The sequence below is a fragment of the Amycolatopsis sp. NPDC114505 genome, from assembly GCF_055633615.1.
Genome location: NZ_JBVKDV010000002.1, coordinates 2,216,197 through 2,271,792, shown reverse-complemented (window position 1 = coordinate 2,271,792; position 55,596 = coordinate 2,216,197). Strand labels below are relative to the sequence as shown.

General features: G+C 72.1%; 55 protein-coding genes (2 of these 55 cut by a window edge). 26 read left to right on the top strand and 29 right to left on the bottom strand.

The genetic code is table 11. The features are described 5' to 3' along the window. The 3 genes in view from ACZ7OU_RS28575 to ACZ7OU_RS28565 are tightly spaced (at most 10 nt apart) and all read right to left on the bottom strand, a layout consistent with a single transcriptional unit that may run on beyond the window. Positions 1-370: the 5' portion of a dihydrofolate reductase gene (locus ACZ7OU_RS28575; protein WP_470257498.1), read on the bottom strand. Its footprint begins 89 nt before the window's first position; only the first 370 of its 459 coding nucleotides appear in the window; its start codon is at positions 368-370; its stop codon lies off the left edge, out of view. Further along, positions 367-1,164 (bottom strand): thymidylate synthase, encoded by a 798-nt coding sequence (locus ACZ7OU_RS28570; RefSeq protein WP_470236986.1) that lies wholly within the window; start codon positions 1,162-1,164, stop codon positions 367-369. Before ACZ7OU_RS28570 ends, ACZ7OU_RS28575 begins: the two co-directional genes overlap by 4 nt. Positions 1,165-1,174: 10 nt before the next feature. Next, a complete protein-coding gene (locus ACZ7OU_RS28565) occupies positions 1,175-1,771 on the bottom strand; it encodes a TetR family transcriptional regulator (protein WP_470257497.1) in 597 nt (198 codons plus the stop codon). A gap of 55 nt (positions 1,772-1,826) precedes the next feature. On the opposite strand from ACZ7OU_RS28565, the gene ACZ7OU_RS28560 reads away from it, so the two are divergent. From ACZ7OU_RS28560 to ACZ7OU_RS28520, 9 genes are all read left to right on the top strand, one after another. Continuing rightward, a complete protein-coding gene (locus ACZ7OU_RS28560) occupies positions 1,827-2,498 on the top strand; it encodes a class II aldolase/adducin family protein (protein ID WP_470257496.1) in 672 nt (223 codons plus the stop codon). Next, complete coding sequence (locus ACZ7OU_RS28555) at positions 2,495-3,436, top strand: carbohydrate kinase family protein (protein WP_470257495.1); 942 nt, start codon at positions 2,495-2,497, stop codon at positions 3,434-3,436. Before ACZ7OU_RS28560 ends, ACZ7OU_RS28555 begins: the two co-directional genes overlap by 4 nt. Before the next feature lie 70 nt (positions 3,437-3,506). Continuing rightward, a complete protein-coding gene (locus ACZ7OU_RS28550; RefSeq protein WP_470257494.1) occupies positions 3,507-4,514 on the top strand; it encodes an Lrp/AsnC family transcriptional regulator in 1,008 nt (335 codons plus the stop codon). Beyond that, on the top strand, positions 4,511-5,398 hold the full coding sequence (locus tag ACZ7OU_RS28545) for a polysaccharide deacetylase family protein (RefSeq protein ID WP_470236991.1): 888 nt from the start codon (positions 4,511-4,513) through the stop codon (positions 5,396-5,398). Before ACZ7OU_RS28550 ends, ACZ7OU_RS28545 begins: the two co-directional genes overlap by 4 nt. After that, on the top strand, positions 5,395-6,678 hold the full coding sequence (locus ACZ7OU_RS28540) for an MFS transporter (RefSeq protein ID WP_470236992.1): 1,284 nt from the start codon (positions 5,395-5,397) through the stop codon (positions 6,676-6,678). The genes ACZ7OU_RS28545 and ACZ7OU_RS28540 overlap by 4 nt, the downstream gene beginning before the upstream one ends. Beyond that, the gene (locus tag ACZ7OU_RS28535) at positions 6,678-7,457 is read left to right on the top strand and encodes an SDR family NAD(P)-dependent oxidoreductase (RefSeq protein WP_470257493.1); all 780 of its coding nucleotides are present in this window, start codon (positions 6,678-6,680) and stop codon (positions 7,455-7,457) included. The genes ACZ7OU_RS28540 and ACZ7OU_RS28535 overlap by 1 nt, the downstream gene beginning before the upstream one ends. After that, positions 7,450-8,436: a ketopantoate reductase family protein gene (locus ACZ7OU_RS28530; RefSeq protein ID WP_470257492.1), complete on the top strand. Its 987-nt coding sequence runs from the start codon at positions 7,450-7,452 to the stop codon at positions 8,434-8,436. The genes ACZ7OU_RS28535 and ACZ7OU_RS28530 overlap by 8 nt, the downstream gene beginning before the upstream one ends. Next, positions 8,433-9,572, top strand: coding sequence for a M20 family metallopeptidase (locus ACZ7OU_RS28525; protein ID WP_470257491.1), 1,140 nt, complete (start codon positions 8,433-8,435; stop codon positions 9,570-9,572). Before ACZ7OU_RS28530 ends, ACZ7OU_RS28525 begins: the two co-directional genes overlap by 4 nt. 22 nt (positions 9,573-9,594) lie before the next feature. After that, entirely contained in the window at positions 9,595-10,128 is a 534-nt protein-coding gene (locus ACZ7OU_RS28520) for a pyridoxamine 5'-phosphate oxidase family protein (protein WP_470257490.1), read from the top strand. 10 nt (positions 10,129-10,138) lie between these two features. Here the strand turns inward: ACZ7OU_RS28520 and ACZ7OU_RS28515 are convergent, their stop codons facing one another. Further along, positions 10,139-11,578: an FAD-dependent oxidoreductase gene (locus ACZ7OU_RS28515; RefSeq protein WP_470257489.1), complete on the bottom strand. Its 1,440-nt coding sequence runs from the start codon at positions 11,576-11,578 to the stop codon at positions 10,139-10,141. Between the two features lie 4 nt (positions 11,579-11,582). Continuing rightward, positions 11,583-12,491, bottom strand: a complete 909-nt coding sequence (locus ACZ7OU_RS28510; RefSeq protein WP_470257488.1) for an AurF N-oxygenase family protein — start codon at positions 12,489-12,491, stop codon at positions 11,583-11,585. 206 nt (positions 12,492-12,697) lie between these two features. Here ACZ7OU_RS28510 and ACZ7OU_RS28505 point away from each other — a divergent pair, with 206 nt between their 5' ends. Further along, a complete protein-coding gene (locus tag ACZ7OU_RS28505; protein WP_470257487.1) occupies positions 12,698-14,245 on the top strand; it encodes an adenylate/guanylate cyclase domain-containing protein in 1,548 nt (515 codons plus the stop codon). On the opposite strand, the gene ACZ7OU_RS28500 is transcribed toward ACZ7OU_RS28505, so the two are convergent. Further along, positions 14,242-15,243, bottom strand: a complete 1,002-nt coding sequence (locus tag ACZ7OU_RS28500) for a zinc-dependent alcohol dehydrogenase (RefSeq protein WP_470257486.1) — start codon at positions 15,241-15,243, stop codon at positions 14,242-14,244. The genes ACZ7OU_RS28505 and ACZ7OU_RS28500 overlap by 4 nt on opposite strands. A gap of 70 nt (positions 15,244-15,313) precedes the next feature. On the opposite strand from ACZ7OU_RS28500, the gene ACZ7OU_RS28495 reads away from it, so the two are divergent. The 3 genes from ACZ7OU_RS28495 to ACZ7OU_RS28485 all read left to right on the top strand — a co-directional run bounded on the left by ACZ7OU_RS28495 (position 15,314) and on the right by ACZ7OU_RS28485 (position 19,550). Then, positions 15,314-15,907, top strand: a complete 594-nt coding sequence (locus tag ACZ7OU_RS28495; protein WP_470257485.1) for a TetR/AcrR family transcriptional regulator — start codon at positions 15,314-15,316, stop codon at positions 15,905-15,907. Then, the gene (locus ACZ7OU_RS28490) at positions 15,904-17,523 is read left to right on the top strand and encodes a CocE/NonD family hydrolase (protein WP_470257484.1); all 1,620 of its coding nucleotides are present in this window, start codon (positions 15,904-15,906) and stop codon (positions 17,521-17,523) included. The genes ACZ7OU_RS28495 and ACZ7OU_RS28490 overlap by 4 nt, the downstream gene beginning before the upstream one ends. 89 nt (positions 17,524-17,612) lie before the next feature. Beyond that, positions 17,613-19,550 (top strand): DNA/RNA non-specific endonuclease, encoded by a 1,938-nt coding sequence (locus ACZ7OU_RS28485; RefSeq protein ID WP_470257483.1) that lies wholly within the window; start codon positions 17,613-17,615, stop codon positions 19,548-19,550. Here the strand turns inward: ACZ7OU_RS28485 and ACZ7OU_RS28480 are convergent. Next, entirely contained in the window at positions 19,545-20,363 is an 819-nt protein-coding gene (locus ACZ7OU_RS28480; protein ID WP_470257482.1) for a DUF427 domain-containing protein, read from the bottom strand. The two genes, ACZ7OU_RS28485 and ACZ7OU_RS28480, sit on opposite strands and share 6 nt — an antisense overlap. Positions 20,364-20,427: 64 nt before the next feature. Continuing rightward, positions 20,428-21,939 (bottom strand): FAD-dependent monooxygenase, encoded by a 1,512-nt coding sequence (locus ACZ7OU_RS28475; RefSeq protein WP_470257481.1) that lies wholly within the window; start codon positions 21,937-21,939, stop codon positions 20,428-20,430. A gap of 99 nt (positions 21,940-22,038) precedes the next feature. On the opposite strand from ACZ7OU_RS28475, the gene ACZ7OU_RS28470 reads away from it, so the two are divergent. Further along, positions 22,039-22,761: a TetR/AcrR family transcriptional regulator gene (locus ACZ7OU_RS28470; RefSeq protein WP_470257480.1), complete on the top strand. Its 723-nt coding sequence runs from the start codon at positions 22,039-22,041 to the stop codon at positions 22,759-22,761. Between the two features lie 154 nt (positions 22,762-22,915). On the opposite strand, the gene ACZ7OU_RS28465 is transcribed toward ACZ7OU_RS28470, so the two are convergent. Continuing rightward, a complete protein-coding gene (locus ACZ7OU_RS28465) occupies positions 22,916-23,584 on the bottom strand; it encodes a GntR family transcriptional regulator (protein WP_470257479.1) in 669 nt (222 codons plus the stop codon). Between the two features lie 22 nt (positions 23,585-23,606). On the opposite strand from ACZ7OU_RS28465, the gene ACZ7OU_RS28460 reads away from it, so the two are divergent. Continuing rightward, positions 23,607-24,023 carry a VOC family protein gene (locus tag ACZ7OU_RS28460; RefSeq protein WP_470257478.1) on the top strand — a complete coding sequence of 139 codons (417 nt, stop codon included), beginning with the start codon at positions 23,607-23,609 and terminating at the stop codon, positions 24,021-24,023. On the opposite strand, the gene ACZ7OU_RS28455 is transcribed toward ACZ7OU_RS28460, so the two are convergent. Next, a complete protein-coding gene (locus ACZ7OU_RS28455) occupies positions 24,003-24,992 on the bottom strand; it encodes a TerC/Alx family metal homeostasis membrane protein (RefSeq protein WP_470257477.1) in 990 nt (329 codons plus the stop codon). The genes ACZ7OU_RS28460 and ACZ7OU_RS28455 overlap by 21 nt on opposite strands. Before the next feature lie 94 nt (positions 24,993-25,086). Then, the gene (locus tag ACZ7OU_RS28450) at positions 25,087-25,761 is read right to left on the bottom strand and encodes a TetR/AcrR family transcriptional regulator (RefSeq protein ID WP_470257476.1); all 675 of its coding nucleotides are present in this window, start codon (positions 25,759-25,761) and stop codon (positions 25,087-25,089) included. An 83-nt stretch (positions 25,762-25,844) separates the two neighbouring features. On the opposite strand from ACZ7OU_RS28450, the gene ACZ7OU_RS28445 reads away from it, so the two are divergent. From ACZ7OU_RS28445 to ACZ7OU_RS28435, 3 genes are all read left to right on the top strand, one after another. Then, the gene (locus ACZ7OU_RS28445; protein ID WP_470257475.1) at positions 25,845-26,588 is read left to right on the top strand and encodes a sigma-70 family RNA polymerase sigma factor; all 744 of its coding nucleotides are present in this window, start codon (positions 25,845-25,847) and stop codon (positions 26,586-26,588) included. A gap of 392 nt (positions 26,589-26,980) precedes the next feature. Then, entirely contained in the window at positions 26,981-28,153 is a 1,173-nt protein-coding gene (locus ACZ7OU_RS28440) for a GAF domain-containing protein (RefSeq protein ID WP_470257474.1), read from the top strand. Between the two features lie 88 nt (positions 28,154-28,241). After that, on the top strand, positions 28,242-30,056 hold the full coding sequence (locus ACZ7OU_RS28435; RefSeq protein WP_470257473.1) for a flavin-containing monooxygenase: 1,815 nt from the start codon (positions 28,242-28,244) through the stop codon (positions 30,054-30,056). Here the strand turns inward: ACZ7OU_RS28435 and ACZ7OU_RS28430 are convergent. The 5 genes from ACZ7OU_RS28430 to ACZ7OU_RS28410 are packed head-to-tail and all read right to left on the bottom strand — an operon-like array spanning position 30,053 to position 35,526. After that, a complete protein-coding gene (locus ACZ7OU_RS28430; protein ID WP_470257472.1) occupies positions 30,053-31,090 on the bottom strand; it encodes an acyl-CoA dehydrogenase family protein in 1,038 nt (345 codons plus the stop codon). The genes ACZ7OU_RS28435 and ACZ7OU_RS28430 overlap by 4 nt on opposite strands. Next, positions 31,087-32,022, bottom strand: coding sequence for an acyl-CoA dehydrogenase family protein (locus ACZ7OU_RS28425; RefSeq protein ID WP_470257471.1), 936 nt, complete (start codon positions 32,020-32,022; stop codon positions 31,087-31,089). The genes ACZ7OU_RS28430 and ACZ7OU_RS28425 overlap by 4 nt, the downstream gene beginning before the upstream one ends. Further along, positions 32,019-33,149, bottom strand: a complete 1,131-nt coding sequence (locus ACZ7OU_RS28420) for an acyl-CoA dehydrogenase family protein (RefSeq protein ID WP_470257470.1) — start codon at positions 33,147-33,149, stop codon at positions 32,019-32,021. The genes ACZ7OU_RS28425 and ACZ7OU_RS28420 overlap by 4 nt, the downstream gene beginning before the upstream one ends. Further along, on the bottom strand, positions 33,149-33,997 hold the full coding sequence (locus ACZ7OU_RS28415; protein WP_470257469.1) for an enoyl-CoA hydratase: 849 nt from the start codon (positions 33,995-33,997) through the stop codon (positions 33,149-33,151). Before ACZ7OU_RS28415 ends, ACZ7OU_RS28420 begins: the two co-directional genes overlap by 1 nt. Further along, positions 33,994-35,526, bottom strand: a complete 1,533-nt coding sequence (locus ACZ7OU_RS28410; protein WP_470257468.1) for a FadD3 family acyl-CoA ligase — start codon at positions 35,524-35,526, stop codon at positions 33,994-33,996. The genes ACZ7OU_RS28415 and ACZ7OU_RS28410 overlap by 4 nt, the downstream gene beginning before the upstream one ends. An 82-nt stretch (positions 35,527-35,608) precedes the next feature. On the opposite strand from ACZ7OU_RS28410, the gene ACZ7OU_RS28405 reads away from it, so the two are divergent. The 4 genes from ACZ7OU_RS28405 (at position 35,609) to ACZ7OU_RS28390 (ending at position 39,252) form a co-directional block, all read left to right on the top strand. Then, positions 35,609-36,754, top strand: a complete 1,146-nt coding sequence (locus ACZ7OU_RS28405) for an acyl-CoA dehydrogenase family protein (protein WP_470257467.1) — start codon at positions 35,609-35,611, stop codon at positions 36,752-36,754. Beyond that, positions 36,751-37,521, top strand: coding sequence for an SDR family oxidoreductase (locus tag ACZ7OU_RS28400; RefSeq protein ID WP_470257466.1), 771 nt, complete (start codon positions 36,751-36,753; stop codon positions 37,519-37,521). The genes ACZ7OU_RS28405 and ACZ7OU_RS28400 overlap by 4 nt, the downstream gene beginning before the upstream one ends. Before the next feature lie 8 nt (positions 37,522-37,529). Next, complete coding sequence (locus ACZ7OU_RS28395) at positions 37,530-38,684, top strand: acetyl-CoA C-acetyltransferase (RefSeq protein ID WP_470257465.1); 1,155 nt, start codon at positions 37,530-37,532, stop codon at positions 38,682-38,684. 265 nt (positions 38,685-38,949) lie between these two features. Next, positions 38,950-39,252, top strand: coding sequence for a hypothetical protein (locus tag ACZ7OU_RS28390; protein WP_470257464.1), 303 nt, complete (start codon positions 38,950-38,952; stop codon positions 39,250-39,252). A 45-nt stretch (positions 39,253-39,297) separates the two neighbouring features. Here ACZ7OU_RS28390 and fgd read toward each other — a convergent pair whose 3' ends face one another. The 8 genes from fgd to ACZ7OU_RS28350 all read right to left on the bottom strand — a co-directional run bounded on the left by fgd (position 39,298) and on the right by ACZ7OU_RS28350 (position 46,424). Next, positions 39,298-40,302 (bottom strand): glucose-6-phosphate dehydrogenase (coenzyme-F420), encoded by a 1,005-nt coding sequence (gene fgd, locus ACZ7OU_RS28385; RefSeq protein WP_470257463.1) that lies wholly within the window; start codon positions 40,300-40,302, stop codon positions 39,298-39,300. Between the two features lie 2 nt (positions 40,303-40,304). Continuing rightward, positions 40,305-41,360, bottom strand: coding sequence for an NAD(P)H-dependent flavin oxidoreductase (locus tag ACZ7OU_RS28380; protein WP_470257462.1), 1,056 nt, complete (start codon positions 41,358-41,360; stop codon positions 40,305-40,307). Further along, positions 41,357-42,088, bottom strand: a complete 732-nt coding sequence (locus ACZ7OU_RS28375) for a CoA-transferase subunit beta (protein ID WP_470257461.1) — start codon at positions 42,086-42,088, stop codon at positions 41,357-41,359. Before ACZ7OU_RS28375 ends, ACZ7OU_RS28380 begins: the two co-directional genes overlap by 4 nt. After that, complete coding sequence (locus tag ACZ7OU_RS28370) at positions 42,085-42,948, bottom strand: CoA transferase subunit A (protein ID WP_470257460.1); 864 nt, start codon at positions 42,946-42,948, stop codon at positions 42,085-42,087. Before ACZ7OU_RS28370 ends, ACZ7OU_RS28375 begins: the two co-directional genes overlap by 4 nt. Next, positions 42,938-43,678, bottom strand: coding sequence for an enoyl-CoA hydratase family protein (locus ACZ7OU_RS28365; RefSeq protein WP_470257459.1), 741 nt, complete (start codon positions 43,676-43,678; stop codon positions 42,938-42,940). Before ACZ7OU_RS28365 ends, ACZ7OU_RS28370 begins: the two co-directional genes overlap by 11 nt. Continuing rightward, positions 43,678-44,556, bottom strand: a complete 879-nt coding sequence (locus ACZ7OU_RS28360) for an SDR family oxidoreductase (protein ID WP_470257458.1) — start codon at positions 44,554-44,556, stop codon at positions 43,678-43,680. The genes ACZ7OU_RS28365 and ACZ7OU_RS28360 overlap by 1 nt, the downstream gene beginning before the upstream one ends. Next, on the bottom strand, positions 44,553-45,320 hold the full coding sequence (locus ACZ7OU_RS28355) for an SDR family oxidoreductase (RefSeq protein WP_470257457.1): 768 nt from the start codon (positions 45,318-45,320) through the stop codon (positions 44,553-44,555). Before ACZ7OU_RS28355 ends, ACZ7OU_RS28360 begins: the two co-directional genes overlap by 4 nt. Positions 45,321-46,022: 702 nt before the next feature. Continuing rightward, on the bottom strand, positions 46,023-46,424 hold the full coding sequence (locus ACZ7OU_RS28350; protein ID WP_470257456.1) for a winged helix-turn-helix transcriptional regulator: 402 nt from the start codon (positions 46,422-46,424) through the stop codon (positions 46,023-46,025). A gap of 117 nt (positions 46,425-46,541) precedes the next feature. Here ACZ7OU_RS28350 and ACZ7OU_RS28345 point away from each other — a divergent pair, with 117 nt between their 5' ends. Further along, positions 46,542-47,390 (top strand): SDR family oxidoreductase, encoded by an 849-nt coding sequence (locus ACZ7OU_RS28345; RefSeq protein WP_470257455.1) that lies wholly within the window; start codon positions 46,542-46,544, stop codon positions 47,388-47,390. Positions 47,391-47,433: 43 nt separating this feature from the next. Then, entirely contained in the window at positions 47,434-47,682 is a 249-nt protein-coding gene (locus ACZ7OU_RS28340; RefSeq protein WP_470257454.1) for a hypothetical protein, read from the top strand. Positions 47,683-47,686: 4 nt separating this feature from the next. Here the strand turns inward: ACZ7OU_RS28340 and ACZ7OU_RS28335 are convergent, their stop codons facing one another. After that, on the bottom strand, positions 47,687-48,820 hold the full coding sequence (locus ACZ7OU_RS28335; protein ID WP_470257453.1) for a PucR-like N-terminal domain-containing protein: 1,134 nt from the start codon (positions 48,818-48,820) through the stop codon (positions 47,687-47,689). A gap of 101 nt (positions 48,821-48,921) precedes the next feature. Here ACZ7OU_RS28335 and ACZ7OU_RS28330 point away from each other — a divergent pair, with 101 nt between their 5' ends. Then, positions 48,922-49,587: a TetR/AcrR family transcriptional regulator gene (locus ACZ7OU_RS28330; protein WP_470257452.1), complete on the top strand. Its 666-nt coding sequence runs from the start codon at positions 48,922-48,924 to the stop codon at positions 49,585-49,587. Between the two features lie 130 nt (positions 49,588-49,717). Beyond that, positions 49,718-50,362, top strand: a complete 645-nt coding sequence (locus ACZ7OU_RS28325; protein WP_470257451.1) for a cutinase family protein — start codon at positions 49,718-49,720, stop codon at positions 50,360-50,362. Positions 50,363-50,365: 3 nt separating this feature from the next. Here the strand turns inward: ACZ7OU_RS28325 and ACZ7OU_RS28320 are convergent, their stop codons facing one another. The 4 genes in view from ACZ7OU_RS28320 to ACZ7OU_RS28305 are tightly spaced (at most 29 nt apart) and all read right to left on the bottom strand, a layout consistent with a single transcriptional unit that may run on beyond the window. After that, positions 50,366-51,574 (bottom strand): lipase family protein, encoded by a 1,209-nt coding sequence (locus tag ACZ7OU_RS28320; protein ID WP_470257450.1) that lies wholly within the window; start codon positions 51,572-51,574, stop codon positions 50,366-50,368. A 29-nt stretch (positions 51,575-51,603) separates the two neighbouring features. After that, complete coding sequence (locus ACZ7OU_RS28315) at positions 51,604-52,572, bottom strand: alpha/beta hydrolase (RefSeq protein WP_470257449.1); 969 nt, start codon at positions 52,570-52,572, stop codon at positions 51,604-51,606. 11 nt (positions 52,573-52,583) lie between these two features. Then, positions 52,584-54,161 carry an acyl-CoA carboxylase subunit beta gene (locus ACZ7OU_RS28310; protein ID WP_470257448.1) on the bottom strand — a complete coding sequence of 526 codons (1,578 nt, stop codon included), beginning with the start codon at positions 54,159-54,161 and terminating at the stop codon, positions 52,584-52,586. Beyond that, a protein-coding gene (locus tag ACZ7OU_RS28305) for a beta-ketoacyl synthase N-terminal-like domain-containing protein (RefSeq protein WP_470257447.1) crosses the window boundary here: on the bottom strand, positions 54,161-55,596 show its 3' portion. Its footprint extends 4,933 nt past the window's final position; 1,436 of the gene's 6,369 nt are visible here — the last part of the coding sequence; its start codon lies off the right edge, out of view; its stop codon occupies positions 54,161-54,163. The genes ACZ7OU_RS28310 and ACZ7OU_RS28305 overlap by 1 nt, the downstream gene beginning before the upstream one ends.

Genomic DNA, 55,596 nt, shown 5'->3' with positions numbered 1-55,596 from the left:
CCCGCGTGTCACCCTCGAAGGTCTCCCGGATCTCCGTCACCACGATCCGATCCGCAAACGGCAGCACCGCCCCATAAACCGCCGCACCGCCGATCACCCACACGTCACCCGACACCGCCTCGACCGCCGCGGTCAAGTCGGAAAACGTCTCCACGCCCTCCTGAGCCGTCCGCGACAGCACCAGATTGCGCCGCCCCGGCAACGGCCGGAACCGGGGCGGCAACGACTCCCACGTGCGCCGTCCCATCAGGACCGTCGCGCCCGCGGTCAGCGTCCGGAAGTGCTTCAGATCCTCCGGAAGGTGCCACGGCAGCGTTCCATCGCGGCCGATGACTCCGTTCGACGACTGCGCCCAGACCAGGCCGATCACACCGCCACCGGGGCCTTGATGCCCGGGTGCGGGTCGTACCCGTCCAGCGCGATGTCGTCGTACGTGTAGTCGAAGAGGCTGTCCGCCTCCTTCAAGCTCAACGTCGGGAACGGCCGTGCGTCGCGGGCCAGCTGCCTGCGGACCTGCTCCTCGTGGTTGTCGTAGATGTGGCAGTCGCCGCCGGTCCACACGAAGTCGCCGACCGCGAGACCCACCTGGGCGGCGATCATGTGCGTCAGCAGCGCGTAGCTCGCGATGTTGAACGGCACGCCGAGGAACAGGTCCGCGCTGCGCTGGTACAGCTGGCAGGACAGCTCTCCGTCGGCGACGTAGAACTGGAAGAACGCGTGGCACGGCGGCAGCGCCATCCGCGGGATGTCGGCGACGTTCCACGCCGACACGATGATGCGCCGCGAGTCCGGGTTCTCGCGCAGCGTGCGCAGCACCTCGGCGATCTGGTCGATGTGCCCGCCGTCCGGGGTCGGCCACGACCGCCACTGGACGCCGTACACCGGGCCGAGGCCGCCGTCCGGGGCCGCCCACTCGTCCCAGATCGTGACGCCGTTCTCCTGGAGCCACTCGACGTTGCCATCGCCGCGCAGGAACCACAGCAGCTCGTACGCGACCGACCGGAAGTGGACCTTCTTCGTCGTGACCAGCGGGAACCCGTCGGCCAGGCGGTAGCGCAGCTGGTGCCCGAAGATCGACCGCGTGCCCGTGCCGGTGCGGTCCGCCTTGCGGGCTCCGGTGTCGAGGACGTGGCGGAGCAGGTCTTCGTACTGCGTGTCGGGCATGCCCGCGAGCCTAGACGAGCCGCTCCAGGTAAGCCCGCAGCATCGCTTTCAGCGGGTCGAGCAGCGCGTCGGCGCCGTTGGGATCGGTGCGGAACGCCTCCTGGATCACCGCGTCGGCGGCGAGGAACGCGGTGCGGCAAGCCGTCGCGGCCTCGGCGTCGTCGCGGAGCAGGCCCTGCGCGACGAGCACGCGGTGCACCCCGGCGGCCATCACGCGCTTGTGCGCGACGTCGGCTTCGCGCGTCGCCTGGGTGAGCCCGCGGCCCAGCCACAGGGCACGGAACCCGGGTTCGGCGCGGTAGAGCGCGGCGAACGCGTCGACCAGCAGGCCGACGGGGTCGTCCCAGGTCTCCTTCGCTGCTTGGTCGGCGAAGGCGGTCATGAGGTCTTCGAGGCGGGCGAGATAGCCGTCGGCCAGCGCCTCGGTGATGGCGTCGCGGTCCGGCAGGTACTGGTAAAGCGCGCCGACGGAAACGCCGGCCGCGGCGGCGACGCGGGTCGTCGTGAGCGCCTCGACGCCCTCCTCGGCGAGCAGGCGGTCGGCGGCCTCGAGCACCCGGGCCAGCTTCTCCCGGGCCCGGGCCTGACGCGGTACCCGCTGCGGCATCCACCACCCCAAACCTGAACGTGACTTTGATTCGCATTTATTCTAGCCTCGGGCCATGGCAGTGGGAAGTTCCGTACTCGACGACGCGCGGCGGGCGGTGGCCCGCGCCAGCAACGGCCTGGCCGGCGAGGGCCTGCTGATCGGCACCGCGGGCAACGTCAGCGTCCGGGCCGGCGAGCACGTGGCGGTGACCGCGATGGGGATCGTGCTGGGCGCGGCCACACCGGACGACGTGACCGTCGTCGACCTGGACGGCGAGGTCGTGGCGGGTGAGCTGGCGCCGACCTCGGAACTGGAGCTGCACCTGGGGATCTACCGGCGCTACGACGCGGGCGCGGTGGTGCACACGCACTCGCCGCAGGCCACCGCGGTGTCGCTGGTGCTCGACGAGCTCCCCTGCGTGCACTACCAGCAGCTCGCGCTGGGCGGCGCGGTCCGGGTGGCGCCGTTCGCGGTGTTCGGCTCGTCGGAGCTGGCCGCGGGCACGCTCGCGGCGCTCGAGGGCAAGGCGGCCGCGCTGCTGGCCAACCACGGCGCGATCGCCCACGGCCCGACGCTGGACGCGGCGATGGACAACGCGCTGCTGCTGGAGTGGGCGTGCGGCCTGTACGTGCGGGCGGCGGCGCTCGGCGCGCCCCGCGAACTCGACGAGTTACAGCAGGAAGCCGTCGTGACCGCGGCCGTGCAGCGCGGGTACGGCCGGCCGCGGCGGCTGGAGGGCCGATGACCCAGACCGTCGTGACGCTCGGCGCGCACGTGTTCGACGTGCAGGTCCGGCCGGTCGAGGCCATCCCGGCGGGCCAGGGCGCGACGCTGGTGGAGCAGATCCGGTTCGGCCCGGCGGGGACGGCCGCGGGCACCGCGGTGACCTTGGCGAAGCTCGGCGCCTGGGTCCGCTCCGCCGGCGCGGTCGGCGACGACCCGATCGGCGACCTGCTGCTGTCGATGCTCGGCCAGTACGGCATCGACACGTCGATGGTCCTGCGACGCCCGGGCGTGCAGACGTCGGCGTCGGTGCTCCCGATCCGCCCCGACGGCAGCCGGCCCGCGTTCCACGTGCCGGGGGCGAACCTGGGGTACGAGCCGTCGGAGGCTCCCCTGGCCGAGATTTCCCGCGCGACGCACCTGCACCTGGGCGGGCCGGAGCTGATGGGTGGCGCCGCGGCGGCTTCGATCCTGGTGCCGGCGCGCTTGGCCGGGGTCGTGACGTCGGCGGACCTGCTGGCGCCCGGCGACCCGGGAGTGCTCGCCTGGATCGACCCCGCCCTGTCCTCTTTGGACTACCTGCTGCCGAACGAAGAGCAGGTCCTGGGGTTGACGAGCGCGGTCTCGCTGGAGGACGGCGCCCGAGCGTTGCTGGAGCGCGGAGTCGGGTGCGTCGCGGTCACGCGGGGCGAGCGCGGGGCGTTGGTGGTGACACCCGAGGAGACGATCGCGGTGCCGGCGTTCGAGGTACCGGTGCTCGACACGACGGGCTGCGGCGACGCGTTTTCGGCCGGCTTCCTGCGCGGCGTCGGCCTGGGCCGTTCACTGCGGGAGGCCGCGGTGCTCGGCTGCGCGGCGGCCGGGCTGGTGGCCCAGGGCCTGGGCAGCGACCACGGCGAGTTCGACCTCGCGGCGGCCGACGCCTTCGCGGCTTCGACCCCCGTCTTCTCGACGGACTGATCCGGGCTTTGCAGCTTTCTTGCATCACCACCCCTTGACTTGACGTTTTCCTGCACGCAGGATGCCTCCTGTGCAGATCGAAGGCAAAGCGACCGAACTGGACCGCCGCATCGTCGCCGCGCTCCAGCTCAACGGCCGGGCGTCCTGGGGCGCCATCGCCCGGCACGTGAGCGCCAGTGAGTCCACCGTCCTCCGGCGGGCCGAAAAGCTCACCGAGAGCGGCCGGCTCCGGGTCATCGGGGTCGTCGACGTGCTCCGGTGCGGCCTCGGCGTGCCCGTCATCGCCCGGCTGAAGTGCCGCCCCGGTGCGGCCGCCGCCGTCGCCGATGCCCTCGCCGCCCGGCCCGACGTCCGGTACGCGACCGTGCTCGCCGGGAGCGCCGACTGCTCCGCCGAGTTCGTCCTGCCGTCCTACGCCGACATCGCCGCCTTGCAGGAGAACGGTTTCCCCGCCGCCGAAGCGATCCGGGACGCCGAGACCTTCGCCGTCATGCGGACCTTCACCTCCAACCACGACTGGGACTCCGGCGAACTGAGCCCCGAGACCGCGAAGGAGCTGCGCGGCGGCGACGTCCGTCCGTTCGAGGAGCAGCACTGGGAGCGTCCGCCCGAGCAGCTCGACGAGCTCGACCTCGCGATCTGCGCCGTCCTCGGCGAGGACGGGCGGGCACCCTTCAAGGAAGTGTCCAAACAGGTCGGCACCAGCGAGTCCACGGTGGCCCGCCGGGTCGATTCGCTGGTACGCCGGGGCTGTCTGCGGTTCCGGACGCTCGCCGAGCCCGCGATGTTCGGCTACGCGCTCGAGTTCATGCTCTGGCTCTCGGTCGTCCCCGGCGAGCTCGACCGCGCCGGGCAGCAGCTCGCCGCCCACCCCGGGACGAAGTACCTCAGCGCCACCACCGGCCGCTTCAACCTCGTCGGCCAGATCGTGCTGCGCCACTACGGGGAGCTCTACCGCCACACCACCGACGTCGTCGGCGCGCTGCCCGGGCTCCGGGAGGCCGACGTGACCCTGCAGGTTTCGACGCTCAAGCGCGCGTGGGCCCCGACGCCCGCCGCCAGCTTGGAGGACGCATGACGGAACAACCGTGGCAGTGGGACGAACAGACGTGGCGCGGACACGTCGAGCACGTCCGCGCCGGACGCGCGCTGCGCCCGGCGTCGTGGCCCGGCGGCGCGAAGGTCGCCGTGGCCCTGTCCTTCGACTCCGACCACGAGACGCCCGCCCTGCGCGACGGCGACGTCCTGCCCGGCAAGATGGCCCAGGGCGAGTACGGCGCCCGCGTCGGCGTGCCGCGCATCCTGAAGCTGCTGCGGCAGCACGACGCGCCCGCGTCGTTCTTCATGCCCGCCGTGTCCGCGCTGCTGCACGACGGTGAAGTCAAGTCCTATGTGGACGACGGCCACGAAGTCGCGCTGCACGGCTGGATCCACGAACGCAACACCGCGCTCACCCAGACCGAGGAGCGCGACCTCGCCTTCCGCGCCGCCGACGTCCTGGAACGTCTCGCGGGCACCCGGCCGGTCGGGATCCGGACGCCGTCCTGGGACTTCTCCGCGCACACCCTCGCCATCACGCGCGAGCTGGGCCTGAAGTACGACTCGTCGCTGATGGCCGACGACGACTGCTACGAGCTGATCGAAAACGGTGAGCCCACCGGCGTCGTCGAGCTGCCGGTCGAGTGGATCCGCGACGACGCGCCGTACTTCATGATGGACCGGTTCGCCTCGCTGCGGCCCTACACCCCGCCGCGCGGAGTCCTCTCGATCTGGCTCGACGAGTTCGACGCCGCCCTCGCCGACGGCGGCATCTTCCAGCTGACCATGCACCCGCACATCATCGGCCACCGCTCGCGGATCGCGATCCTGGCGGACCTCCTCGACCACATCTCCGGCCACGACGGCGTCTGGTTCGCCACGCACGCCCAGATCGTCGACCACGTCCTGAAGGAGCGGTCATGACCACTGTGGACACCGTCGTCAGCCACCGCTTGACGGCGCGGCAGCGCAAGGCGATCGTCGCCGGCGCCGTCGGCAACACCGTCGAATGGGTCGACTGGGCCGTCTACGCCACGTTCGCCCCGGTCTTCGCCGGCCAGTTCTTCGCCGGTGGCAACGAGACCACGGCCCTGCTGTCCACTTTGGCCGTCTTCGCCGTCGGGTTCGTCATGCGGCCGATCGGCGGCGCCGTGCTCGGCGCGTACGCCGACCGGAGGGGCCGCAAGAAGGGCCTGACGCTCACCATCTCGCTGATGGCCGGAGCGTCGATCGTCATCGCGGTCTGCCCGACGTACTCCGCGATCGGCGTGCTGGCCCCGATCGTGCTGCTGCTGGCCCGGCTCGTGCAGGGCTTCTCCGCGGGTGGCGAGTTCGGCTCGTCGTCGGCGTTCCTCATCGAGTCGGCCGCGCCCGGACGCCGCGCGTTCGCCGGATCCTGGCAGCAGGTCTCGGTCGGTCTCGGCTCGCTGCTCGCCGCGCTGATGGGGACGATCCTCAACTCGACGCTGTCCGACGCCGACCTGCGCGGCTGGGGCTGGCGGCTCGCGTTCGGCCTCGCCGGGCTGCTCGGCCTGGTCGGCCTGTGGCTGCGGGTCTCGGTGCAGGAGACCGAGGCGTTCACCAAGATCGCCGCGAAGCCGCGGCGCAACCCGGTCGTCGCGATGCTGCGCGACCACCCGAAGGCCGCGCTGCGCGTCGCCGGCGTCACCATCGCCGGGACGCTGATCTACTACGTGTGGGTCTCCTACATGCCGGCCTACGCCCACCTGGCCACCGGCATCCCGCTGAAGACGGCGCTGCTGGCCAACACCCTCGCCATGGTCGTGTTCATCGCGCTGCTGCCCTTCGGCGGCCTGCTGTCCGACCGGCTCGGGCGCAAGCCGACGATGACGATCTTCGCCGGCGGGTTCGTGGTGTTCGCCTGGCCCGCGTTCCACTTCCTGGGCAACAGCTTCTGGAGCGTGTTCGTCATCGAGCTGATCGGGCTGGTCCTGATCGTCGGGTACTCGGCGAACTGCGCGGTGATCATGGCCGAGCAGTTCCCGCCGGAGGTCCGCACCACCGGCATCGGCCTGCCGTACGCGCTCGCCGTGGCGATCTTCGGCGGGACCGCGCCGTACGTCACGACCTGGCTGAACGCGAACCACCTCGGCAACCTCGTGTGGGTCTACGTCGCGGCCGCCGCGCTCATCGGCGTCGCGGTCTACCTCACCATGCCGGAGACGAAGGGGAAGGTGCTGTAGTGCGGACCGTGCTCGTCACCGGCGCCGGCGGTGGCATCGGCGCCGCGATCGCGGCCCGGTTCGCCGCGCCGGGAGACCGTCTCGTCCTGTCCGACCTTCGCGCGGCGGAACTGTCCACAGTGGCGGCCCGGTTGCCCGGTGAGGTCGTCGAACTGCCCGGCGACCTCGCCGACGCGGACTACGCCGAAGGGCTCGTCGACCGGGCCGGGGCGGTCGACGTCCTGGTCAACGCCGCCGGGATCTACCCCGCCACTCCCCTGCTCGACATGACCGCGGCGATCTGGGACCGCGTGCAGGACGTCAACGTGCGGGCCGCGCTGCTCACCACTGTCGCTTTCGGACGCGCGCACGCCAAGGCCGGGACCACCGGCGCGGTCGTCAACATCTCCTCCGGCGCGGCGACCCGGGCCCGCCCCGGGGCCGCGCACTACGCGACGTCGAAGGCCGCGCTGGAGATGGTCACCAAGGCGTGCGCGGTCGAGCTGGGCCCGCACGGTATCCGCGTGAACGCCGTGAGCCCGGGCTTCGTCACCGTGGACAGCGACGCGAACCCGGTCACCGAGGCCTACGCGGCGGCGGTGTCGGTCAACCCGCTCGGCCGGCGCGGCGAGCCGCGCGAGATCGCCGACGCGGTGTTCTGGCTCGCCGGTCCCGAAGCCGGCTGGATCTCCGGTGCCGTCCTGCGCGTCGACGGCGGTTCGACCGCGGGCGCGGCCGGCCTTCCCTTGCACTGGGCCGGGGAGACCGCCGTGCAACAAGGAGAGGAAGCACATGTCTGACCGGCGCTCGTACACCGTGGTCGGCGGCGGCGCGATCGGCGGGACACTCGCGTTCCACCTCGCGCGGGCCGGGCACCCGGTGTCCATCGTGGACGCCGACCCGGCGCACGTGGCGGCGATCGCGGACCGCGGCCTCACCCTGCGCCGCCCCGACGGCGACGAGACGGTCGACCTGCCCGCCTTCCTCCCGGACGACGCCCCGCCGGTGCTCGGCCGGGTCCTGCTGGCCGTCAAGGCCCAGGCAACCGAGACAGTGCTGCCGTGGCTCACCCCGCGACTGGCGAACGACGGCTTCGTCGTCTCACTGCAGAACGGGCTCAACGAAAGCCTGATCGCCTCGCACGTCGGTCCGGAAAGGACGGTCGGGGCGTTCGTGAACCTCTTCGCCGACGTCGTCGAGCCCGGCGTCGTGCGGGACGGCGGCCTCGGCGCGCTGGTCGTCGGCGAGCCCGACGGCCGGATCACCGACCGCGTCGAAGAGGTCGTCGCGGATCTGCAGGCGTGGGGGCCGGCGAAGGCGACCGCCAACGTCGAGGGCTACCTGTGGGCGAAGCTCGGCTTCGGCGCGATGCTCACCACGACGGCGCTGGCCGACGCGCCGATGGCCGATCTGATCGACCGGCACCGGCCGCTCATGCACGCGCTCACCGCGGAGGTGTTCGCCGCGGCCGGCGATCGCACGCTGGAGCCGTTCGACCAGTTCGACCCGGCCGCCTACCTGCCGGGCGCGACCGGGCGCGACGCGGCCACCGACCGCCTGGTCGCGTGGCTGCGGACCCAGCCCAAGGACCGCAGCGGCATCTGGCGCGACATCGCCGTCCGGCACCGCCCGGTCGAGGTCCACCACCACTACGCGCCCGTGCTCGCGACGGCGGACGTCCCCTTGCTGCGTGCGATGCTGACGAGGCTGCGTGACGTCGAGACCGGCGCCGCCGCGATGTCCGAAGACCACCTGAGCGAACTGGAGCGAGCGCTGTGATCCGCGAACTGCACGAGTGGGTGCGCACGCACCGCGACGAACTCCTCGACGACGTCGCGACCTACGTCGGCATCGAGACACCCAGCGACGACAAGTCCGCTTTGGACCGCGGACTGTCCTGGGTGGACGGCTGGCTGCGCGAGCGGCTCGGCGCACCCGGGAACGTCCGGGACGTCGACGGCGGGCGGTACGGCGACATCAAGGTCTACGACTTCCCCGGCGCCGGCGAGCCGGTGCTCCTGCTCTGCCACTACGACACGGTGTGGCCGCTGGGCACACTCGCCGCATGGCCGTTCACTGTGGACGGTGACCGCGCGACCGGGCCCGGCATCTTCGACATGAAGTCGGGTCTGGTGCACGCGGTGTGGGCGTTGCGCGCGCTCGACGCGGCCGGGCTGCCGCGCCCGGCCGTGCGGCTCGTGCTCAACGGCGACGAGGAGATCGGCAGCCCCGCGTCCCGTCCGGTGATCGAGGAGGCCGCCGCGGGGACGCGCGCGACGCTGGTGTTCGAGGCGAGCGCCGACGGCGCGGTGAAGACCGCACGCAAGGGCGTCGGCCTGTTCCGGGTGCACACGACGGGCGTCGAGGCGCACGCCGGGCTCGACCCGGCGAAGGGTGCGAGCGCGATCGACGAGCTGGCGCGGGCGATCCTCGCACTGCACGGACTGTCCGATCCGGACGCCGGCACCACGGTGAACGTCGGCGTGATCACCGGGGGCACCCGCCAGAACGTGATCGCGGGCGCGGCGTCCGGCGAGATCGACGTCCGCGTGTCCAGCGCGGCCGAGGCGGCCCGCATCGACGCGGGCCTGGCGGCGCTCGCGGCGCACGACTCCCGGGCGAAGGTCGAGGTGACCGGTGGCTGGAACCGGCCGGTGATGGAACGGTCGGAAGCCATCGCACGGCTGTACGAGCTGGCCCGCGAGGAGGCCGCGGAACTGGGCGTCACGCTGCGGGAGTGCTCGGTCGGCGGCGCCAGCGACGGCAACTTCGTGGCGGCGCTGGGCCACCCGGTCCTGGACGGCTTCGGCGCGGTCGGCGACGGCGCGCACGCCCGCCACGAGCACATCAGTGTAGAGGGGATGATGGAACGCACCGCGCTGGCGGCCGCCGTCCTGCACCGGCTGGCCGGATAGCGGCCAACCGAACGGAGTGACGATGGAAACCCGGCTCGACGAACGGTTCAGCGACCCCGGCACCGAGGCCACCCGCTGGGCCGAAACGGTCCACGCACTCGAAAACGCCCAGATCAGCTGGCTCACGACGGTGCGCGCCGACGGCCGGCCGCACGTGACTCCGCTGGTCGCGGTGTGGCTCGACGGTGCCCTCCACTTCAGCACCGGCAAGACCGAGCAGAAGTACCTCAACCTGACCGCTAACCCGAACGTCGTGCTGACCACCGGCCGCGACTCGTGGGACGACGCCCTGGACGTGGTGGTCGAGGGCGTCGCCCGGCGCGTCACGGACCGCCCGACGCTGGAGCGTCTCGCCGAAGCCTGGCTGGCCAAGTGGGACGGCAGCTGGGTCTACGAGACGACCGACGAGGGGTTCCGGCAGGGCGGCCACGACGACGTCGCGGTGTTCGCGGTCGAGCCCGCGAAGGTCCTGGCCTTCGGCCGGAAGCGGACAAGCCCTTCGGACACCTCGATGCTGTCCACTGTGGAATTCACCCACACCAGCCACCGGCCCTGACCGGACCGGCTCAGCGGCGGAGCAGCCCGCGCCGCCGGGTCCGCAGCCGACCGGCGACCGCGTCGTCCAGCAGCGCGCCCACGGTCTCCCGGGCGCACGCCTTGTTGGCGCCGATCCCGCCCGACGGGCCGCGCTTGATCCAGCCCGCCACGTAGGTCCCCGGCTCGACCCGCCCGGAAACGTTCGGCACGGTCCCCGTGTCCGCGTCGAACGGCAGTCCCGGCACCGGCGCGCCCCGGAACCCGGCGGCCCGCACGACGCGGCCGGCGACGATCTCGACGTCGCCGGTCACGCGGACGCCGCGGACCTCCGTGTCGCCGGTGAACTCCAGCGGCGAAGAGTGGAACCGCAGCACGATCCGCCGTCCGTCCGGGAGCGGCGACGACCAGTCCACCGCCACGCGGGGCAGCCCGCTCAACCACGCGGCTTTCCCCTCCCCGGCGTCGATCGCCGCACCGATCCGCGGGTCGTGCGCGTCCACGACGAGGTCGCCCCGCGCCGCCAGCGCGAGCAGTTCCGGCCGCGTGTACGCCGCGTCCTCCGGCCCGCGCCGGGCCAGCACCACGACCTCGCGCACCTTGCTCGACCGCAGCCGGGCCAGCGCCGCGGGGGCGATCGCGGTCCCGGCCAGCGATTCGGGCGAGGCCGTCAGGATCCGGGCGATGTCGAGGGCGACGTTGCCCGTCCCCACCACGACCACGCGCTCGGCCGAGAGGTCCACGGCGTCCGGCGCGATGTCCGGGTGGCCGTTGTACCAGCCGACCACCGAAGCGGCCGGGAGGCTGCCGGGCAGGTCTTCGCCGGGGACGTCCAGGCGACGGGCTTCCGTGGCCCCGACCGCGTAGATGACGGCGTCGTGCCGGTCGGCCAGCTCGGGACCGGCCTCGGTGCCGAGCCGCAGCCGCAGGCGGGGGTGGTCGTGGAACCGCGCGAACGTCTCGGCGATCTTCTTCGTCGACGGGTGGTCGGGCGCGACGCCGTAGCGGATCAGGCCGCCGGCCGTGGCCAGCCGGTCGATCAGCGTGACCCGGGAACCCGTGTGCAGCAACAGGTCCTCGACGGCGTACATGCCGGCCGGGCCGGTGCCGACGACCGCGACGTCCAGCGCCGCGAAGTCACTCGGGAGGACCCGGGCGAACTCCGGCGGGGACCAGCGGTGGAAGTTCGGGGCGGCCGTCGCTTCGGCGAGCACGTCCCGGCCCGCGTAGTACTCCGCGTTGATCTCCTCGTAGACCTTCAGCGGCCCGGTCAGGTCGCCGGCCGGGAAGATCGCGTCGACCGGGCACGCGTCGGCGCAGGCGCCGCAGTCGATGCACGTGGCCGGGTCGACGTAGAGCATCTCGGTGCGCCCGAAGTCCGGCTCGTCCGGCGTCGGGTGGATGCAGTTGACCGGGCACACCGACACGCAGGACGCGTCGGCGCAGCAGGTCTGGGTGATCGCGAAGGCCATGACGTCAGATCAGGTTCGCGCGCTTGTAGAACCACAGCGCGGGCTTGGTGAGCAGCCCGGCGGAGTGCAGGAACTCCATCAGCCCGGAGCAGCTCGACCGCAGCATCGACTTGTGGTGCTCGTTGGCCTTCGCCTCGCGGCGCCCGCGCTTGCCGTCGAGCCCGGCGTTCTCGTAGACCTTGCCGTTGACCATGCTGCCGACGATGACGTAGGACGCGATCGCGACGACCAGCGCGTTGACCTGCCGCCGCACCCAGCCGGCGCCCTCGAGCCGCTGGCGGGTCTCCTCGCGCGCGAACTTCATGTGGCGCGACTCTTCGACGACGTGGATGTTGTTGATGGTCCGGACGAACGGGACGACGCGCTCGTCCCGCATCCAGTCGCGCTGCATCACGTCGAGGACCTCTTCGGCCACGAGGATCGCCGCGTAGGCCACCTCGCCGGTCGCGGTCGCCTTGAAGATCCGGCCGGCCTCGACGACGAACTTGCGCGGCCGGTACGCGGGCGCGCGCAGCTTCGCCGCGCCGCGGGCGAACATGATCGAGTGCCGGCACTCGTCGGCGATCTCCGTCAGCGCCCACTGGAACGCGGGGTCGGTCGGGTCCTTGGCGTAGAAGTCCCGCAGGATCATCTGCTGCAGGATCATCTCGAACCAGATCCCGGTGCTGGCCACCGACGCCGCCTCCTGGCGGGTCAGCTCGCGCTGCTGCTCCGGCGTCATCTCGGCCCAGTAGGACGTGCCGTAGAGCGTGCTCCACTCGGGGCTCGCACCGTGGTAGCCCGTGTCCAGCGGCGTCTCCCAGTCGACCTCCTTGACGGGGTCGTAGGAGAGCTGCTCCGCCGAGTCCAGCAGCCGGCGCGCGGTGGTCTCGCGCTCAGTCACGCCCGCTTCGCGTTCGCTGGTGCTGGTCATCGCCGACCTCCTTGACAGGTGTTACCCGAGTTCACTGTTACCAACCGTAACACATACCGGGCCCAGTACACACCCGTCGGCTCAAGGACGGCGAAAGGTCGCTCGGCGGGACAGTCGTCAGCCACTCGGAGGCGTGAACCGGCTCGCAGGCCCTGGACGCGTCGGTGTACATTCGTTCACTCAATCGCGTCGAACGGCGGGAACCGGTGCATTCACGAAGCGACATCCCCACCCGGTCCGGGCCGTTCGGCTCCGGGCTGCTCGGGCCCCTCGACCAGGACGTCACCGTACTGCGGCGGCGGGTCCAGCGCCTGCTCACCGCCACCCTGATCGCCACGAACGTCATCGGCGCGCTGGTGGTCGTCGGGCTCGCGGCGCTGCTCATGCCCGCCCCGGGCATGTCCGCCGACCTCGTGCGGGTCACGGCGGTCGCGGTGCCGGTCTACGTCGTGTCGGCGGTCGTCGCCGGCACGCTCTGGGGCACCCGCGGGGCGCTGCGGACCCTGCGCTGGGCCGCCGAACGACGCCGGCCGACCGAAGCCGAGCGCGTCGCCAGCCTGCGCGTTCCCCTGCGCCTCACGCTCATGCAGGCCGTCCTGTGGGGTGTGGCGACGGTGGTCTTCGCCGCGCTGGCCGTACTCCGGCAGCCCGCCGTCGCGCTGACCGTCTTCCTCGTCGTCGCGTTCGCGAGCGTTGTGGTGTGCGCGATCGCCTACCTCTCCGGCGAGTTCGCCCTGCGGCCGTACGCGGCCCGCGCTCTCGCCGGGACCGCGCCGCCGCGCCCGCTCAGCGGCGGCGTCAACCTGCGGATGCTGCTGTTCTGGTGCCTGGGCACCGGGGTGCCGGTGGCCGGGCTGGTCGTCACGGCGGTGCTGGCCTGGATGCGCGGCGACGTCTCGACGACGAAGCTCGCCGTGTCGGTGATCGCGCTCGGCCTGGTCGTGCTGTGCTTCGGCCTGCTGGTCACCGTGTTCACCGCCCGCGCGGTCGTGAACCCGATCGCCTCGGTCCGCGACGCGCTCGGCCGCGTCCGGGCCGGCGAGTTCGACGTGGCCATCCCGGTCTACGACGGCACCGAGCTGGGCCTGCTGCAGGCCGGGTTCAACGACATGGCGGCCGGACTGGCCGAACGGGAACGGATGCGCGACCTGTTCGGCCGGCACGTCGGCCACGAGGTCGCCGTCGAGGCCATGCGCACGTCCGAGCTCGGCGGCACGGTCCGCACGGTGTCGGTGCTGTTCGTCGACCTCGTCGGCTCGACGGCGCTGGCCGCGAGCCGGCCGCCCGAGGAGGTCGTCGGCCTGCTCAACCGGTTCTTCGCGGTGGTGGTCGACGAGGTCGACCGGCACCACGGGCTGGTCAACAAGTTCGTCGGCGACGCCGCGTTGGCGGTCTTCGGGGCGCCGGCGCCGCTCGGCGACCACGCGACGTGCGCGCTGGCCGCCGGCCGCGCGATCGCCCGCCGCCTGGCGCTCGAAGTGCCGGACGGCCCGGCCGGCATCGGCGTCGCGACCGGCGACGCGGTGGCGGGCAACGTCGGCGACCCGCGCCGGTTCGAGTACACGGTGATCGGCGACCCGGTCAACGAAGCCGCCCGGCTGACCGAGCTGGCGAAGAACGCACCGGGCCGTCTGCTGGCGTCGTGGACGGCCGTCGAGGCCGCGGCGGCGGAGGAAGCGGGCCAGTGGCGGGCCACCGAGGACGTCACCCTGCGCGGGCGCAGCCGCCCGACGACGCTGGCCTCACCGCGCTAGAGCCGCGGGTCGATGTGGACCTTCGGAGCGCCGAACCGCTCGCCGGCGAGCACCGCGCCGACCCGGTCCAGCGCGACGGTCGCCCCGACCAGCGGGCGCGGGTCCACGGTCCCGGCGGCGTAGGCGGTGATGGTGTCCGCCAGCCCCGGTGACGCGGACAGCACCCCGATCGCGGTGACGTCCTTCAGCACCAGCGCGCGGCTGTCGAGCAGGCTGGGACGGCCGGACAGTCCGATGTAGACGACCCGGCCCGCCGGTTCCACCAGGTCCAGCGCCAGCGCGGGCGAATCGGGCGCACCGGTGGCGTCGACGACCGCGTCGAAAGGCAGGTCGGGGAGCGTCTCGCGGGTCCAGACGTGCTCGAACCCGAGACCGCCAGTGCTGCCGGCGAGGCCGAGGAGGTGGACCTCGGCGCCCGCGGCGCGCAGGAACATCGCGGTGAGCAGGCCGATCGTTCCCGGGCCGAGCACGAGGGCCCGGTCGCCGGCACCGGCCCCAGCCGCCCGCGCGGCCCGCAAGGCATTGCCTCCGGGCTCGACCAGGGCACCCAGCGCGGCGTCGACCGCATCGGGCAGGACGTGCAGCGACCAGGCGGGAACGGCGAGCTTCTCGGCCAGCGCACCCGCCCGCCCGCCGCGGATGCCGACCTCCTGCCGTCGCTCGCAGGTGTGCTGGTGCCCCTTCCGGCAGCGGCGGCACGTCCGGTCGCCGAGCATGGTGTCCCCCATGACCCGCCGCCCGAGCCACGCGGGGTCGACGCCCGGTCCGACGGCGGAGACGGTGCCGCACCATTCGTGCCCGAGCCGCATCGGGTAGGCAGCGTGGCCCTGGTGCAGGTAGGCCATCTCCCCGGTGAAGAACTCGACGTCGGTGCCGCAGACCCCGGCCCGTTCGACGTCGACGACGACCTCCCCCGCGTCGGCCCGCGGCACGGGGACCTCGTGGACGGCCCCCTGGCGCGGCCCGGTGAGCACGAAGGCCCGCATGGTCGAAGACATGACGGCATGCTCGCACAAGGCCGTTGCCGAACACTTGCCATTTTCTTGACACCTGTCCATTATCGAGGCCATGCGGGCCGACTGGACGACCGAAGCTCCCGTCAAGGACCGGCGGGTGCGCCGGTCGCGTGCGGCGTTGATGCGGGCCGCCGTCGAGCTCGTCTCCGAACGGGACTCCGCCGCCGTCGCGGTCTCCGAGATCGCCGAGGCAGCTGACGTGAGCCGCCAGGTGCTCTACCAGCAGTTCGGCGACCGCGACTCGCTCGTCCTCGAGGCCGCGCAGGACCTCGTCCGGCGGGAGCTGCTCGCCGAGCCACCCGGCGACGAACGCGCGTCGCTCCTGGCCTTGGCCGAGCACTTCGCCGCGCACCGCCGCTTCTACCGCGCCCTCCTGACCGGAGCGTCGGCGTTCGCCTTCACCGAGGCGCTGACCGGCCTGTTCCTCCCGCTCAACCGGCGGCACCTCGGGCGCGCGTTCGGCGACGTCCTCGACCCGCGCGGGATCGAGGACCTGGCCACGTTCCTGACCGGCGGGGCCGGCGCGGTCGTCAACGCGTGGGTCGTCGACGGGCCGGAGCCCCTCGACCCGGACGAGTTCACCGACCGGCTGATGCGGATCCGCTCGGTCGTCACCTCGATGATCACGAAGGAGGCCGACCGGTGATCAGCCGTCTCTTCGAGCGTCTGCTGAAGCTGCCCGCCCCGGCGACCCGGAAGCTGGTCGTCCAGCGCGACCTGCGCGTCCCGATGCCCGACGGCGCCGAGCTGCTCGCCGACCGGTGGGCGCCGCGCGCGGGCGGGGACGGCCTGCCGACGGCGCTGGTGCGCAGTCCCTACGGCCGCAAGGGTGCCTTCGGTGCGCTCTTCGCCCGGCCGCTGGCCGAACGCGGCTTCCAGGTGCTGATCCAGAGCACCCGCGGCGGCTTCGGCTCCGGCGGCGTCTTCGACCCGCTGCGGCAGGAGCGCGAAGACGGCCTCGCGACGCTGGACTGGGTCGTGCGGCAGCCCTGGTTCGGCGACGCGATGGTGCTCGTCGGGGCCAGCTACCTCGGCTACGTCCAGTGGGCGGTCGCGGATCGCCTGCCGCCGCAGGTGAAGGCGATGATCCCGCACGTCACCGAGTCCGGGCTGACGCTGGAGTTCCTGCGGGAGGACGGCCTTTCGCTGGAGACACCGTTCGGCTGGGGCGTCCAGGTCGCCGTCCAGGAGCGGCGGTTCGGGTTGCTCCGGCAACGCGGCCAGGCGAAGAAGCTGGAGCGGGCGCTGGGCACGCTCCCGCTCGCCCAGGCGGACGTCGTCGCGATCGGCCACCGCTCGGACTACATCCAGGACGTCCTGGCGCACAACGAAAACCACCCCCGCTGGGCGGAGATCAACCATCGGCCGCGCGTCGCCGACGTCACCGTGCCGGTGAGCTCGATCGGCGGCTGGTACGACATCTTCCTGCCCGGTCAGCTGCGCGACTTCCGGACGTTGCAGGACGCGGGACGACGGCCCCGGCTGACGGTCGGGCCCTGGACCCACGCGGGCCGCCCCGACCTGCTCGCCGGCGCGGGCCTCACCGTCCGGGAAGCCTTGGAGTTCGGGCTCGCGCACGCCCGCGGCGAGGAGCCGCCCGAGCGAGCGCCGGTCCGGTTGTTCGTCATGGGCGAGGAAGCCTGGCGCGACTTCGCTTCCTGGCCACCGGAAGGCTATGCCCCGCAACGGTTCCACCTCCAGCCCGGCGGCGCCCTCGCCGCGGACGCGCCCGGCGCGTCGGAGCCCGATCGCTACCGCTACGACGCGGCGGACCCGACGCCCGCGGCCGGCGGGGTGCGGATGGCCCCGGACGCCGGACGGGTCGACAACGCGACCCTCGAAGCCCGCGCCGACGTCCTCACCTACACCACGGCCGCGCTCGACGACGACGTCGAGGTCATCGGAGACGTCAGCGCGGAGATCTGGTTCCGCAGCAGCCTGCCCTTCGCCGACGTGTTCGTCCGCCTCTGCGACGTCGATCCCGGCGGCCACTCGTCCAACGTCTGCGACGGGCTCGTCAGCCTGACGTCAGCTGACGAACTGGCCGCCGTCACCGTGCGGATGTGGCCGACGGCGCACCGGTTCCGGCGCGGGCACCGCATCCGGGTCCAGGTGTCGAGCGGCGCGTTCCCGCGCTTCGCCCGCAATCCCGGTACCGGGGAGCCCCACGCCACGGCGGTCACCCTGCGCGCGGCGGACCAGGAGGTCCACCACGACGCGGCCCACGCGTCGGCGATCGTGCTCCCGGTTCGGTTGGTGTGAAAACAATCTTCGCCGAATCGGCCGGAATCCTGTAACGCGTCCCGGCGAAACCCGACTTACGCCATGTTTCCGGCCGCCGGGGAGGCATCGTGGACGTGACGACGGACCGACAGTCCGAACAGGAGCGGGCCACGGCCGCGCGCGCCGCGGAGCGCACCGGCGAACGGCACGCGAAGATCGCCTTGCTGCGCAAGCCCGGCGGGATCGCCGAGGCCGACGAGCCCAGCCGCGTCGCCACCCGGATCGACCGGCTCGGCCGTTACTACCCCGACGTCCGGCCGGTGAACCCGGCGGCCATCGCGGCCGGCGACCCGGCGGCGATGACCGCCGCGGGCGCCATCCTCGAACGGATCGTGCTCACTGACGACCTGCTCGGCGTGGGGTACCTCGAAGGCGGCGTCACGGCGTCGGCCGCGATCGGCCGGGTCAACATCCGCGACGGCCGCGGCCGGCTCACCGGCTACGGCACCGGGTCGATGATCTCCCCGGATCTGCTGCTCACCAACCACCACGTGCTGCCGGACGCCGCCACGGCCGGGTCCAGCGTCATCGAGTTCGACTACCAGGACGGCGTCGACGGCCTGCCCCGGCCGGTGCGGGCGTTCGGGCTCGACCCGGACCGCTTCTTCGTCGCCGACGAGGACCTCGATTTCGCGCTGGTGGCCGTCAAGGCGACCGCGGACGAACTGCGGCCCTTCGGGTTCAACCGGCTGATCGGCAGCGAGGGCAAGGCGATCGTCGGCGACTTCGTCACCATCATCCAGCACCCGCGCGGCGGCAAGAAACAGGTGGCGCTGCGGGAAAACCGGATCGTCGACGTCCTCGAGAAGTTCCTGCACTACGAAACCGACACCGAACCCGGGTCGTCGGGCTCGCCGGTGTTCAACGACCAGTGGGAGGTCGTGGCGCTGCACCACGCCAGCGTCCCGGCCGAGGGCCACGCGGAGTACGGCGGTTTCCTCAACGAGGGAATCCGCGTCAGCCGGCTGCTGGAGTTCTTGCGCGGGCAGCGGTTCACCGCGGCGAAGCAGGCTCTGCTCGACCGGCTCGCCACCCGGCCCGAGCGCGGCACGCCCGCCCAGCCCGACGGCGCTCCGCAGGTGCTGACGCTGACGATGCCCGTCGACATCCGGCTGCGCGCCGAACCGCCCGCGTCGCCGGAGACCATCCGGATCGACCCGGACTACTCGAACCGCGAGGGCTACGACCCGGACTTCCTGCCCGGGCACACCGTGCCGCTGCCGGTTCTGTCCGACGCGCTCGCCGCGCTGGCGGCGACCAACCGGCAGGCGGCGGGCGAGCCGCGGTACGTCCTGCCGTACCACCACTTCAGCGTCGTCATGAACAAGGTGCGGCGCCTGGCGTTCTTCACGGCCGTCAACATCGACGGGCGCACCAGCCAGTCCCTGCGTCGCGAGACCGACCGCTGGTCGCTCGACCCGCGCGTGGACGCCGGCGAGCAGGTCGGCGAGGAGATCTACCGGGCCAACCCGCTCGACCGCGGGCACCTGGTCCGCCGCCTCGACCCGGCGTGGGGCGCGACGGCCGCCATCGCCCAGCTCGGCAACGACGACACGTTCCACTTCACGAACTGCTCGCCGCAGCACGAGGACTTCAACCAGAACAAGACGACGTGGGCCGGGCTCGAGGACTACGTGCTCAACAATGCGGACAACGCCGACCTCAAGGTCACGGTGGTGACCGGCCCGGTGCTCGCCGAGGACGACGACCGCTACCGCGGGGTGCAGCTGCCACGCCAGTTCTGGAAGGTCGTCGCGATGGTCAAGGCCGACGGCACCCTCTCGGCGACGGCGTACCTGCTGAGCCAGGAGGAGCTCATCCACGGGCTCGAGTCGTCGGGCGAGTTCGACTACGGCGCGTATCGCACGTACCAGGTGCCGGTGCGCCGGATCGCCGACTTGACCGGGCTCTCGTTCGGCGCGCTCCCGGACGCCGATCCATTGGAGCGCTTGGAGTCGACCGGCTCGGCGCGGGAGATCGGGAGCGCGGACGACCTGCTGCTATGACCACGGCGTCACGGGACGCGGCAGACGCTCGCCGTCCAGGACGACGTCCACGCGTTCGGTGAGGAAGGCGATGTACCCGGCGACGTCCCGCGCGTCGGACAGCGGCTCGTCGTAGGTCCAGGCGAGATCGCGGTGCGCGCCGACCGACCAGTAGCCCGCGTGGCCCTTGTAGGCGCAGGTGGTGCGCGTGTCCGACGGCGTGAGCAGGTCCATCCGGACGTCTTCGCGCGGCAGGTAGTAGCGGGTGGTGATGCCGGTTTCGAACAGCAGGCGGGGCGCGGCCGAGTCGGCCACGACGACGCCGTCCACCTCGATCCGCACCCGGCTGTCACTGCGCCGGACGTCGATGCGCGCGAACGGGTCCCGCGGGTGGCCGACGATCGGTTCGGCCTCCTCGAGCCACTCGTCGAAGGCCGCGAAGTCGAGGACGACGTGCTGCGCCAGGTCGTCGTCGGCGAAACGGAAGCCCGCGCCCGGCAGGGTCACGCCGTCGCTGTCGAGGGTCAGCGGCTCGCCCGGGCAGGTGTGCACGGCGAAGGCGGTCCGCGGGTCGAGGACCGGCGGGCCGCCTTCGGCGAGCTGGACCGGGTGTTCCGGCGCCGACGCGTCGTCCGACGGGGTCAGCGTCGCGCGGAGGTCCGGCAGGGGGAAGGCGTAGGACGGGACAACCCTCTTCGGTTCCCAGACCAGCACCGCCCGCCGCGAGTCGGCGAACGTCCGTCCACCCGCGACGGCGCGGACGCGCTTCGCCACGGGTTCGTAGCGCAGTTCGGCGAGGTCACCGGTGAACCGCGCGCCCATGCGTGTCGCCATGGGTCCCACGATCCGCGCCGGCGGGCGGTGCCGTCAACACCCGCCCGCGCCACGCGCGGTGGTCTTACCCGGCCGGGCCGAGCCAGGTCGTCATCGCCGCGCGAAGCTCCTGCTCGTCCAGGTCGCCGACCGAAGCCCACGCCAGGTAGCCGTCCGGACGGACGAGCGCCGTCAGCCGCTGGTCGGGGAACGCCAGTGGCCGGGCCGTCTCCACGCGGACCCGGCTCCCCCATCCCGCCGCGACCGGCGCCGCCGCGGTGTCCGCGTCCAGCAGCACCGCGCGGCCGTCGCGGAACCGGGTCGCCAGGGTCGTTCCGTCGTCCAGGGCCAGGTCCGGCACCCGGTGGCCGATCAGCGGGAAGTCGCCCGGGATGTCGTAGTGCTGCCAGCCGCCGCCGATGCTCGAGACCACGTGAGTCGCGCCGTCCGGGGTGTCGAGCAGGTCGGTCAGCACCCCGTACAACGCCTCGGCCCGAGGTCCGCGCGACGCGCTCAGCGCCGTCTGCGCCATGCTCCACCGCTGCACCCACGCGCCGATCGGGTGCCGTTCCGGCGTGTAGGTGTCCACCAGGGACTCCTGGGCGAGGCCGCGCGCGACGAGCGCGAGCTTCCACCCGAGGTTGACCGCGTCCCCGATCCCCAGGTTGAGTCCCTGCCCGCCCGCGGGCGAGTGCACGTGGGCGGCGTCGCCGCAGAGCAGCACCCGGCCACGCCGGTAGGTCGTGGCCTGCCGGGTGGTGTCGGCGTACCGCGTGCCGACGTGCACGCGCGTGACCGCGACGTCGGTGCCGCTGACCCGGCGCAGGCTGGCCTGCATCTCCTCCGCCGTCACGGGCGTGTCCCGGTCGGCGGACACCTCGTACTCGACGGTGTGCACGCGCGGCGGCCCGTCGCCGTCCGCCCAGCCGCCGATGACGTACGAGCCGTGGTCGCCGTGCTGCCAGCCGCCCGCGACGAGCTTCTCCGGCGCGTCGAGGTCGACGACCGCCTGCCGGCCGGTGAAGACGGGATCCACGCCCGGGAACTCGAACCCGGCCAGGCGCCGCACGGTGCTGCGGCCGCCGTCGGCGCCGACCAGCCAGCGGGCCCGGACCTCACCCTGTCCGGTGTGGACGGTCACGCCGTCGCCGTCCTCGTCGAACCTGGTCAGCGCGACGCCGCGCCGGACTTCGACGTCCGCCCACGCAAGGAAGATCTCTTCCAGCTCGGCCTGGCTGATGACACCCGCGCCGAAGAACTCGTCACCCGGACCCGGCGGCTTCAGCCGATCGGCCCGGATGCCGATCCCGGCGAAGTGCCCGACGAAGACGTCCCCAGCTCGGTTTCCGGGCGGCGGCAGTGTGCCCGGGCCGACCCACATCGCCGCGGCGCGTTCGACGGCGGGCAGCAGGCCGCGCAGGTGCAGCGCGTGCACCGACGGCGTGTTGAGCGCCCGCGCGCCCATCGAGCCGAAGCGCGCCGGCGGTGTCTCGGTCTCGCGCTCCAGGACCAGCACCCGGGCGCCGCCCAGCCGGAGCTCGCCCGCCAGCAGCAGGCCGACCGGGCCGCCGCCGGCCACCACCACGTCGAAGTCCATCTTCGCCCCAAAACCCGGAACAGCGTACTCAGTAAGTGCCACGGTAGCGAACTGGGTACAGTGTTCGCAATAAATTCGCGACAACGAGGGAGGTGTGCGGTGCCGGCGAACGACCAGCCACCGCTCTGGCTGCGTCCCGAGCACGGCACGCGCGGCCCGAAGCCCGCCCACAGCCGGCGCGACGTCGCCCTCGCGGCGATCCGGATCGCCGACGCCGAAGGCCTCGACGCCGTCTCGATGCGCCGCGTCGCGGCCGAGCTCGGCGCCGGCACGACGTCGCTCTACCGGTACGTGTCCAAAAAGGACGAGATGCTGGAGCTGATGGGCGACGAGGTGATGGCCGAGCTGCGCGAGGCGACGCTGCCCACCGGCTGGCGCGACGGCCTCCGCGCGATCGCTTGCCGGTTGCGAGAAGTCGGGCTGCGACACCCGTGGCTCCCGACGGTGGCGGCGGGCCGCGCGATCCACGGCCCGCACAGCCTCCGTTGGCGCGAGCGGACGCTGTCGGCGTTCGACGGAATGGACCTCGGCACGGACGAGATGCTCGCCGCCCTGGGCACGCTGTCGGCGTTCGTCCTCGGCCACGTGATGAGTGAGCTTGCCGACCGGGAGGCGGCCCGGCGTTCGGGACTCAGCCACGACCAGTGGATGGAGCGCGAGGGCGAGTACGGCCCGATGATCATGAACAGCGGCGAGTACCCCCGTTTCACGCGGGTGATGATCGAGGCTGAACTGCCGCACGCGGCGGACCGCCAGGACCGGGGTTTCGAGGCTGGGCTGGACCGGGTGCTGGCGGGGATCGCCGCTCACCTGCCGGGCTGATCCCGGCGACACCGACCCGGCGCGACTCCCCGGCGAGGGAGATCGCCGCCCAGCTGCCGGGTTGATCCCGGCGATGCCGCACCGGCCTCACCCCGGCGAGGCTGGATCGCCGCCCCACCAGCCGGGGGTCATAGCGGCGACACCGCTCCCGGCCTCACTCCTCGGCGAGGCCCGGCGACGGCCGCCCGGTGAGGATGTCGAACGCGTGCTGCCGGTGCGTTGCGAACAGCTCCAGTGCCGCCTCCCGGTCGCCCGCCCGGAGTGCGTCGACCAGCTGCCGGTGTTCGGCGGGGATGCCCGTCAGATAACCGTCCGTATCGACTCCGATGCGGGTCAGCAGAAACAAGTGGACCTGGGACCGGATCGCCAGCCACGCCTCACCCAAGCGCCGGTGCCCGGCCGCCTCGTAGATCGCGTCGTGGAACTCCAGGTCGCGGCGGACCATCTCGTGCGCGTCGGCTGCCCGTTCCATGCGCGCCACGGCGGCGTCGACCGCGTCCAGGCCGGGAGCGCGGTCGATCACCAGCCCCACCGCGAGCTGCTCCAGCGCCGCCCGCAGGCTGTCCAGCTCGGCGACGTCCACTTCGGACAGTGACGTCACCGTCGTCCCCCGGTGCCACTCGCTGCGGACGAGCCCTTCGCGGTCCAGCTTGAGCAGCGCCTCGCGCACCGGCCCGCGGCTGACGCCCAGCGCGTTCGCCAGCTCCACCTCGCGCAGCTGGCTGCCGGGCGCGTACGTGCCGTCGAAGATCGCGTCGCGGATGCGGTCGGCCACCTCGTCGGCGAGCCCGCGCCGGCGGGCGGGGGCCACTTGAGCACTCATGTCGTAATGTTAACATCATGACATGACCATCCCCCGCTTCCACCTCGCCATGCCGGTCGACGACCTCACCGCCGCCCGCCACTTCTACGGTGACGTCCTCGGCCTCGCCCAGGGCCGCAGCGCCGACACCTGGGTCGACTGGAACCTGCACGGCCACCAGTTCGTGACGCACCTGGCACCGGAACGCCCGCAGCGCGTCCACAACCCCGTCGACGGCCACGACGTGCCGGTGCCGCACTTCGGCCTGATCCTCGAGGTCGACGCGTTCAAGGCACTCGCCGAACGGCTGCGCGCGGCGGGAACGCAGTTCGTGATCGAGCCGTACGTCCGCTTCGAAGGCCAAGCCGGCGAACAGTGGACGATGTTCCTGCTCGACCCCGCCGGGAACGCCCTGGAGTTCAAGGCCTTCGCCGACGACTCACAGGTCTTCGCGGTCTGACGACCCCCGCAACGATCCCGGGTGCGCCTTCGCGGCCGGGTCGCGCCGGGTCTTGAGCAGGCTGGCGACCGTCACGACGACCAGGACGCCGATGATCACCGCCAGGCTCACCGGCGTGGCGATCTCCGGGACGCGCTCGTCGATGTCGACGTGCGCCCAGTGCAGGATCAGCTTCACCCCGATGAACGCGAGGATCACCGCGAGCCCGGCCGAGAGGTACACGAGCCGGTCGAGCAGGCCCTTCACCAGGAAGTACAGGGCCCGCAGGCCGAGCAACGCGAACGCGTTCGCGGCGAACACGACGTACGGCTCCTCGGTGACGCCGAAGACCGCCGGGATCGAGTCGAGGGCGAACAGGAGGTCGACGCCGCCGATCGCGACCAGGACCACCACCAGCGGGGTCACCATCCGGCGGCCGCCGGCGCGGGTGAGCAGCCGGCCGCCGTCGTAGGCGTCGGAGACCGGCAGGATGCGCTTGGCCGTCCGGACCACGACGTTGTGCTCGATGTCGGGGTCGGCGTCGCGGTGCCGGAACAGCTGCACGCCGGTGTAGATCAGCAGCAGCCCGAAGAGCAGGAACATGAACGAGAACAACGCGAGGAGCGTCGCGCCGAGGACGATGAAGATCCCCCGCATCACCAGCGCGAGGATGATCCCGAACGTGAGCACCTTGTGCTGGTGCTCCTCCGGGACGGCGAACGTCGTCATGATGATCACGAACACGAACAGGTTGTCGACCGAGAGGCTCTTCTCGACGATGTACCCGGCGAAGTACTCGGTGCCGAGCTCACCGCCGTGGGCCATGGTCAGCCAGACGCCGAACGCCACCGCGACCAGGATGTAGCCCACCGACCACGCGACGGCTTCGGCGAACCCGACCCGGTGCGGCCGGAGCGCGGCGAGCACGAGGTCGACCGCGAGCAGCGCCAGCACGACGCCGATGGTGACCACCCAGGTGCCGACACCCATCCGCTCCCCCGCTCCCGTGTTTGCCGCGATCGTAAGGGCCGGGCCGCGAACGCGCACCAGGAGTCCACTGTGGATACTTCAAGCCGTGGACGGCTCAGCCGAGGTTCGCCGCCGCCAGCTCGGTGTGCGGGTCGAGCTCGAGGCCGCCGGCGCGCAGGGTGTCGTCGACGATCCGCCAGACCCAGCGCGCCAGCAGCGCCGCCAGCTCGGCGCGGTCGACGCCGCGCGGGTTCTCCAACCAGCGCGAGGTGCTCGACTCCACCAGGCCGACCAGCCCGTAGGCGACCGCTTCGCACACGCGGGTGTCCACTCCGAACAGTCCGAGGTAGTGCTCGAACACGACCGTCAGCTGCCGGGCGATCGCGGACTTGCCGTCGGCGAAGACGTCGGGAGCGCCGTCGACCGCGTGCCGGGTCAGGTAGCGGTAGAGCGAGCCGTGCTCGGCCAGCCAGTGGGTGTGCGCGCCGATCGCCGTCCGGATCAGGTCCATCGGCGTGCCGCTCGGGTTCCACAGCGGCGCGAACTCCGCGGTGATCAGCTCCGCGACCCGGACGGCGATCGCGTGCTGCAGGTCGGCGGCGCCGTCGAAGTGCCGGTAGAGGCGCGTGCGGGCGACGCCGGCTTCGTCGGCGATCTGCTCGGTGGACACCTCGGGCCCGTGCCGCGCGATCGCGCGCAGGCCCGCTTCGACGAATTCGCGCCGACGGCGGTCGCGCTGACCGGCCCACCGGGCGGCGCGGCCGTCGGGCGGGCGGTCCGTCGACGTCATCGGCCGGAGTGTACCGGCGGGCCGCTATAGCGTACGATGCCGTACCTCTTACTTTGGGTGCCAGCGGGTCGCGGAGAGTGACGATGAGGAACGCCGACGAGGAGCCGCCGGACGCCGTGCTGCTCGCCGCCCTCCGCGCCGGTGACCTCGACGCGGGCGGCGCTCTGTTCCGCCGGCACGCCGAACCGTTGCGCCGCACCGCGGCGGCGTGGGCGAGGCAGCCCGCGGAGCGCGACGACCTGGTGGCCGAGACGTTCGCCCGCGTGCTGGCCGTCGTGCACGCGGGCGGCGGGCCGGACGGCGACCTGCGGCCGTACCTCGTGGTGACGCTGCGGAACCTGGTGTCGCGGTGGGGCCGGCAGCGCAGCCGGGTCGAGCTGTGCGAAACGGTCCCCGAGACGCTGTCGAGCGGCGCCGACGAGCTGGCCCTGCACCGGTCGAACGAGAAGCTCGTGTGGTCGGCGTACTGCACGCTGCCCGGCCGGTGGCGGACGGTGCTCTGGCGGACCGAGGCCGAGGGCGACACGCCGACGGAGGCGGCGCCGCTGCTGGGCCTGACGCCGAACAGCGTGTCGGCGCTGGCGATGCGGGCGCGGGAGGGGTTGCGCCAGGCGTACCTGCAGGTCCAGGTGCCCGACGCCGAGGAACCGGTCTGTCGCGAGCCCCGCCGTCGCATGGGGGCGTGGGTCCGGGGAGCGTTGTCCCCGCGCCGGGCGAGCGTGGTCGCCGACCACATCGCGGGCTGCGGCTCGTGCCGCACGGTCGCCACGGGCCTGGACGAGGCCAACCGCGAGCTCCCCGGCGCGGCGGCCCGCCTCACCGGCTGACCCGCAGGCAGGCTCAGCCGCCGTGTCGTCCGCCCAGGTACGCGTGTCGTCCATGCAGGTACGCGAGTCGGCCGCCCAAGCACACGTGTCGTCCGTCCAAGCACGCGAGTCGTCCGCCCAAGCACACGTGTCGTCCGCCCAAGCACACGTGTCGTCCGTCCAAGCACGCGAGTCGTCCGCCCAAGCACACGTGTCGTCCGTCCAAGCACGCGAGTCGTCCGCCCAAGCACGTGTCGTCCGTGCAGGCACGCGTGTCGTCCATCCAGGCACGCGAGTCGGCCGCCTGGGTACGCGAGTCGTCCATGCAGGTACTCGGGTCCTCCGGAGGTTGCGGGAAGGTTGCCCCACCCCCACTCCCCCGGGTTACCGTGAAGCCGGCCCAGGAGGTGGCGGTGGACGACGATGTCTGCGCGGTCCGGCCCGGCACCGATGTCGCCGGGCATGCTCGGCTGCTCGCCGGTATCCACGATGCCGTCCTCGCCGGGCGGGCGCCTCGGAGCGCTCCGCGACGGCTCGTCGAACGCTCGTGGCGGCGGGTCGCCGCGCAGGGCGTCGACCCCGATCGGCCGCCCGCGCCCGACCCCCTGAACACCGCCGAGGTCGAACGGCGGCGGACCGGCTGCCGGATCGGTGAAGTCCTTCCCGAACTCCGCGGTGCGCTGACGTCGGTCGCCGAAGACGCGCACCACCTGATGGTCGTCACCGATGCCGACGGCGTCGTCCTCTGGCGTGAAGGCGCGCGCGGGGTGCGGCACCGCGCCGACTCGCTCGGCTTCACCGAGGGGGCCACCTGGTCGGAGCCCGCCATCGGCAGCAACGCGATCGGGACGGCGCTGGCCGAAGCCGCCCCCGTGCAGATGTTCGCCGCCGAGCACTTCGTGCGCTCGCACCACGCCTGGGCCTGCACCGCCTACCCCGTGCACGACCCGCGGACCGGCGAACTGCTCGGGATCGTCGACGTCAGCGGACCGGCCGAGACCGTCCACCCGATGACCGTCGCCCTGGTCGGGACGTCGGTGCGGCTGGCCGAGGCCGTCCTGCGCCAACGGCACGAGATGCGGCTCGAAGCGCTGCGCCGGCTGTCCGGCCACCTGCTGAGCACGACCGGGCTCGTCGTCGACGACCACGGCTGGGTCGCCGCCCAGCGCGGCGTCTCCGGGATCGACCGCGTCGCCGCGCCCCGGCCCGGCGTGCCCGTCGCGGTCCGCGGCGTCGGGGCGTGCGAGCCCGAGCCGGTGCCTGGCGGCTGGCTGCTGCGGCCGAGCCACCGCGAAACCCTGCGGCTCACCCTCGAGCTCGACCCGCCGCGCGCGATCGTCGAAGGCTCGGCGCGGTGGACGCACCCGCTGGGCCGGCGGCAGGCCGACCTGCTGCGGCTGATCGCGACCGCGGGACCGGCCGGGGTGTCGGCGGCGCAGCTGTCGGAGACGCTCTACGGCGACCGGACGCACCTCGTGACCGTCCGCGCGGAGCTGTCACGGCTGCGCAAGCTGGTCGGCGGGCTGCTGCTCGCCCGCCCGTACCGGATCGCGCCCGGCGTCGAAGTCGTGCTGATGCAACCTTGAGGCAACCCTTCCGCCGACCCCGCCCGCCGGGGTTGGCTGCCGGGAACGCGCCGCCGACGACGACGGTGCCCGAGACGGGGAGGTCCGCATGACCCAGACCCTCGAACCGGCCGCGGCCGTCGATGCCCGGCAGCGCGTCGAAGGCTGGCTCGCCGACTTCGAGGCCGCGCTCGCGGCCCGGGACGCCGACCGGGCCGCCGCCCTCTTCGCGACGACGTCGTTCTGGCGCGACCTGATCGCGTTCACCTGGAACCTCAAGACCGTCGAAAACCGCGACGGCGTCAAGGACCTGCTCCTCGCGACGATGGACACCGCCGACGCGACCGGCTTCCACGCCACCGAGGAGCCGACCGAAGCGAACGGCATCGTCGAGGCGTGGATCGGGTTCGAGACGGCGGCCGGACGCGGACGCGGACACCTGCGGCTGAACGACGAAGGCGCGTTCACCTTCCTCACGACGCTCTACGAGCTGAAGGGCCACGAGGAGCCACTCGGCACGACCCGGCCGAAGGGTGCCGAGCACGGCGTCAACCGCGAGCGCGTCACGTGGTCCGAAGCGCGGCAGGCGGAAGCGGACGAACTGGGCACCACGCGGCAGCCGTACGTCGTCGTCATCGGCGGCGGCCAGGGCGGGATCGCGCTCGGCGCCCGGCTGCGCCAGCTCGGCGTGGACCACGTCGTCGTCGACCGGTACGCGCGCCCGGGCGACCAGTGGCGCGGCCGCTACAAGTCGCTGTGCCTGCACGACCCCGTCTGGTACGACCACCTGCCCTACCTCGACTTCCCGCGCACCTGGCCGGTCTTCGCGCCCAAGGACAAGATCGCCGACTGGCTCGAGATGTACACGAAGGTCATGGAGGTCAACTACTGGTCGTCGACGACCTGCCAAAGCGCCTCCTACGACGAAGAAGCGAAGGAATGGACGGTCGTCCTCGACCGCGACGGCGAAGAAGTCACCCTCAAGCCGAAGCAGCTGGTCCTCGCGACGGGCATGTCGGGCAAGCCGAACGTGCCCGAACTGCCCGGCCAGGACCGCTTCCGCGGCGAGCAGCACCACAGCTCCCAGCACCCCGGGCCGGACGCCTACCGCGGCAAGAAAGCCGTGATCGTCGGCTCCAACAACTCCGCCTTCGACATCTGCGGCGCCCTGTGGGAAGCCGGCGCCGACGTCACCATGATCCAGCGCAGCTCGACGCACATCGTGAAGTCGGACTCGCTGATGGACCTCGGGCTCGGTGACCTGTACTCGGAACGCGCGCTCGCCGCGGGGATGACGACGCAGAAGGCCGACCTGACGTTCGCCTCGCTCCCCTACCGGATCATGCACACCTTCCAGCAGCCGGTGTACGCCGCGATCAAAGAACGCGACCAGGAGTTCTACGACCGCCTCGAAGCCGCCGGCTTCCGGCACGACTGGGGCGACGACGACTCCGGCCTCTTCATGAAGTACCTGCGGCGCGGGTCGGGCTACTACATCGACGTCGGTTCGGCGGACCTGGTGGCCGACGGCCAGGTCAAGCTCGCCCACGGCCAGGTCACCGAGCTGACCGAGACGTCGGTGAAGCTCGACGACGGCACCGAGCTGGAAGCCGACCTCGTCGTCTACGCGACCGGCTACGGCTCGATGAACGGCTGGGCCGCCGACCTGATCAGCCAGGAGGTCGCGGACAAGGTCGGCAAGGTCTGGGGCCTGGGCTCGGAGACGACGAAGGACCCGGGCCCGTGGGAGGGCGAGCAGCGGAACATGTGGAAGCCCACCCAGCAGGACGGGCTGTGGTTCCACGGCGGGAACCTGCACCAGTCCCGGCACTACTCGCTCTACCTGGCGCTGCAGCTGAAGGCCCGCGCGGAAGGCATCCCGACGCCGGTCTACGGACTGCAGGAGCGGCACCACCTGTCCTAGGACGACAGCGCGCTCACGGGATCGCCGAACAGCCACGCGGTCCCGTGGGCGCGCTTGAAGTACAGGTGCGCGTCGTGCTCCCACGTGATCGCGATGCCGCCGTGGAGCTGGATCATCTCCGCCGCCGCGTGGGAAAACGCTTCACTGCACACGACTTTCGCGGTCGTCACGGCTTCGGCGTCACCGTCCACGAGTGCCGCGTACAGCGCCGACCGGGCCGCCTCGACGTGGACGTGCACGTCGGCCATCCGGTGCTTCAGCGCCTGGAATGACCCGATCGGACGGCCGAACTGACGACGCTGTTTCGTGTACTCCACCGTCAGTTCCAGTGCGCGGGCCGCCGCGCCGACCTGTTCGGCGGCGACGGCGACGACCGCCGTGTCCCGCAGTTTCCCCAGGTCGAAGCCGTCGGTGTCGAGGCGCCGCGCCGGGGTCGACGCGCACTCCACCACCGCCAGCCGGCGGGTCGGGTCCAGGGTCGTGACGCGCTCCCGGCCGACGCCGTCGAGGGACACCTCGAACAGGCCGACGCCGTCGGACGTCCGGGCCACGGCCAGCAGGACGTCAGCGAGGTCGCCGTCGAGGACGTAGTGGGCGCGGCCGTCGAGGCCGGAGTCCGACGCGGTCAAGCCCGGCGACCAGGCTTCGTCGGCCCAGGCCAGCGCGGCGAGGGTCGTGCCCGCGGCGATGCCCGGCAGCAGCCGCTCGCAGGCTTCGTCGTTTCCGGTGCCGAGCACCGCGAAGCCGCCCAGCACGGCGGAGCCGAGCATCGGGGCGGGGGTGAGCGTGCGGCCCAGCTCTTCCAGGACCACGCACGCCTCGGCCAGGCCGGCGCCCGCGCCGCCGTGGTGCTCGGGGATCGCGAGGGCGGCGACGCCGATCTGCTCGCACAGCGTCGACCAGAGCTTGTCGTCGTACCCGAGCGGCGACTCCATGGCGGCCCGCACGGCCTCCGGGCCCGAGCGGCGGGTCAGCAGGGACCGCACCGCGTCCCGCAGTGCTTGCGCTTCCTCGGTTTCCAGGGGATCGGTCATCGCAGCCCCGCCAGGACGCGCGCGCGGTGGAACGACCCGGTTCCCCAGGCCCCGGCCAGTGCCCGCACCTTCGTCAGCCGCAGGCCGAGGTCGTGTTCGGCGGTGTAGCCGATGGCGCCGTGCACCTGGAGGGCCGTGCGCGCCGCGAGGTACGCGGCGTCGCCCGCCATGACCTTCGCCGCCGAGACGTCCCGGGCGAACGTGTCCCCGGCGACGGCGGCGCCGTACAGCAGCGGCCGGGCGAGTTCGAGCTGCGTCACGACGTCGGCCAGCAGGTGCTTGACCGCCTGGTATTCGCCGATGGCGCGGCCGTACTGACTGCGCTGCCGCGCGTAGGCGACGGAGGCGTCGAGGAGCCACTGGCCCGCGCCGAGCAGCTGCGCGGACACGGCCAGGACACCCCGGTCGAACGCGATCGGGTCGGCGGCGGTGGGCCGGGTGGTCCCGGTGATCCGGAACAGCCGCCGGGCCGGGTCGACCGACCGGATCAGCTCGGTCCCGACGTCGGTGACCTCGCCTTCGTTGAGGTCGAGGACCACTCCGGCGACGTCGGCGTCCAGGGCGAGCGGGACTTCCGGCGGCGAGACGACCGTGGCCAGGAGGTCACCGCCGGCGAGCGCGGCCAGCCGGTCACCGGTCAGCACGGACGGCGCGACGGCGGCCGTCTCGACCAGCGGGCCGGGCACGGCGTGATAGCCGAGCGCTTCGAAGGCGACCACGAGGTCGACCGCGGAACCGCCGAGCCCGCCGTGCTCCTCGTCGACCAGCAGGGCGGGGACGCCGAGGTCGGCCAGTGAGCGCAGCAGTTTCAGGCCGCGCTCGGGCGACCCCGCGGCCCAGGCGCGCGCGACCGCGGCGGTGTCGGCGCCGCCGAGTAGATCGTGCAGGGACGCGGAGAACTGGCGCTGCTCCGGGGACAGCTGGAACCTCATCGGCGCGCCTCCCTCGGCAGCTTCAGCAGCCGTTCGGCGATCGTGTTGCGCTGGATCTGGTCGGTGCCGCCGTAGATCGGGCCGGCGAGGGAGAACAGGTAGCCGTCGACCCAGTCCCGGTCGGTCTCGGCGGCCGGGCCGAGCACGTCCAGGGCCGTCTCGTGCAGCGAGACGTCCAGGTGCGACCAGAACAGCTTGTTCACACTGGACTCCGGGCCCAGCTCACCGCCGTCGGCGAGGCGGCTCACGGTGCCGAACGTGTAGAGCTGGTAGGCACGGGCGCCGATCCAGGCGTCGGCGACCCGGTCCTGAGTGGACGGTGGCGAGTCCTGCGAGCGCCACAGATCCACGAGCCGGGACGCCGCGGCGAGGAACCGGCCGGGGCTGCGCAGGGACAGGCCGCGCTCGTTGTTCGCCGTCGTCATCGCGACCCGCCAGCCCTGCCCCACCTCGCCGATCACGTCCTCGTCGGGCACGAAGACGTCGTCGAAGAAGATCTCCGCGAAGCCGGGTTCGCCGTCCAGCTGCGGGATCGGCCGGACCGTGACGCCGTCGGCACGCAGGTCGGCCATGAAGTACGTCAGCCCATGGTGCCGCTGCGCGTCAGGATCGGTGCGGAACAGCCCGAACGCGCGATCGGCGAAGGACGCTCGCGAACTCCACGTCTTCTGACCGGAAATCCGCCAGCCGCCGTCGGTCCGCACCGCCGTGCTGCGCAACGCCGCGATGTCGCTGCCCGCCTCGGGTTCCGACCACGCCTGCGCCCACACTTCGTCACCGCGGGCCATCGCGGGCAGGATCCGGTCACGCTGCTCCTGCGTACCGTGGGCGAACAGCGTCGGGCCCAGCATGAAGATCCCGTTCTGGCTCACCCGCCCCGGCGCGCCGGAGGCGTAGTACTCCTCCTCGAACAGCAGCCACTGCAGCATCGACGCGTCCCGGCCGTGGTACTCGCGCGGCCACGACACGACCGACCACCGCGCTTCGGCGAGTTCGGCCTCCCACTCGCGGTGGGCCTCGAAGCCTTCGGCGGTGTCCATCGACGGCAACGTCCGCACATGCGAAGTCAGCCACGCGCGCGCTTCGTCGCGGAAGGCCGCGGACGCCTCGTCGATGTCGAGGTCCATCAAGCCTCCTTGTTCGCGTCGCGCATGGACCGCGCGGACTGCCCGCCGAGCGAGTCTTCCGACGTCTCCGCGTTGTGCGCGTGCGCGAGGTGGTGCAGCCCGAACACGGAGTCCATTCCGGACCGCAGGCCCATCAGGTCTTCGGCCTGGTTGACGGCCTTCTTCGCCAGCGCGAGCCCGAACTGCGGCATCCCGCCGATCTTCTCGGCGAGCTCCAGGGTGTGCTGCTCCAGCTCGGCGCGCGGGACGATCCGGGTGATCATCCCCCATTCCTTCGCCTGCTGGACCGTGAAGCGTTCACCGGTGAACAGCACTTCCTTCGCGGCGCGCGGCCCGAGCACCCATGGGTGCGCGAAGTACTCGACACCCGGAATGCCCATGCGCACCACCGGGTCGGCGAAGAACGCGTCGTCGGACGCCACGATCAGATCGCACACCCACGCCAGCATCAGCCCGCCGGCGATGCAGGCCCCCTGGATGCTCGCGATCATCGGCTTCGGGATCTCCCGCCAGCGACGGCACATGCCCAGGTAGACCTCGGATTCGCGGGCGAACCGCTGGTCGCCGCCGGCGCGGTCGGTGTGGTCCCACCACAGCACCGAGCGCCGGTCGAAACTGACGTCCACATCGCGTCCCGGGGTGCCGATGTCGTGCCCGGCGGAGAAGTGCTTGCCCGCCCCCGCCAGCACGATCACCTTGACCTCGGCGTCGTTCACCGCGCGCGCGAAGGCGTCGTCGAGGGCGTAGGTCATCGCCGAGTTCTGGGCGTTGCGGTAGTCGGGCCGGTTCATGGTGACCACGGCGACCGGCCCGCGGCGCTCGTAGCGGACGACGTCGGCTTCGCTCATGCCTTCTCCTCACTGAGCAGCCGCTTCAGCACCTTGCCGGAAGCGTTGCGGGGCAGCGCGTCCAGGAACGCGACGGACCGCGGGGTCTTGTAGTTGGCGAGCCGCTCGCGGCAGAACGCGAGGACGGCGTCTTCGGTCAGGCCGGTGCCGACGACGAAGGCCTTGCCGACCTCGCCGAGCCGCTCGTCCGGGACGCCGATCACGGCGACGTCGCGGACGCCCGCCAGCTCGGTCAGGGCGTGCTCGACCTCGGCCGGGTAGACGTTGAAGCCGCCGCAGATGTACATGTCCTTGAGCCGGCCGGTGAGCGTGAGGTTGCCCGCGTCGTCGAGCTCGCCGACGTCGCCGGTGTGCAGCCAGCCGTCGTCATCGATGGCTTTCGCCGTGGCCTCGGGCTCCTCGAGGTAGCCGAGCATCACGTTCGGGCCCCGCAGGACCACTTCGCCGGGCGACCCCTGGATCGCGACCTCGAACCCCGCGGTCGCGCGGCCGGACGTCTTCGCGACGAGCTCCGCGTCGTCGCCGGGGCGGCACATCGTCACGACCACGGCTTCGGTGAGGCCGTACGCGGTCAGGACGATGTCGAAGCCCAGCTCGGAGCGCATGCGCCGGACGAGCGACGCCGGCACGTCGGCGGCGCCGGTGACCGCGAGCCGCAGCGAGGACAGGTCGCCGCGGTCCGGCTCGTGCAGCAGGGACTGGAAGATCGTCGGCGCGCCCGGCAGCACCGAGATCCGTTCCCGTTCGATCACGTCCAGCGCGGCACGCACGTCGAACACCGCCTGCGGCACGATCGTCGCGCCGGTCAGCAGGCCGACGACGATCCCGGCCTTGTAGCCGAAGCTGTGGAAGAACGGGTTGATCACCAGGTACCGGTCGTCGGCGGTGACCTGGCCGCAGTCCGCCCAGGCGGTGGCGACCCCGACCACCTGCCGGTGGGCCGACAGCACGCCCTTCGAGCGGCCGGAGGTGCCCGAGGTGAACAGGATGTCGCTGACGTCGTCCGGCTCGACCGCGTCCGCGCGCGCCTCGGCTTCCTCGAGAGGCACCTTCTCGGCTTCCGCGAGGAACTCGTCCCAGCCGAGCGCGTCCCCGACCGGCCGGTGCGGCTGGTCCAGGGCGACCCGGACGACCGTGGCCAGGTCGGGCAGGTCCACGCCGGTCGCGACGATCGCCGCGTGACGGTCGGTGCCGAGGAAGTCGGCCGCCACGACCAGGGCTTTCGCTCGGCTGCGGACGAGCAGGTCCACGGTCTCGGCGGCGGTGAACCGGGTGTTGACCGGCACCAGGGTCGCGCCCGCGTAGAGCGCGCCGAGCGCCGTCAGGACCCAGTGGTGGGTGTTGGGGAGCGTGATCGCGACGCGGTCGCCGGGCCGGAGACCGCGGGCGAGGAAGGCCCGCGCGACCGACTGAACACGTTCCAGAAGGTCGTCGAAACCGAGCCGGAGCGGGCCGTCGACCAGCGCCTCCGCCGAACCGAACTTCGCGGCGGCATCGCGGACGACGGCCGGGATCGTGGTCTGACCCACCACACCCTCCTCTGGACCGACAAACTAGAACGTGTTCTCATTACCCTAGGTCCCGGACCGGCCCGGCAGCAAGGAGGCGAGCGTGGAACCGACACGATTCCGCCGCGAGTTCGCGGGCTGGCTCGCGGACAACCTGACCGGCGAGTTCGCCGCGGTGCGCGGTCTCGGCGGGCCGGGACGCGAGCACGAGGCGTTCGACCTGCGCCTGGCCTGGGAACGCCACCTGGCCTCGGCCGGCTGGACGTGCGTCGGCTGGCCGGTCGAGCACGGCGGGCGCGGCCTGTCGCTCGACGAGCAGGTCGCCTTCCACGAGGAGTACGCGGCCTCGGGCGCGCCCGCGCGCGTCAACCACATCGGCGAGCAGCTGCTGGGACCGACGCTCATCGCCTTCGGCACGCCCGAACAGCGAAAACGCTTCCTGCCCCAGATCGTCGCCGTCGAAGAGCTGTGGTGCCAGGGCTACTCCGAGCCCGGCGCCGGTTCGGACCTCGCCGCCGTCTCGACGTCGGCGGTGCTGCGCGACGGCGACTGGGTGGTCAACGGGCAGAAGATCTGGACGTCGCTGGCCCACGTGGCCGACTGGTGCTTCGTCGTGGCGCGCACCGAACCGGGGTCGCAGCGCCACCACGGCCTGTCGTACCTCCTGGTGCCGCTGAACCAGGACGGCGTCACCGTGCGGCCGATCCAGCAGCTGACCGGGACGTCGGAGTTCAACGAAGTCTTCTTCGACGACGCCCGCACGCCCGCCGGCCTGGTCGTCGGCGAGCCAGGCGATGGCTGGAAGATCGCCATGGCGACACTCGGCTTCGAACGCGGCGTCTCGACGCTCGGCCAGCAGATCGGCTTCCGGCGCGAGCTCGACGACATCGTCGCCGAGGCGAAGCGGACCGGCACCTACGACGACCCGCTGCTGCGGACCGACCTCACGCGCGCCCGGATCGGCCTGCGGGTCCTGCGCGCGCACGCTCTCCGCACCCTCGGCCGGCCCGCCGGGCCCGAAGTCGCCGTCGGGAAGCTGCTCTGGGCGCAGTGGCACCGCGGGCTGGGTGAGCTGGCGATGCGGGCCCGCGGCGCGCGGTCGCTGGTCGCCGGCGGTACCGAACTGGACGACGCCCAGCGGCTGTACCTGTTCACCCGCGCCGACACGATCTACGGCGGTTCGGACGAGATCGAGCGGAACATCATCGCCGAGCGCGTGCTCGGCCTGCCCCGGGAGGCGCGACCGTGATCCCCGAGTACCCACCCGGCCACGACCTGCTGTCCGGCAAGGTCGTCGTGGTCACCGCCGCGGCCGGCACCGGCATCGGCTCGGCTGTCGCTCGCCGGTGCCTCGAAGAGGGCGCGAGTGTCGTCATCTCCGACTGGCACGAACGGCGCCTCGGCGAGAAGGCGGCCGAGCTGGCCGAACTCGGGAAGGTGCACGCGCTCCCCTGCGACGTCACGAAGGAAGAGCAGGTCCAGGCGCTGATCGACGGCGCGGTGGACCACTTCGGACGGCTCGACGTGCTGGTCAACAACGCCGGGCTGGGCGGCACGAAGTCCGTGCTCGACATGGCCGACGAAGAGTGGTCGCGCGTTCTCGACATCACGCTCACCGGGACTTTCCGCTGTACGCGGGCGGCGCTGCGGCAGTTCGTCGCCCAGGGCGGCGGCGGGGCGATCGTCAACAACGCGTCGGTGATCGGCTGGCGCGCCCAAGCCGGGCAGGCGCACTACGCCGCCGCGAAAGCCGGAGTGATGGCGCTGACCCGGTGTTCGGCCCTCGACGCCGCCGAGCACGGCGTCCGGATCAACGCCGTCGCGCCGAGCCTGGCCATGCATCCCTTCCTCGCCAAGGTGACCAGCGACGAACTCCTGGAAGACCTTACGAAACGGGAGGCGTTCGGCCGGGCCGCCGAGCCGTGGGAGGTCGCCAATGTCATGGTCTTCCTCGCCAGCGACTACGCGAGCTACCTCACCGGCGAAGTCGTCTCCGTCTCCAGCCAGCACCCCTAGGAGCTCCCGTGCCCGAAGCCTTCCTCCTCGACGCGGTCCGCACGCCCGTGGGCCGGCGCGGTGGCGCGCTGTCCGGGTGGCACTCCGCCGACCTCGGGGCGCACGTCATCAAGGCGGTCGTCGAGCGCGCGGGCGTCGACCCGGACCTCGTCGACGACGTCATCCTCGGCTGCACGGACACCCTGGGCCCGCAGTCGGGCAACATCGCGCGCACGGCGTGGCTCGCGGCCGGGTTCCCGGACCACGTGCCCGGCGTGACGATCGACCGGCAGTGCGGGTCGAGCCAGCAGGCTGTGCACTTCGCCGCGCAGGCGGTCATGTCGGGCACTCAGGACCTCGTGCTGGCCGGCGGCGTGCAGAACATGAGCCGCATCCCGATCAGCGCGGCGATGCTGGCCGGGCGCGAGTACGGCTTCGACGACCCGTTCTCCGGCTCGAAGGGCTGGCAGGAGCGCTACGGCAGTGTCGAGGTGTCGCAGTTCCGCAGCGCCGACATGATCGCGGCGCACTGGGACATCACGCGCGAGGCGATGGAGGAGTACGCGTTCCGCAGCCACCAGCGGGCTCTCGCGGCCATCGACTCCGGACGGTTCGACGCGGAGATCACGCCGGTCGACGGCTTCAGGCAGGACGAAGGCCCGCGCCGGGACACGTCGTTGGAGCGCATGCGCGGGCTCAAGCCGTTGGCTCCGGAGTCCCGCTTGACGGCGGCGGTGGCCAGCCAGATCTCCGACGGCGCGAGTGCGGCACTCGTCGCGTCGGAAGCGTTCGTGAAGGAGCACAACCTGACGCCGCGAGCCCGCATCCACCACCTGTCGGTCCGCGCGGCGGACCCGGTGTGGATGCTGACCGGCCCGATCCCGGCGACGTCCCACGCGCTCCGGAAAACCGGGCTCGCGATCGAGGACATCGACCTGTTCGAGGTCAACGAGGCGTTCGCCAGCGTGGTCCTGGCGTGGCTGGACGAAACGGGCGCGGACCCGTCGCGGGTCAACGTCAACGGCGGCGGCATCGCCCTCGGTCACCCCATCGGGGCAACCGGGACGAAGCTCCTCGCGACGCTCCTGCACGAACTGGAGCGCCGCGAGGGTCGTTACGGGCTGCAGACGATGTGCGAAGGCGGCGGAACCGCCAACGTCACCATCATCGAACGCCTTTCCTGAGCGGACCACAGCGAAGCCGGCTTGTGCGCGACCGTCGTGGTGCAGCCCGGTTCCGACGGGGCCGCGCTGCTCGCCTCGGTCCGGCAGCGGCCTGGCCGGCGACCTCGGCGGACTGCGGCTCGGCGGCGACGTCCTTTCCTGAGCCGTCCGGATGCGGCCAGTGGCCGCGGTTGACCGTGTTCCCGAGGGGAGAAGTGGATCTACGGTCGAGCCGAATCCGACGATGCGCGGCGCCTGCGGTGCCGCGCGACCAGGGGAGAACTCGATGAAACGCATCGGCATGCTGGGTGTCACCGCGCTCTTCGGAGCGTCGTTGTTCGCGCTCGGCACGGGGACGGCGTCCGCCGATCCCTACGACTGCACGGTCACGCATCCCGCGGCGAAGAGCGCGGCGGCCGTGTGCACCAACGGCACCGGCGAGTACCGCGCCTGGACCCACTGCGCCTCCACGTGGGCCATCGACTACGACCGCACGGGCCCGTGGGTCCGCGTCGGGAAGACCAGCACGGCCGTCTGCAACGTCTACAAGGGCGACCGGGCGGTGAAGTCCACCGTCGAGGTGCACTGAGCCGTGATCGCCCGGCCGGCGCCGCCGGCCGGGCGATCCGCGGGCTCAGCCCAGGGCGCGCAGCTTCGGCAGCACGTCCTCGGAGAACTGGCTCAGGAAGCGCTCCTGGTCGTGGCCCGGGCCGTGGAAGACCAGGTGGTTGAGCCCCGCGTCCAGGTACGGCTTGATCTGCGCCACGGCCTCGTCCGGGTCCGACGCCACGATCCAGCGCTTGGCGACCTGCTCGATCGGCAGCTCGTCGGCCAGCCGCTCCATCTCGTCGGCCGAGGTGACGCTGTGCTTCTGCTCCGCCGACAGCGACAGCGGCGCCCAGAAGCGGGTGTTCTCCAGCGCCTTCTCGTGGTCGCGGTCGTACGACAGCTTGATCTCGATGGTCCGGTCGACGTCGTCGGCGTTCTTCTCCGCCGCCTTCGCGCCCTCGACCACCGCGGGCATCAGCTTCTCCGTGTAGAGGTCCATGCCCTTGCCCGAGGTGCAGATGAACCCGTCACCGGAGCGACCCGCGTACTTGGCCACCACCGGGCCGCCGGCGGCGATGTACACCGGGACCGGCTGCTCCGGGCGGTCATAGATGCGCGCGTCGACGAGCTTGTAGTACTCGCCGTCGAAGTTCACGTTGTCGCTGGTCCACAGCTCGCGCATCAGCTTGACCGACTCGCGCAGCCGGGCGAAGCGCTCCTTGAACTCCGGCCATTCGCGCCCGGAGACGGCGATCTCGTTCAGCGCCTCGCCGGTCCCGACCCCGAGGATCACGCGGCCGCCGGACAGCAGCGACATCGTCGCGAACGCCTGCGCGATCACCGCCGGGTTGTACCGGAACGTCGGGGTCAGCACGCTCGTGCCGATCTGGACCCGCTTGGTGCGCTCGGCGACCGCCGGCATCCAGGCCAGCGCCCAGGGGGCGTGCCCGCCTTCGTGCCGCCAGGGCAGGAAGTGGTCGGACACCCAGACCGAGTCGAGGCCGACCTCTTCGGCACGCACCGCGTACTCGACCAGGTCCCGCGGTCCGAACTGCTCCGCCGACGCCTTGTAACCGACCTTGAGCGCCACGCTCATCCTCCCGTTTCCCGGCCGAGACGGCGAAGGATTTCACCTGCCTCGGCCACTGTGCCCCCGACGATCTCGGCCACCGTGGGCAGGTCGTGGATCATGCCCACCACCTGTCCCGACGCTAGCACTCCCGCGTCCGTCCGGCCTTCGACCAGCCCCGCCCGCAACAGCATCGGGGTGTTGGCCGCCATGACCAGCTGACTCCAGGTCAGATCATTGCCGTGCTTCATCGCGAAGCCTTCTTTGACCATCGCAACCGGGGACAGTCCGGTGATATTCCGGAAGCGGAGGGCGTTTCTCGCGGCCTGGGCGAGCCCGCGGAGCCGGCCGGTGTGCTCGAGCTTCTCGACGAGGTCGGTGCGCAGCACGCGGTGCGGCAGGCCGTCGACGCGCCGGGTCACGACCGTCCCGGTGAGACCCTGCTCGAGGTAGACGCGCTTGACGTCGTCGGGGACCGTGCTCTCCTTGCTCAGCAGGAACCGGGTGCCCATCGCCACGCCCGCCGCGCCGTAGGACAGCGCCGCGGCGAGCCCGCGTCCGTCGAAGAACCCGCCGGCGGCGACGACCGGGATGTCGACGGCGTCCAGCACGGACGGCAGCAGCAGCGTGGTCGCCACTCCCCCGGTGTGCCCGCCGCCTTCGCCGCCCTGGACGATGACGGCGTCCGCGCCCCAGGCCGCGACCTTCTCGGCGTGGCGGGCGGCGCCGATGGACGGGATGACGACGATCCCGTGGTCACGCAGCTTCGCGATCATCTCCTGACGCGGCGCGAGCGCGAACGACGCCACCTTGACGCCCTCGCGGATCAGCAGGTCGACGCGGTCGCCGGCGTCGGCCGCGTCGGCGCGCAGGTTGACGCCGAACGGTTTGTCCGTGCGCTTCTTGACCTCGTCGATCGCGGCTTCCAGTTCGAGGTAGGTCATGGTGGCCGACGCCAGGATGCCGAGCGCGCCCGCCTCGGCCGTCGCCGAGACGAGCCGCGGGCCGGCGACCCAGCCCATCCCGGTCTGCACGACCGGGTGCTCGACCCCGGCGAGCTCGGTCAGCGCGGTCTTCACGCCGGGACTTCCTTGTCGCGCAGGCTCTTCGGGTCGACGACCTCGCGGATGAGCCGCAGCTCTTCGTCCGTGGGCTCGCGGCTGGTGACCGCGCTGCCGAAGTCGATTTCGAACGTCGTCGCCGCCGCGACCTCGTCCCGGGTGACGCCGGGGTGCAGCGACACCGCCCGCATCGAGTGGTCGGGCGTGGCGAAGTCGAACACGCCGAGGTTGGTGACGACCCGGTGGACGTCGTGGAACTTCTCGGCGGACGGGCCCGCCTTGGCCGCGTTGTCGTAGCCCACGCCCGAAACGACGTCCACGGTGTCCACGAAGACCCGCGACGAGTGCCTCGGCACCCAGTAGCTGGTGCGGTGGTTGACGGTGTTGCCCGGCGCGCCGCGCACGCCGAGCAGCTGCTTCTTCGGTCGCGCGTGGTCGCCGATGGCAGAGATGTTCTGGTTGCCGTACCGGTCGACCTGGTTCGCGCCCATCACGACGTGCCGCCGTCCGTGCGGGACGATCGTGTCGAGCATCTTCCGGAACGGCTGCCAGCCTTCGACGACGCCGTCCGTGGTGACCAGGTACGCCTCGCCGTCGGACATCAGCAGGTCGGGTTCGAACGTCAGCCGCGCGAGCTTCGCGCCGAGCTGCGGGACCAGGCCCATCGGGCTGACGACGATCTCGCCGTCGCCGCGGAACAGCTCGGCCACCGCCACGACGGCGATCTCGGCCCGGGTCGCGCTCATGCCGCCTCCGCCTCGAACTTGTCCACTTCGGACAGATACCGCTCGTCGCCGCCGGAGAGGAACCGGTCCACGAACCCCGGCCACGCGTCCAGGTCCTTCGCGCAGGACGCGTAGTGGCGCTGGAACCGTTCGTCGCGGCCGTAGTCCGGCACCGCGGTGGTGAAGTGCGCGCCGCGCGGCGACTCGACGACGCCGTCGACCGCGCCCCGGTTGAGCAGGAGGGACTGCACCGGCCCGCCCGCCATCAAGTCCGGTGTCTCGACGACTTTTTCGACCGAGACGAACCTCTTCGAAGCGGCCAGGCAGAACAAGTCGTCGAAGTACGGGTCCGGGCCGAGGTACTGGGCGTTGCCGCGGGCGTCGGCGCGGTTGAGGTGCACGAGCGCGACGTCGAGGTGCTGCGCCGGGACGGCGACCAGTTCCTCGCCGTCGGCATACGGCGAGCGCACGGTCCGCAGGTCCGGATTGGCGCGCATCACCTCCGAGCCGAGCCCGGCCCGCATCGGGAGGAACGGAAGCCGTTGCGCCGCCGCGGAAAGCGCGGCGCCGAACATACCCTCGTCGTACTCGGTGACGGCGATCGCGCCGGTCTCGCGGGCGCGGCCGAACCACGGGTCGAACGGGATCGAGTCGAGCGTGACGAACCCGAAGACGACGCGTTTCACCTTGCCGGCCGCGCAGAGCAGGCCGACGTCGGGACCGCCGTAGGAGACCACGGTCAGGTCCTTCACGGGCGTGCGGAGGATCGCGCGGACCAGCGCCATCGGCTTGCGCCGGGAGCCCCAGCCGCCGATGCCGAGCGTCATGCCGTCGCGGAGCTCCGCCGCGACGTCGTCGGCGGTCGTGCGCTTATCGGCCATTCAAGAACTCCTCGCGGGCTTCGTCGGACGCGCCGAGCAGGTTGAGCTCGAAGGTGAAGCCCTGCTCGAACCGGTAGCTGCGGTGCACCTGCTGGGTGTCGATGCCGTTCAGGGCCTCTTTCGCCGCCCGGATCACCCGCGGATCCTTCTTCGCGATGTCGCGGGCGATGGCCAGCGCGGCGTCGTCCAGCTCCGCGCGCGGCACGACCTGGTAGACCGAGCCGTGGGTGTGCAGCTCAGCGGCGGTGATGGTGCGCGCGGTGAAGTAGAGGGTGCGCATGAGGTGCTGCGGGACCAGCCGGGCGAGGTGGGTCGCCGCGCCGAGCGCGCCGCGTTCGACCTCCGGGACGCCGAAGGTGGCGTCGTCGGAGGCGATGACGACGTCGGCGTTGCCGGCCAGCCCGATCCCGCCGCCGAGGCAGAAGCCGTGCACCGCGGCGACGACCGGCACCGCGCAGTCGTAGACGGCGCCGAAAGCCGCGTAGCAGCCCTTGTTCGCGCCGACGAGCGCGTCGTAGCCGGCGCTGCGCTGGATCTCCTTGATGTCGACGCCGGCGTTGAAGCCGCGGCCTTCCGCGCGGAGCACGACGACGTGGACGTCCGGGTCCTTCCCGGCCTTCAGGATGGCCTCGGCCAGGTCGAACCAACCCCGCACGGGCAGCGCGTTGACCGGCGGGAAGTCGACCGTGACGACCTCGACGTGGCCGTCGCGCTTGGTCAGGATGCCCATCAGCTCGCTCCGTAGACGGGTTCGGGCTCGGGCGCGCGCTCGAGCAGGTCCTTCACCACCGGGCCGAGTTCGGCCGGATCCCAGCGTTCGCCCTTGTCGACAGCAGGGCCGTGGCGCCACGCCTGCGCGAGGGACACCTTCCCGCCCTCGACCTCGAAGACGCGGCCGGTGACGTGCGCGGACTCCTCGCTGCCCAGCCAGACGACCAGCGGCGAGACGTTCTCCGGCGCCATCGCGTCGAACCCGTCGTCCGGACGCGCCATCGACGCGAACACCGCCTCGGTCATCCGGGTCCGCGCGGCCGGCGCGATGGCGTTCACGGTCACCCCGTAGCGCGCCAGCTCGGCCGCCGCCACGACGGTCAGCCCGGCGATCCCCGCCTTCGCCGCCGAATAGTTGCCCTGGCCGACGCTGCCCAGCAACCCGGCACCGGAGCTCGTGTTGATGACGCGCGCGCTCGGGGTGCGCCCGGCTTTCGCCTCGGCCCGCCAATGGTCGGCGGCGTGCCGCAGGGGCGCGAAATGTCCCTTCAAGTGGACGCGGACGACCGCGTCCCACTCGTCCTCGCCGAGGTTGACCAGCATCCGGTCGCGGACGAACCCGGCGTTGTTGACCAGCACGTCCAGGCGGCCGAAGGTCTCCAGCGCCGTGGCGATCAGCTGTTCCGCCCCGGCCCAGTCGGCGATGTCGGAGGTGTTCGCGACGGCTTTCCCGCCCAGCGCTTCGATCTCGGCGACGACTTCCGCGGTCGCGTCCCCGTCGACGTCGTTCACCACCACGGGCGCGCCCTCGGCGGCGAAGGCGAGCGCGTGGGCCCGTCCGATGCCGCGGCCGGCGCCGGTCACCACGACCACGCGGTCCTGGCACAACCTGCTCACGAATCCTCCCGTTGGTTGACGTCGGCCGCGGCGAGGAACGCCGGGACCTCACCGCCGCCGTGGACGCGCAGGGTCGCGCCGGAGACGTAGGAAGCCAGGCCCGAGGCCAGGAACGCGGCGCAGGCGCCCACTTCCTCGGGTTCGGCGAGCCGGCCGAGCGGGACGGTCTTGCCGACCGCTTCGATGGCGGCTTCGCTGCCGTAGTGCAGGTGGGCCTGCTCGGTGCGCACCATGCCGACGTCGAGCGCGTTGACCCGCACCCGGGGCGCCCACTCGACGGCGAGGCTGGCGGTGAGGTTGTCGAGCCCGGCCTTCGCGGCACCGTAAGCGGCGGTGCCGGGCGAGGCGCGGGTGCCGCTGACGCTGGAGATCATCACGATGGAGCCGCCGCCGTCCTGGCGCTGCATGACGGCGTTGGCTCGTTGCGAGACCAGGAGCGGGGCGAGCAGGTTGAGCTGGACGATCTTGTCGTGCAGCCGCGGTGAGGCGTCGGCCGCCGGTGCGTAGGGGGCGCCGCCGGCGTTGTTGACGACGACGTCGAGGCGGCCGTGTTTTTCGACGATGCCGTCGATGAGTGCGGTGACCTGGGCTTCGTCACGGACGTCGCACTGGACGAAGTCGGCTTTCGTGGGTGCCTCGTGGCGCGCGCAGACGACGACGTGGGCGCCGTGGGCGAGGAACACGTCGGCGATGCCCTTGCCCACGCCGCGGACGCCGCCGGTCACCAGCACCACGGTGCCCGTCAGGCCGAGATCGGTCTTCACGCGTCCAAAACTAGAACACGTTCCAACTTTGGGCAAGGACGGTGAGGCTGGGATCATGAGCGCGTGAACTCGCTGCGCGGCGACGGCCTCACCGGCTTCCTCCCTCCGCCGATGCCCGACGCGGCCTGGGTGCTCAACGCGATGTACGAGTAAGGGCCGTCGGACACGACTCATCACGAACACCACCAGGCACGCCTGGCAGACAGCGGCGTCCGACCGCTGGTCGCGGGCATCGACCTCGAAGCCGTGACGATCACTTCGGGCGGCGGGCCGGGCCAGGCCGAACACCCGGATCCCGGCTGGCGGCGGCCGCGCTGTGCGGAACGCACCGGCGACCCCGCTGTTCCGGAGGGACTGCTGCTCGGCCACCGAAGTTCCCCTCGGCCAGGAGAGACGGCAGCTGCCCGCTCGACATCATCCCGCCCACCGAGGGAAGCCCGACCAGGCAACGTGGACACGACTGACCGGCGTCCTCGACGAACACGGTCCCGCCGATCCGGCAACCCCGTGCCTGGCCCGCTTCAGCTCGGCGATGCTCGGGTTCCACGCCCCCGAGAAACTCGTCGGACGCGACCGAGGACCGCTCGTGGTGCCTGGGCACCGACTACGACCTGTGGGGCACCAAGGTCGTCGGCCCGCCGGCACTGATCGAGGCGCTGCTGACCGACCCCGAGATCGAAGCGCTCCGGCTGCCCTGAGGAGTCAGTCCCGCTTCGCGGCGTCGTACCTCGTGTTGGCTTCCATGACCTCGGGCATCTGACCCTCGACGTCCTGGATGAGGGCCAGCAGCAGGGCCGCGGTGCGGCGGCCGCGCGGTGTCAGGCTGTACTCGACCTTCGGGGGGATCGTCGGCTGGGCTTCGCGGTGCACGAATCCGTCGCGCTCGAGGGCCTGCAGGGTCTGCGCGAGCATCTTCTCGCTCACTCCGGACACGCGGCGGCGCAGGGCGTTGAACCGGAGCGTGCCGTCGTCGAGCGCGACCATCGCCAGGATCCCCCACCGGCCGGTGACGTGCTCGAGCGTCGCCCGGGACGTGCACGCCTGCGCGAACACGTCGAACACCACCTGCCCGTGCTCGTCCAGCCACTCCGGCGCCTCGCTCATGCCGTCAACGGTACCTCGCCGGTCGCGGAAACCCAGGTGAGGATGCTCACCAAGAGTTTGCACTTTCTCAAAGTTAGTACACTCTGTCGGTAAGCAGTCCAAAGCGAGGAGAAGCAGATGATCGTCGTCACCGGTGCCACGGGCCAGCTCGGCCGCCTGGTCGTGGAAGGCCTGCTGAAGAAGGGCGCTGACGTCGTCGCGGCCGTGCGCGACCCGGAGAAGGCCGCGGAGTTCGCCGCGCGGGGTGTCCAGGTCCGGCGCGCCGACTACGACGAACCCGCGAGCCTCGCCACGGCGTTCGCCGACGCGGACAAGGTGCTGCTGATCTCGAGCAGCACACCCGGGGGACGGCTCGCCCAGCACGAAGCCGTCGTGACGGCCGCCCGCGAGGCCGGGGTCGGCCACCTCGCCTACACGAGCGTCCTGGCCGCCGACACGACGAAGCTGTCGCTCGCGCCGGACCACAAGGCGACCGAGGAGCTCATCCGCGCGTCGGGCGTGCCGTTCACGTTCCTGCGCAACGGCTGGTACACCGAGAACTACGCGCAGACGATCGCCCAGGCGCTCGCCGTCGGGTCGTTCGCCGGTGCGGCGGGCGAAGGGCGGCTGGGCGCGGTCCCGCGGATCGACTTCGCGGAAGCGGCCGTCGAGGTCCTGACCGGCGAAGGCCACGAAGGCCGGGTTTACGAGCTGGCCGCCGACGAGCCGTTCACCTACGCCGACCTCGCCGCCGCCGTCACGGCCGCGTCCGGCACACCGGTCACCTACCAGGACCTGCCGGTCGAGCAGTACCGGAAGGTCCTCGTCGGCGCCGGCCTGCCCGAGCCGGTCGCGGCCATGCTGGCCGACGCCGACCGCGGCATCGCCGACGGCGAGCTGGCCTCGACGTCCGGCGACCTGAGCCGCCTCATCGGCCGCCCGACGACGTCCTTGGCCGAAGCCGTCATCCCGCTCGTCAAGAACTGAGCTGACGGTTCCGCGGACGGCGTCCGCCGGGACTCCCCAGGCTGTGCCGGGTGGAGCCGCTGACCGCGCACGGCACCTGGTCCGGGCGGCCGGCGCCTCGGCCCGGTCCCCGCTGCAGGTCGCGATGGCCGAGCGGTACCTGGTGCTGTGCGCCATCGGCCTCGGCCGGCCGGAGGCGGGACTGGTCGCGTGGCGGCTGCTCACCCGGTCCCGGACCGACCCGGTTCGGGCCGCTGTCGGTGTCCTGGAACGCCGTGCTCGCGCCCGGCCGGCGGACCTCCGGCCGGCCTGACGGGTCACGTGCCGCGGGCGCGCAGGGCCGAGGCGCGCAACGCGGCCTGCATCGCGAAGCGCGCCTCGGGATCGTCCAAGCGCTCCCCGAAAGCCTGCTTCAGCTGACGCACGCGGTACCGGACCGTCTGCGGGTGCACCGACAGGTCCACCGCGATCTTCTCCGAATTGCCGCCGTTCTCCAGCCACGACAGCAAAGTCTCGCCGAGGCGGCGCCGCGTGCGGTCCGGGAACTGCGTCAGCGGGGCCAGTTCCTGCCGGGCCACCTGGTCGGCCAGTGGCGAGTCGCAGAGCAGCCACAGCGTCGTCAGGTGCTCCGCGCACCACGTCACCGGGGCGTCCGGCAACGCGCCGTCGACCACCAGCCGCAACGTCGTCCGCGCCCAGCGCAGGGAATGCGATGACTCCGCCGGGGCGACGGGCGGGCCCACCGCGGCCCGGACGCCGAGGGAAGCGAGGAACCGCGGGTCGACCGGCGCGGGCACCAGCAGGTACGGCCGCGGCGGTTCGAGGTCCGCCAGGACGTCGAGGTCCCAGCACGGCGCGACCGCGGACTCCAGCACCACCGCCGCCACCTCGCCGGGCACCGGCCAGCCGGCGGCCACCGCCAGTTCGGCGAGGACGGCGTCCGTCACCGCCACCGGGCCGGTCACCAGCCGCAGCAGGCGACGGCGCAGGCCCGCCCGCGTCCCGTCGAGCTCCGCCTGCGCCTCGCGGTGCCCGCGGATCGACATCCGCGCCAGCTCGTCCGCGTAGCCGAACAGCATCTCAGCGAGGCGCGCCATCACCGCCGACGACAGCCGGTGGCGGCGGCCCAGCCGCATGATCCAGCGCCAGCCCGCGCGCGTGCCGACGCGGTACGCCACCTGGAGGTCGTCGAGCGTCCGGCCCTCGTACGCCTCGCCCGCGCCGAGGCGGCGGCACGTCTCGTACAGCCGATCCCTTGGCGCGAGCGGATCCTCGACCAGATCGACGAAGAGCGCCACCGCGCACTCGACGCCGTGGCGGGTGACGCGGCCGTGCCGGGCGTACACCGGGACCTCGCGCCACACCTCCCGGACGATCCAGTCCACCAGCGCCGGCAGGGCCGGGCGCATCAGGGCGGCCAGTTCCGTGCGCCCGAACACCTCTCCCGTCACCGGGACTTGCTGCCGAGCTTGGTCGCCGGACACCAGGTTCCCTCCCGGGGCGGGTGAGCTTTACCCGACGGTAAAGCAGCGGGACCGTACAGTACACCTCCATGAGCCGGCCGCGTTCCCCTGATCGATCCAGCACCCGCCGGAGCCCGGCCGCCCGGCCCACCGACGACGAACTGCTCGACGCCGCCCGCGCGGTGTTCGCCGAACGCGGGTACGCCCAGGCCACCATGGGCCTGATCGCCGAGCGCGCGGACTCCACCAAACCGACGCTCTACGCGCATTTCGGCGACAAAGCGGCCCTTTTCCGCGCCACCGTGACGCGGGAGGTCGCGGCGGTGCGCACCTGGGTGCTCACCGCTTACGAAACGGCGGACACCAGCCCCCTCGAAGAACGCGTCCGGCTCGCCGTGATGGCCATGTTCAGCTACGCGAGCGCCCACCCGGCCGGCTTCCGGATGCTGTTCGACTCCGCCGTCGACGAGATGTCCAACGAGCGCCGCGCCTTGGCCGACACCGTCACCACGCACGTCGTCGACCGGATCCGCGAGCACCTGCTCGCCCACGGCCGCACGCCGGGCCCCGGCGCCGACCTGCTCGCAGCGATGATGGTGGGCCTGGTCGGCCGCGCCGCGATGCACGTCTCCCACTCCCCCGGCGTCGACCCGATCGCGGCCGGCGAGCTGGCCACCGGGTTCGTCATGGCCGCCCTGCGCGGTCTCGACCCCGCCCTGCTGGACCACGTCGACGCCGGGCAGTGCGCCACCTGAGCGTCCACATCGGACCGATTGTCACCGGCGAAACAACAATTCCCGCCTGATCGGCCACCCTCTTGCCTTTGCCCGCATTTCGAGAAAGCGTTTGCGGACATTCCGTTTCCCAGCAGAGGTGGGATCAGCCATGAATCGCCTGCTTTCTTCCGCCGTCACGATCAGCCTCGCCGCCGCCGGGCTCGCCGTCGCCACGGCGCCGGTCGCGTCGGCCGCGCCGTGCACCGACGTCGACGTGCCGGTCGCCCGCGGCACGTTCGAGCCGGGCACGTTGGGCCTCATCGTCGGCGACCCCGTCTACCAGGCCGTGCAGAACGCCCTGCGGCCTCGGACGCTCAGCGGCTACCGCGTCGACTACCCGGCCGACCTGGGTGAGCCCGCGTCGGTCCAGAAAGGCAACACCGACCTGGTCAACCACGTCAAAACGCAGGCCGCGGCCTGTCCTCAGCAGCGGTTCGTGCTGGTCGGCTACTCCCAGGGCGCCAACGTCGTGGACAACTCGATCGGCGTCAGCAGCGACGGCGCGGTTGTCGGTGGCCCGATCGTCGCGACCATCCCGGCGGAGCTGGCCCCGCGGGTCGCGGCGGTGCTGCTATTCGGCAACCCGATCCGCGCGCTCGGCCGGCAGGTGACCGGCACTTACCAGAGCCGCACCAAGGACTACTGCGCCGACGGCGACCCGGTCTGCCAGCCGGGCGGCGCGAACTTCCTGGCCCACTTGAGCTATGGCGGCGACGCCTCCGACGCCGCCGCCTTCGCCGCGAGCAAAGTCTGACACTCAGCAGTTGGACGGGGCCTGCTCACCATTGAAGCGCTTGACGATCCACTGGTGGGCGTCCCCGTTCCCGGCCAGGATTCCGGTGGCGTGGTCGGAAATGTAGGTCTGCCACTGTTCCCGGACCCCGGCCGCGCAATACGTCCGGTGCAGGGTTTCCGCCTGCGGGGTGTTGACGATCTCGTCGGTGCTCGCGTGGTACTGGAACACCGGCACCCGCGGCGGGTTCGCGCCCAGCTTGTTCTGCGCCAGCCGCGCCTGCCACTGCGGCGTGCCCAGCGGGTTCGTCGTCGTGTAGTCGCTGATCTTCTTGAACGAATAGTTCAGCAGCAGTTCCGCGACGCACGCGTTCTTCTTGGCGTCGCCCAGTTGCTGCCGTCCGGTGTCGTTGAGGAACGAGTCGAGCTTCAGGTCCGGGTACGCGGCGTCGAGGCCGACCGCGGCGAACGCGAGGAACCCGAAGCCGATGTAGCCGTCGAGTCCCTTGGCGACCTCGGTCAGGTCGGCCGGCACCCCGCCCGCGACGACGCCCACCACGTTCAGCTCCGGCGCGTAGGTGGGCTGCTTCTCCCCCGCCCACATCGATCCGCCGCCGCCTTGGGAGTACCCCTGGAAGATCACCTTCGCCGATTTCGCCAGGCGAGCCGACGGCAGGTTCTGCGCCGCCCGCACCGAGTCGATGACGGCCGGTCCCATGGACTGCCCGGTGATGTACGTCGGCACGGTCGTCGGCGAGTAGCCCTCGTAGTCGGTCACCGCGACCGCGTAGCCGCTGGACAGCGAGTCGTTGATGGCGGGCTGGTCGTAGAGCGTGCCCCGCTCCATCGCCTTGGACGCCGTGCACTTGAACGCCGGGCCCTGCGTCCCGACGGCGTAGCCCACGATCGGCGCGGTGGCCGGGTCCTTGCCCTTCGGCACCAGGATCGTCCCGGTCACCGCGTCCGGCCGGCCCTGGGCGTTGGTCGAGAGGTACATGACCTGCCAGGCGTCGGCGTTGGCGGCGTTCAGCAGCGGCACCGACGGGCGCCAGCGCAGGACGTCACCGGGCTTCCCGGCCGGCAGCGGCGACGGCGGCGTGTAGAACGAGTCGTCGAACGGGCCGGGCAGGATCGGCGCGGCGCCGGCGGGCGGGCTCGCGGCCACGACGCCGAGCGCCGCGAGCGAGATGCCCAGGAGCGCGGACACCAGACGTCGCAAAGGGACGGACTTCACCACAACCTCCATCGGGGAAAGGGGAAAGCTCAGGCCGGGAGGCCGAGCGCGCCGGCCAGGACCGGCCACGAGTTGTGCAGGGCCCGCTGCCAGTACGGCCAGCTGTGCGTGCCCGGGCCGTAGTAGTCGACGGTCGCCGGGATGCCGGCCTGCTGCAGCTTGTCGGTGAAGCTCCGGGACGAGATCAGCGCCGACGGTTCCAGCACGTCGGACTGCCCGGGCGGGTCGAGCGGCCCGGTCTGCCCGTTGCCGCAGGAGATGTAGAGCGCCGTGCCGCGCAGGTCCTGGACGTGGTCGTACGGGTTGTGCGAGGACCAGATCGGCTGCATCCCGAACGAGTCGCCCCAGAGGTTGAGGTAGTTGAAGATCCCGGCGCGGGCCAGGATGCCGATGATCCAGACCGGGATCCCGGGGTAGAGCGTGTTCGGCACGCCGCTGTAGGACGCGGCCGCGGCGAACATCCCCTTGTGCTGGAAGGCGTACGCGAGCGCGCCGTAGCCGCCGATCGAGAGCCCGGCGATCGCCCGTCGCGTGCCGCCGTGGTAGCCGCGTTCGACGATCTGGCGCACTTCCGCGGTGTGGAACGTGTCCCAGTCGGGCTTGCTCGACAACCCGAAGTTCCACCACTTCGTGTACATCCCGGCCGGCCCGTCCGTCGGCATCACGACGAGCGCGTCCTTGGTCGCGGTGAAGGCTTTCACATCGGTGAACTGGTCCCACGACTGGTAGTCGACGGGCTCGCAGCAGCCGTGCAGCAGGAACAGCACCGGCCACGTCCGCGTGGGCTGGGCGGCCCAGCCGGTCGGCACGATCAGCCGGACCATCCCGGTGGTGCCGAGCGCCGGGGAGTCGATCTTCAGGTCCACGGTCCGGGCGTCGAGCCAGGTCTCCTGGACGACCTTCGCGCCGTCGTCGGCCACGGCGGGGCTCGCCTGGGCGGCGGTGACGCCACTGGCGAGCAGGACCACGACGGCCAGCATCAGCAGGGTGGCTCTCATCGAAGTCTCCTTCACAGGGGGATGTTTCCGTGTTTCCTGGCCGGCAGGGTCTGCCGTTTGGTCCGCAGCGTGCGCAGGGCGCGCGCGACCTGCAGCCGGGTCTGCGACGGCGTCACGACCTGGTCGACGTAGCCGCGTTCGGCGGCCAGGTACGGGCCGGTGTGGCGCTTGCGGTACTCCTCGGTGAGCCGTCTTCGCGCCGCGGCCCGGCGTTCCGGCGGGAGCTCCGCCAGCTCGCGCCGGTAGAGCACCTGCACCGCGCCCTCCGCGCCCATCACCGCGATCTCCGCGGTCGGCCAGGCCAGGGACACGTCGGCGCCGAGGTGCTTGGAGCCCATCACCGCGTAGCCACCGCCGTAGGCCTTGCGGACGACCACCGTCACCTTCGGCACGGTGGCTTCGGAGTAGGCGTAGATCAGCTTGGCGCCGCGGCGGATGATGCCGCCGCGCTCCTGGTCGCTGCCCGGCAGGTAGCCGGGGACGTCGGCCAGGGTCAGCAGCGGGATCGAGAAGGCGTCGCAGAAGCGCACGAACCGCGCGGCCTTCTCCGAAGCGTCGATGTCGAGGACGCCGGCCTGGTGCCGCGGCTGGTTCGCCACGATGCCGACCGTGCGGCCCTGGACCCGGCCGAACGCGCAGATCATGTTGGCCGCGAAGGCGCTGTGCACCTCGGTGTACTCGCCGTCGTCGACCAGCGCGGCGATCAGCTCGGCCATGTCGTAGGTCTGGTTCGGCGAGTCGGGCACCAGCCGGTCGAGCTCCAGATCGGCCGGGGTGACGACGGGGCTGGTGTCGTCGGCGTACTCCGGGGTTGGGTCGAGGTTGTTCGAGGGCAGGTAGGCGAGCAGCGTCTGCACCCACTCGATGGCGTCCTGTTCGTCGGCGGCCCGGTGGTGGGCGTTGCCGGCGACCTCGCTCTGCACGGCCGCGCCGCCCAGTTCCTGCGCGGTGACCCGCTCGCCCGTGACGGCGTGCACGACGTCCGGCCCGGTGACGAACATGTGCGAGGTCTCGTCGACCATCACGGTGAAGTCGGTGATGGCCGGCGCGTAGACGGCCCCGCCGGCGCACGGGCCCATGATCATCGAGATCTGCGGGATGACCCCGGACGCGTGCGCGTTGCGCCGGCCCAGCTCGGCGTAGTAGGCCAGCGAGACGACGCCTTCCTGGATGCACGCGCCGCCGGAGTCGTTGATCCCGACGACCGGGCAGCCCAGCGCCATGGCCAGGTCCATCACCTTGAGGACCTTCTCGCCGGAGACCTCGCCCATGCTGCCGCCGAAGACGGTGAAGTCCTGCGAGAAGACGCAGATCTGCCGCCCGTCGACGGTCCCGTGCCCGGTGACGACGCCGTCGCCGTAGGGCCGGTTGGCGTCCATCCCGAACTCGCCGCACCGGTGCCGCGCGAACTGGTCGAGCTCCACGAAGGAGCCGGGGTCGAGCAGCAGCGCGATCCGCTCCCGGGCGGTGAGCTTGCCCTTGGCGTGCTGCCGGTCGACGGCCCGCTTCTCGGCGATCCGGACGGCTTCGTCCTGGCGCGCCTCGAGATCGGCGATCCGGAACGCCGTCGTCGGCGTGAGCTCGTCCATCACCGCACCCCCACTCCGAGCCGGGCGGCCAGTGCCGCGCCGAGCGCCGCCACGTGCGGCGGGTCGATCATCGAGACGTGGTCGCCCGGGACCCGGGCCACCTCCAGCTCGGGGCAGAACTCGTCCCAGCCCAGGGTGTCGTCCGTGCGCAGGTAGCGCGGGTCCAAAGTGGTCGTCAACGGGTGCGGGTCCTGCGCGCGCAGCAACAACACTCGCCCGTCGTACTGTTCCGGCTTGTACCTTTCGGCCACCCGGGCGTCCACATAGGACTCGTATTGGTGGCGCAGGACGCCGGCGCCGAGGTCCGGGACCTTCTCGGTCAGCCGGTCTAGGACCCAGCGGATCTGGGCGTCCTCGTCCAGCCGGGCCAGGTCCTCGCGCGGGATCGCGAACGGGACGCCGTAGGTCCGCGACACGTGCTCGGCGAACCGGTCGAAGCGGTCCAGCAGCAGGTCCGCCGGCTTGCCCGCCGCCGGCAGCGGCAGGATCGTGTCGATCAGGACCACGAGGTCGACCGGGCCGTCCAGCCGCCGGGCCGTCTCGTACGCCAGGCAGCCGCCGAACGACCAGCCGCCCAGCCGGTACGGGCCCTGCGGCTGGATCTCCCGGATCAGCTCGACGTAGCACGTGGCCTTGGCCTCGACCGTGTCCTCGTCGTCGATCCGCTCGAGCCCGTACACCGGGTGTCCCTCCGGCAGCAGCCGGACCAGCTCGCGGTACACGCTCGTCGGGCCGCCGGCCGGGTGGAACAGGAACACCGGCTCGCCGACGCCGTCGCGCAGCAGCCGCACCGGGCCGCCGCCGTGTCCTTCCAGCTCCGCGCGCAGCAGGTCGGCCATCGCCGCGACCGTCGGCGTCGCGAACAGCCGGTCCACCGCGGGCACCGCGCCCAGCTGCTCCGCGAACACCGCCCGCAGCCGCCGGGCGCGTTCGGGATCGCCGCCGGCGGCGAAGAAGTCGTCGTGCACACCCGGTTCCGGGCCGCCCAGCTCGGCTCGCCAGTGGCGGGCGACCCACCGCTCGGCGGGGTCACGCGGCCCGGCGGTGACCGGTTCGGCCTTCGCCGGTCCGAAGCCGGCCTGCTCGGCGAGGTGGCCGGCCAGCTCGGCCAGGCTGGCGCCGCGCAGGAGCAACGGGATCGGCAGCGGCAGGCCGAAGTCGCGTTCCACCGCGCCCCGGGCGCGCATCGCCGACAGCGAGTCGAGGCCGAGCCGGGTGAGCGGCACGTCCCGTTCGACTTCGGCGTAGCCCAGCAGTCCCGCGACGAGCCCGGCCAGGTGGTCGGCGATCGCTTTTCGCGCTTTGTCGGCCGGTCCGGCTCGCAGTGCTGCCATACCGTCCCAAGTGGACGGTCCGGTCCGCGGCGCGAACAGCCCGAAGAACGGCCGGTCCGCCAGGCGCGGGAACAGCTCCAGCACCGTTTCGGCGTTGACGC

What these genes read in the sequence shown, in the direction of transcription:
- ACZ7OU_RS28455 (WP_470257477.1), bottom strand. Translation starts at nt 24,992, where the DNA reads ATGGGTGTCGGCACCTGGGTGGTCACCATCGGCGTCGTGCTGGCGCTG.
- ACZ7OU_RS28545 (WP_470236991.1), top strand. Translation starts at nt 4,511, where the DNA reads ATGACGGAACAACCGTGGCAGTGGGACGAACAGACGTGGCGCGGACAC.
- ACZ7OU_RS28430 (WP_470257472.1), bottom strand. Translation starts at nt 31,090, where the DNA reads ATGACCGATCCCCTGGAAACCGAGGAAGCGCAAGCACTGCGGGACGCG.
- ACZ7OU_RS28460 (WP_470257478.1), top strand. Translation starts at nt 23,607, where the DNA reads ATGACCATCCCCCGCTTCCACCTCGCCATGCCGGTCGACGACCTCACC.
- ACZ7OU_RS28465 (WP_470257479.1), bottom strand. Translation starts at nt 23,584, where the DNA reads ATGAGTGCTCAAGTGGCCCCCGCCCGCCGGCGCGGGCTCGCCGACGAG.
- ACZ7OU_RS28365 (WP_470257459.1), bottom strand. Translation starts at nt 43,678, where the DNA reads ATGGGCATCCTGACCAAGCGCGACGGCCACGTCGAGGTCGTCACGGTC.
- ACZ7OU_RS28495 (WP_470257485.1), top strand. Translation starts at nt 15,314, where the DNA reads ATGCGGGCCGACTGGACGACCGAAGCTCCCGTCAAGGACCGGCGGGTG.
- ACZ7OU_RS28515 (WP_470257489.1), bottom strand. Translation starts at nt 11,578, where the DNA reads ATGGCCTTCGCGATCACCCAGACCTGCTGCGCCGACGCGTCCTGCGTG.
- ACZ7OU_RS28560 (WP_470257496.1), top strand. Translation starts at nt 1,827, where the DNA reads ATGGCAGTGGGAAGTTCCGTACTCGACGACGCGCGGCGGGCGGTGGCC.
- ACZ7OU_RS28315 (WP_470257449.1), bottom strand. Translation starts at nt 52,572, where the DNA reads ATGAGAGCCACCCTGCTGATGCTGGCCGTCGTGGTCCTGCTCGCCAGT.
- ACZ7OU_RS28445 (WP_470257475.1), top strand. Translation starts at nt 25,845, where the DNA reads ATGAGGAACGCCGACGAGGAGCCGCCGGACGCCGTGCTGCTCGCCGCC.
- ACZ7OU_RS28435 (WP_470257473.1), top strand. Translation starts at nt 28,242, where the DNA reads ATGACCCAGACCCTCGAACCGGCCGCGGCCGTCGATGCCCGGCAGCGC.
- ACZ7OU_RS28420 (WP_470257470.1), bottom strand. Translation starts at nt 33,149, where the DNA reads ATGGACCTCGACATCGACGAGGCGTCCGCGGCCTTCCGCGACGAAGCG.
- ACZ7OU_RS28565 (WP_470257497.1), bottom strand. Translation starts at nt 1,771, where the DNA reads ATGCCGCAGCGGGTACCGCGTCAGGCCCGGGCCCGGGAGAAGCTGGCC.
- ACZ7OU_RS28390 (WP_470257464.1), top strand. Translation starts at nt 38,950, where the DNA reads ATGAAACGCATCGGCATGCTGGGTGTCACCGCGCTCTTCGGAGCGTCG.
- ACZ7OU_RS28500 (WP_470257486.1), bottom strand. Translation starts at nt 15,243, where the DNA reads ATGTCTTCGACCATGCGGGCCTTCGTGCTCACCGGGCCGCGCCAGGGG.
- ACZ7OU_RS28510 (WP_470257488.1), bottom strand. Translation starts at nt 12,491, where the DNA reads ATGACCAGCACCAGCGAACGCGAAGCGGGCGTGACTGAGCGCGAGACC.
- ACZ7OU_RS28350 (WP_470257456.1), bottom strand. Translation starts at nt 46,424, where the DNA reads ATGAGCGAGGCGCCGGAGTGGCTGGACGAGCACGGGCAGGTGGTGTTC.
- ACZ7OU_RS28325 (WP_470257451.1), top strand. Translation starts at nt 49,718, where the DNA reads ATGAATCGCCTGCTTTCTTCCGCCGTCACGATCAGCCTCGCCGCCGCC.
- ACZ7OU_RS28415 (WP_470257469.1), bottom strand. Translation starts at nt 33,997, where the DNA reads ATGAGCGAAGCCGACGTCGTCCGCTACGAGCGCCGCGGGCCGGTCGCC.
- ACZ7OU_RS28530 (WP_470257492.1), top strand. Translation starts at nt 7,450, where the DNA reads ATGTCTGACCGGCGCTCGTACACCGTGGTCGGCGGCGGCGCGATCGGC.
- ACZ7OU_RS28570 (WP_470236986.1), bottom strand. Translation starts at nt 1,164, where the DNA reads ATGCCCGACACGCAGTACGAAGACCTGCTCCGCCACGTCCTCGACACC.
- ACZ7OU_RS28370 (WP_470257460.1), bottom strand. Translation starts at nt 42,948, where the DNA reads ATGGCCGATAAGCGCACGACCGCCGACGACGTCGCGGCGGAGCTCCGC.
- ACZ7OU_RS28425 (WP_470257471.1), bottom strand. Translation starts at nt 32,022, where the DNA reads ATGAGGTTCCAGCTGTCCCCGGAGCAGCGCCAGTTCTCCGCGTCCCTG.
- ACZ7OU_RS28330 (WP_470257452.1), top strand. Translation starts at nt 48,922, where the DNA reads ATGAGCCGGCCGCGTTCCCCTGATCGATCCAGCACCCGCCGGAGCCCG.
- ACZ7OU_RS28310 (WP_470257448.1), bottom strand. Translation starts at nt 54,161, where the DNA reads ATGGACGAGCTCACGCCGACGACGGCGTTCCGGATCGCCGATCTCGAG.
- ACZ7OU_RS28480 (WP_470257482.1), bottom strand. Translation starts at nt 20,363, where the DNA reads ATGGCGACACGCATGGGCGCGCGGTTCACCGGTGACCTCGCCGAACTG.
- ACZ7OU_RS28520 (WP_470257490.1), top strand. Translation starts at nt 9,595, where the DNA reads ATGGAAACCCGGCTCGACGAACGGTTCAGCGACCCCGGCACCGAGGCC.
- ACZ7OU_RS28450 (WP_470257476.1), bottom strand. Translation starts at nt 25,761, where the DNA reads ATGACGTCGACGGACCGCCCGCCCGACGGCCGCGCCGCCCGGTGGGCC.
- ACZ7OU_RS28540 (WP_470236992.1), top strand. Translation starts at nt 5,395, where the DNA reads ATGACCACTGTGGACACCGTCGTCAGCCACCGCTTGACGGCGCGGCAG.
- ACZ7OU_RS28345 (WP_470257455.1), top strand. Translation starts at nt 46,542, where the DNA reads ATGATCGTCGTCACCGGTGCCACGGGCCAGCTCGGCCGCCTGGTCGTG.
- ACZ7OU_RS28375 (WP_470257461.1), bottom strand. Translation starts at nt 42,088, where the DNA reads ATGAGCGCGACCCGGGCCGAGATCGCCGTCGTGGCGGTGGCCGAGCTG.
- ACZ7OU_RS28475 (WP_470257481.1), bottom strand. Translation starts at nt 21,939, where the DNA reads ATGGACTTCGACGTGGTGGTGGCCGGCGGCGGCCCGGTCGGCCTGCTG.
- ACZ7OU_RS28555 (WP_470257495.1), top strand. Translation starts at nt 2,495, where the DNA reads ATGACCCAGACCGTCGTGACGCTCGGCGCGCACGTGTTCGACGTGCAG.